Origin of the sequence: Alteromonas sp. PRIM-21, from assembly GCF_027563165.1 — a bacterium.
GTDB classification, from domain to species: domain Bacteria; phylum Pseudomonadota; class Gammaproteobacteria; order Enterobacterales; family Alteromonadaceae; genus Alteromonas; species Alteromonas macleodii_A.
The window spans coordinates 115,344-173,014 of sequence record NZ_JADOEK010000005.1; the positions used below are offsets into that span (position 1 = coordinate 115,344).

Annotated in this window: 51 protein-coding genes (2 of these 51 cut by a window edge); 18 read left to right on the plus strand and 33 right to left on the minus strand. The window is 44.8% G+C overall.

The genetic code is table 11. The features are described from left to right. Positions 1-1,133, minus strand: the 5' portion of a protein-coding gene (gene guaA, locus IW644_RS09560) for a glutamine-hydrolyzing GMP synthase (protein ID WP_269917397.1). The gene continues 445 nt to the left of window position 1, outside the view; only the first 1,133 of its 1,578 coding nucleotides appear in the window; the start codon lies at positions 1,131-1,133; its stop codon lies beyond the left edge, outside the window. A gap of 69 nt (positions 1,134-1,202) precedes the next feature. Beyond that, complete coding sequence (guaB, locus tag IW644_RS09565) at positions 1,203-2,672, minus strand: IMP dehydrogenase (RefSeq protein WP_269917398.1); 1,470 nt, start codon at positions 2,670-2,672, stop codon at positions 1,203-1,205. Between the two features lie 100 nt (positions 2,673-2,772). On the opposite strand from guaB, the gene xseA reads away from it, so the two are divergent. Beyond that, on the plus strand, positions 2,773-4,125 hold the full coding sequence (gene xseA, locus IW644_RS09570) for an exodeoxyribonuclease VII large subunit (protein WP_269917399.1): 1,353 nt from the start codon (positions 2,773-2,775) through the stop codon (positions 4,123-4,125). Between the two features lie 174 nt (positions 4,126-4,299). Then, a complete protein-coding gene (locus IW644_RS09575) occupies positions 4,300-5,304 on the plus strand; it encodes a hypothetical protein (RefSeq protein ID WP_269917400.1) in 1,005 nt (334 codons plus the stop codon). A gap of 459 nt (positions 5,305-5,763) precedes the next feature. On the opposite strand, the gene der is transcribed toward IW644_RS09575, so the two are convergent. The 22 genes from der to trmJ form a co-directional block, all read right to left on the minus strand. Further along, on the minus strand, positions 5,764-7,209 hold the full coding sequence (der, locus tag IW644_RS09580) for a ribosome biogenesis GTPase Der (protein WP_269917401.1): 1,446 nt from the start codon (positions 7,207-7,209) through the stop codon (positions 5,764-5,766). Between the two features lie 345 nt (positions 7,210-7,554). Next, entirely contained in the window at positions 7,555-8,814 is a 1,260-nt protein-coding gene (gene bamB / locus IW644_RS09585; protein ID WP_269917402.1) for an outer membrane protein assembly factor BamB, read from the minus strand. A 44-nt stretch (positions 8,815-8,858) separates the two neighbouring features. Then, on the minus strand, positions 8,859-9,479 hold the full coding sequence (locus IW644_RS09590; protein ID WP_269917403.1) for a YfgM family protein: 621 nt from the start codon (positions 9,477-9,479) through the stop codon (positions 8,859-8,861). Between the two features lie 12 nt (positions 9,480-9,491). Next, complete coding sequence (gene hisS / locus IW644_RS09595; RefSeq protein ID WP_269917404.1) at positions 9,492-10,775, minus strand: histidine--tRNA ligase; 1,284 nt, start codon at positions 10,773-10,775, stop codon at positions 9,492-9,494. A gap of 82 nt (positions 10,776-10,857) precedes the next feature. After that, positions 10,858-11,976 (minus strand): flavodoxin-dependent (E)-4-hydroxy-3-methylbut-2-enyl-diphosphate synthase, encoded by a 1,119-nt coding sequence (gene ispG, locus IW644_RS09600; protein WP_269917405.1) that lies wholly within the window; start codon positions 11,974-11,976, stop codon positions 10,858-10,860. Between the two features lie 8 nt (positions 11,977-11,984). After that, positions 11,985-13,061 (minus strand): RodZ domain-containing protein, encoded by a 1,077-nt coding sequence (locus IW644_RS09605; RefSeq protein ID WP_269917406.1) that lies wholly within the window; start codon positions 13,059-13,061, stop codon positions 11,985-11,987. Positions 13,062-13,067: 6 nt separating this feature from the next. Continuing rightward, positions 13,068-14,255 (minus strand): type IV pilus biogenesis/stability protein PilW, encoded by a 1,188-nt coding sequence (gene pilW, locus IW644_RS09610; protein WP_269917407.1) that lies wholly within the window; start codon positions 14,253-14,255, stop codon positions 13,068-13,070. A 24-nt stretch (positions 14,256-14,279) separates the two neighbouring features. Then, positions 14,280-15,398 carry a bifunctional tRNA (adenosine(37)-C2)-methyltransferase TrmG/ribosomal RNA large subunit methyltransferase RlmN gene (locus tag IW644_RS09615; RefSeq protein ID WP_269917408.1) on the minus strand — a complete coding sequence of 373 codons (1,119 nt, stop codon included), beginning with the start codon at positions 15,396-15,398 and terminating at the stop codon, positions 14,280-14,282. Positions 15,399-15,714: 316 nt separating this feature from the next. Further along, positions 15,715-16,146 carry a nucleoside-diphosphate kinase gene (ndk, locus tag IW644_RS09620; protein ID WP_012519000.1) on the minus strand — a complete coding sequence of 144 codons (432 nt, stop codon included), beginning with the start codon at positions 16,144-16,146 and terminating at the stop codon, positions 15,715-15,717. 277 nt (positions 16,147-16,423) lie between these two features. Beyond that, complete coding sequence (locus tag IW644_RS09625) at positions 16,424-16,834, minus strand: SufE family protein (RefSeq protein ID WP_269917409.1); 411 nt, start codon at positions 16,832-16,834, stop codon at positions 16,424-16,426. 54 nt (positions 16,835-16,888) lie between these two features. Next, on the minus strand, positions 16,889-17,422 hold the full coding sequence (gene sufT, locus IW644_RS09630; RefSeq protein WP_179984056.1) for a putative Fe-S cluster assembly protein SufT: 534 nt from the start codon (positions 17,420-17,422) through the stop codon (positions 16,889-16,891). A gap of 51 nt (positions 17,423-17,473) precedes the next feature. Continuing rightward, positions 17,474-17,830: a HesB/IscA family protein gene (locus tag IW644_RS09635; RefSeq protein WP_269917410.1), complete on the minus strand. Its 357-nt coding sequence runs from the start codon at positions 17,828-17,830 to the stop codon at positions 17,474-17,476. Between the two features lie 9 nt (positions 17,831-17,839). Next, the gene (locus IW644_RS09640; protein ID WP_269917411.1) at positions 17,840-19,057 is read right to left on the minus strand and encodes an aminotransferase class V-fold PLP-dependent enzyme; all 1,218 of its coding nucleotides are present in this window, start codon (positions 19,055-19,057) and stop codon (positions 17,840-17,842) included. Next, positions 19,054-20,310 carry a Fe-S cluster assembly protein SufD gene (gene sufD, locus IW644_RS09645; RefSeq protein ID WP_269917412.1) on the minus strand — a complete coding sequence of 419 codons (1,257 nt, stop codon included), beginning with the start codon at positions 20,308-20,310 and terminating at the stop codon, positions 19,054-19,056. Before sufD ends, IW644_RS09640 begins: the two co-directional genes overlap by 4 nt. Continuing rightward, the gene (gene sufC / locus IW644_RS09650; RefSeq protein WP_269917413.1) at positions 20,307-21,068 is read right to left on the minus strand and encodes a Fe-S cluster assembly ATPase SufC; all 762 of its coding nucleotides are present in this window, start codon (positions 21,066-21,068) and stop codon (positions 20,307-20,309) included. The genes sufD and sufC overlap by 4 nt, the downstream gene beginning before the upstream one ends. Positions 21,069-21,071: 3 nt before the next feature. After that, positions 21,072-22,508, minus strand: coding sequence for a Fe-S cluster assembly protein SufB (gene sufB, locus IW644_RS09655; protein ID WP_269917414.1), 1,437 nt, complete (start codon positions 22,506-22,508; stop codon positions 21,072-21,074). A gap of 466 nt (positions 22,509-22,974) precedes the next feature. Beyond that, positions 22,975-24,141, minus strand: coding sequence for an IscS subfamily cysteine desulfurase (locus tag IW644_RS09660; protein WP_269917415.1), 1,167 nt, complete (start codon positions 24,139-24,141; stop codon positions 22,975-22,977). Between the two features lie 18 nt (positions 24,142-24,159). After that, positions 24,160-24,645 carry a Fe-S cluster assembly transcriptional regulator IscR gene (iscR, locus tag IW644_RS09665; RefSeq protein WP_179984062.1) on the minus strand — a complete coding sequence of 162 codons (486 nt, stop codon included), beginning with the start codon at positions 24,643-24,645 and terminating at the stop codon, positions 24,160-24,162. Positions 24,646-24,870: 225 nt separating this feature from the next. Continuing rightward, a complete protein-coding gene (locus IW644_RS09670) occupies positions 24,871-25,794 on the minus strand; it encodes an alpha/beta fold hydrolase (RefSeq protein ID WP_269917416.1) in 924 nt (307 codons plus the stop codon). A 50-nt stretch (positions 25,795-25,844) separates the two neighbouring features. After that, positions 25,845-27,299 carry a flavin-containing monooxygenase gene (locus IW644_RS09675; protein WP_269917417.1) on the minus strand — a complete coding sequence of 485 codons (1,455 nt, stop codon included), beginning with the start codon at positions 27,297-27,299 and terminating at the stop codon, positions 25,845-25,847. 162 nt (positions 27,300-27,461) lie between these two features. After that, complete coding sequence (gene cysE / locus IW644_RS09680) at positions 27,462-28,286, minus strand: serine O-acetyltransferase (protein WP_269917418.1); 825 nt, start codon at positions 28,284-28,286, stop codon at positions 27,462-27,464. A gap of 6 nt (positions 28,287-28,292) precedes the next feature. Beyond that, positions 28,293-29,051, minus strand: coding sequence for a tRNA (cytosine(32)/uridine(32)-2'-O)-methyltransferase TrmJ (gene trmJ / locus IW644_RS09685; RefSeq protein ID WP_269917419.1), 759 nt, complete (start codon positions 29,049-29,051; stop codon positions 28,293-28,295). 370 nt (positions 29,052-29,421) lie between these two features. On the opposite strand from trmJ, the gene suhB reads away from it, so the two are divergent. Next, on the plus strand, positions 29,422-30,198 hold the full coding sequence (gene suhB / locus IW644_RS09690) for an inositol-1-monophosphatase (RefSeq protein WP_269917420.1): 777 nt from the start codon (positions 29,422-29,424) through the stop codon (positions 30,196-30,198). Positions 30,199-30,402: 204 nt separating this feature from the next. On the opposite strand, the gene secF is transcribed toward suhB, so the two are convergent. The 6 genes from secF to IW644_RS09720 all read right to left on the minus strand — a co-directional run bounded on the left by secF (position 30,403) and on the right by IW644_RS09720 (position 36,556). Further along, on the minus strand, positions 30,403-31,344 hold the full coding sequence (gene secF / locus IW644_RS09695) for a protein translocase subunit SecF (protein WP_269917421.1): 942 nt from the start codon (positions 31,342-31,344) through the stop codon (positions 30,403-30,405). A gap of 10 nt (positions 31,345-31,354) precedes the next feature. Then, the gene (gene secD, locus IW644_RS09700; protein ID WP_269917422.1) at positions 31,355-33,199 is read right to left on the minus strand and encodes a protein translocase subunit SecD; all 1,845 of its coding nucleotides are present in this window, start codon (positions 33,197-33,199) and stop codon (positions 31,355-31,357) included. A gap of 55 nt (positions 33,200-33,254) precedes the next feature. Further along, entirely contained in the window at positions 33,255-33,590 is a 336-nt protein-coding gene (gene yajC / locus IW644_RS09705; protein ID WP_269917423.1) for a preprotein translocase subunit YajC, read from the minus strand. Between the two features lie 24 nt (positions 33,591-33,614). Further along, complete coding sequence (tgt, locus tag IW644_RS09710) at positions 33,615-34,727, minus strand: tRNA guanosine(34) transglycosylase Tgt (RefSeq protein ID WP_014950189.1); 1,113 nt, start codon at positions 34,725-34,727, stop codon at positions 33,615-33,617. 175 nt (positions 34,728-34,902) lie between these two features. Beyond that, positions 34,903-35,949: a tRNA preQ1(34) S-adenosylmethionine ribosyltransferase-isomerase QueA gene (queA, locus tag IW644_RS09715; RefSeq protein WP_269917424.1), complete on the minus strand. Its 1,047-nt coding sequence runs from the start codon at positions 35,947-35,949 to the stop codon at positions 34,903-34,905. Between the two features lie 322 nt (positions 35,950-36,271). Beyond that, complete coding sequence (locus IW644_RS09720; protein WP_269917425.1) at positions 36,272-36,556, minus strand: DUF6471 domain-containing protein; 285 nt, start codon at positions 36,554-36,556, stop codon at positions 36,272-36,274. 291 nt (positions 36,557-36,847) lie between these two features. Between IW644_RS09720 and IW644_RS09725 the strand changes: the two genes are divergently transcribed. The 12 genes from IW644_RS09725 (at position 36,848) to IW644_RS09780 (ending at position 48,970) form a co-directional block, all read left to right on the plus strand. After that, entirely contained in the window at positions 36,848-37,237 is a 390-nt protein-coding gene (locus IW644_RS09725) for a DUF2170 family protein (protein ID WP_269917426.1), read from the plus strand. A gap of 24 nt (positions 37,238-37,261) precedes the next feature. After that, positions 37,262-37,942 carry a PspA/IM30 family protein gene (locus IW644_RS09730; RefSeq protein ID WP_118493215.1) on the plus strand — a complete coding sequence of 227 codons (681 nt, stop codon included), beginning with the start codon at positions 37,262-37,264 and terminating at the stop codon, positions 37,940-37,942. 147 nt (positions 37,943-38,089) lie between these two features. Next, positions 38,090-39,145 carry a potassium channel protein gene (locus IW644_RS09735; protein ID WP_269917427.1) on the plus strand — a complete coding sequence of 352 codons (1,056 nt, stop codon included), beginning with the start codon at positions 38,090-38,092 and terminating at the stop codon, positions 39,143-39,145. A gap of 11 nt (positions 39,146-39,156) precedes the next feature. Continuing rightward, positions 39,157-39,801 carry a YjfK family protein gene (locus IW644_RS09740; protein WP_214996261.1) on the plus strand — a complete coding sequence of 215 codons (645 nt, stop codon included), beginning with the start codon at positions 39,157-39,159 and terminating at the stop codon, positions 39,799-39,801. Positions 39,802-39,817: 16 nt separating this feature from the next. After that, positions 39,818-40,234: a DUF350 domain-containing protein gene (locus IW644_RS09745; protein WP_269917428.1), complete on the plus strand. Its 417-nt coding sequence runs from the start codon at positions 39,818-39,820 to the stop codon at positions 40,232-40,234. Positions 40,235-40,307: 73 nt separating this feature from the next. Next, on the plus strand, positions 40,308-40,913 hold the full coding sequence (locus IW644_RS09750) for a DUF1190 family protein (protein ID WP_442864433.1): 606 nt from the start codon (positions 40,308-40,310) through the stop codon (positions 40,911-40,913). 2 nt (positions 40,914-40,915) lie between these two features. After that, a complete protein-coding gene (locus tag IW644_RS09755) occupies positions 40,916-42,082 on the plus strand; it encodes a glutathionylspermidine synthase family protein (RefSeq protein ID WP_269917430.1) in 1,167 nt (388 codons plus the stop codon). A gap of 20 nt (positions 42,083-42,102) precedes the next feature. Then, positions 42,103-42,642, plus strand: a complete 540-nt coding sequence (locus IW644_RS09760) for a rhomboid family intramembrane serine protease (protein ID WP_269917431.1) — start codon at positions 42,103-42,105, stop codon at positions 42,640-42,642. A gap of 46 nt (positions 42,643-42,688) precedes the next feature. Further along, positions 42,689-43,390, plus strand: coding sequence for a VC0807 family protein (locus IW644_RS09765; protein ID WP_179984079.1), 702 nt, complete (start codon positions 42,689-42,691; stop codon positions 43,388-43,390). A gap of 370 nt (positions 43,391-43,760) precedes the next feature. Continuing rightward, positions 43,761-44,507, plus strand: a complete 747-nt coding sequence (locus IW644_RS09770) for an ABC transporter ATP-binding protein (RefSeq protein ID WP_269917432.1) — start codon at positions 43,761-43,763, stop codon at positions 44,505-44,507. 126 nt (positions 44,508-44,633) lie between these two features. Next, positions 44,634-47,525 carry an FtsX-like permease family protein gene (locus tag IW644_RS09775; protein WP_269917433.1) on the plus strand — a complete coding sequence of 964 codons (2,892 nt, stop codon included), beginning with the start codon at positions 44,634-44,636 and terminating at the stop codon, positions 47,523-47,525. Between the two features lie 107 nt (positions 47,526-47,632). After that, positions 47,633-48,970: a lipocalin-like domain-containing protein gene (locus tag IW644_RS09780; RefSeq protein ID WP_269917434.1), complete on the plus strand. Its 1,338-nt coding sequence runs from the start codon at positions 47,633-47,635 to the stop codon at positions 48,968-48,970. On the opposite strand, the gene glsB is transcribed toward IW644_RS09780, so the two are convergent. The 3 genes from glsB to IW644_RS09795 all read right to left on the minus strand — a co-directional run bounded on the left by glsB (position 48,967) and on the right by IW644_RS09795 (position 52,713). After that, entirely contained in the window at positions 48,967-49,875 is a 909-nt protein-coding gene (gene glsB / locus IW644_RS09785) for a glutaminase B (RefSeq protein WP_179984083.1), read from the minus strand. The two genes, IW644_RS09780 and glsB, sit on opposite strands and share 4 nt — an antisense overlap. Positions 49,876-50,050: 175 nt before the next feature. Beyond that, on the minus strand, positions 50,051-51,529 hold the full coding sequence (locus IW644_RS09790) for an alkaline phosphatase (RefSeq protein WP_269917435.1): 1,479 nt from the start codon (positions 51,527-51,529) through the stop codon (positions 50,051-50,053). 224 nt (positions 51,530-51,753) lie between these two features. Next, positions 51,754-52,713 (minus strand): chemotaxis protein CheV, encoded by a 960-nt coding sequence (locus IW644_RS09795; protein WP_269917436.1) that lies wholly within the window; start codon positions 52,711-52,713, stop codon positions 51,754-51,756. 651 nt (positions 52,714-53,364) lie between these two features. Here IW644_RS09795 and IW644_RS09800 point away from each other — a divergent pair. The 3 genes from IW644_RS09800 to IW644_RS09810 all read left to right on the plus strand — a co-directional run. After that, complete coding sequence (locus IW644_RS09800; protein ID WP_269917437.1) at positions 53,365-54,960, plus strand: isocitrate lyase; 1,596 nt, start codon at positions 53,365-53,367, stop codon at positions 54,958-54,960. Between the two features lie 282 nt (positions 54,961-55,242). Beyond that, a complete protein-coding gene (locus IW644_RS09805; protein WP_118493191.1) occupies positions 55,243-56,187 on the plus strand; it encodes a LysR family transcriptional regulator in 945 nt (314 codons plus the stop codon). Between the two features lie 98 nt (positions 56,188-56,285). Further along, positions 56,286-57,671, plus strand: partial view of a malate synthase G gene (locus tag IW644_RS09810; RefSeq protein ID WP_269917438.1) — the 5' portion only. It continues 810 nt past the right edge of the window; 1,386 of the gene's 2,196 nt are visible here — the first part of the coding sequence; the start codon lies at positions 56,286-56,288; the stop codon falls past the right edge of the window.

Below are 57,671 nucleotides of genomic sequence, written 5' to 3' on the forward strand. Positions count from 1 at the left end.
TCACGCAGTGGCTCAACAAGACCCAGTTCCATATCTTCAGGAAGACCACCCACGTTGTGGTGCGACTTAATTACGTGCGCCTTACCTGTTGCTGAACCCGCGGACTCAATCACGTCTGGGTAGATAGTACCCTGTGCTAGCCATTTAGCGTTCTCAAGCTTGCTCGCTTCTTCATCAAATACACGAACAAACTCATTTCCGATTGCTTTACGCTTAAGTTCAGGATCTTCAATGCCTTTCAAGCGGTCAAGGAAACGGCCTTCAGCGTCAACACGGATAATGTTCAAACCAAAGTGGTCACCAAACATTTCCATCACCTGGTCGGCTTCATTAAGGCGCAGCAATCCGTTATCTACAAATACACAGGTAAGGTTTTTGCCAATAGCACGGTGAAGTAACATAGCCGTTACTGAAGAGTCTACACCGCCCGATAAACCTAATATGACGCGCTCGTCACCTACTTTTTCTTTAATACGCTCAATAGCATCGTCAATAATTGCGCCAGCCGTCCACAGCTTTTCACACTTACAAACATCCATTACAAAGTGAGTAAGTAAACGCATACCTTGGCGTGTGTGAGTCACTTCTGGGTGGAATTGTACGCCGTAGAATTGCTTTTCTTCGTTATACATTGCCGCATGCGGACATGAAGCCGTTTGCGCAATGGTTTCAAAGCCTTCAGGAATAGCTGCTACTTTATCGCCATGGCTCATCCATACATCAAGAAGTGCCGCACCGTTATCGCCAATAGCATCTTCAATTTTGTCTAGCAGAGGGCTTGGTTTAATCACTTCTACTTGTGCATAACCAAATTCACGCTTGTCTGAGCCCAGTACGCCACCGCCTAACTGGTGCGCCATAGTTTGCATGCCATAGCACACGCCTAACACGGGCACGCCGGCTTCAAACACATACTCAGGTGCTCGCGGTGAGCCTTCTTCTGTTACTGACTCTGGGCCACCAGACAAGATAATCCCTTGAGGATTAAATTCGCGGATTTGCTCTTCGGTCACATCCCAAGCCCAAAGCTCGCAGTAAACGCCGATTTCGCGAACACGACGTGCTATCAACTGCGTGTATTGCGAGCCAAAATCCAAAATAAGTATGCGTTGGTCGTGGATATCTGTGGTCATGTTTTATTTTTACCCGTTAAATAAAGAACAAAGGCTGGTGTATTACCAGCCTCGCAGTCGTCGGTCGCCTTAACCTAAACGGTAGTTTGGCGCTTCTTTGGTAATGCTTACATCGTGTACGTGGCTCTCACCCATTCCTGCAGAGGTTACGCGCACAAATTGAGCTTTAGTATTCATCTCTTCGATGGTAGCACAGCCTGTTAAGCCCATCGCCGAGCGAAGACCACCCATTTGCTGGTGAATAATATTCGCAATAGGACCTTTATACGCTACCCGCCCCTCAATACCTTCTGGTACTAGTTTTTCAGCGTTGTCAGAATCTTGAAAGTAACGGTCTGATGAACCATGACTTTGATCCATTGCACCTAGTGACCCCATGCCGCGATAGGACTTGTAGTAACGACCTTGGAAAAGCTCAACTTCCCCTGGCGCTTCTTCAGTACCCGCAAGCATGCTGCCAACCATCACACAGCTTGCGCCAGCAGCTAATGCCTTGGCGATGTCTCCAGAAAAACGAATACCGCCGTCAGCAATAACAGGGATATCTGTATCTTTTAATGCTTCTACTGCGTCAGATACCGCGGTAATTTGAGGTACACCACAACCGGTTACAATACGAGTAGTACAAATTGAACCAGGGCCAATACCCACTTTAACTGCATCTACGCCTGCGTCGGCTAGTGCTTTTGCACCATCGCCTGTAGCCACGTTACCCGCAATAATTTGTACATCAGGATAGTCAGCACGTACTTTCTTAACGCGGTCAATAACGCCTTGCGAATGACCGTGAGAAGTATCGATTAGTAGAACATCTACACCTGCATCAACAAGTAAGGCGATACGCTCATCAGTACCAGCACCAACGCTTACCGCTGCTCCTACGCGAAGACGACCTAGTGAGTCTTTACACGCATTGGGCTTGTTTTCTGCTTTTTGGAAGTCTTTAACGGTGATAAGACCTGTAAGCTTGAACGCATCGTCTACAACAAGAATTTTTTCAATGCGGTGTTCGTGCATTAAATCTAGCACTACGTCAGAGCTTGCACCTTCTTTTACGGTAACCAAATCATCCTTTTTGGTCATTACGTTGCTAATAGGCAGGTTTAAGCGCTTTTCAAAGCGAAGATCGCGGCCTGTCACTATACCAATTAGGTTATTATCTTTGTCGGTCACCGGGAAGCCAGAGTAACCAAGACGCTTAGAAAGTGATATAACGTCACCAATGGTCGCATTCTCTTCAACCGTTACCGGGTCAGATACCACACCGCTTTCGTATTTTTTAACTTCGCGTACGTGTTTAGCTTGCTCTTCAGGCTTCATGTTTTTATGAATGAAACCAATACCACCCTCTTGGGCTAGCGCAATCGCTAAGCGGGCTTCAGAAACCGTGTCCATGGCAGCAGACACCATTGGAATATTTAACGTTACACCACGGGTTAGACGGGTTTGTAAGTTTGCAGTGTGAGGGAGGACGGTCGAGTGGCCGGGAACCAGCAACACATCGTCGAACGTCAGGGCTTCTTGGATGATACGTAGCATGCAACAACACCTATTCAGTTGAGGGTTAATTGCGGCGCAATTGTAGTGTTTTTTAGTTTTCAGGTAAACTCTAAATGTATTAAACCTAGTGATTTTTTTTATGTTTACAAATTCGCCATCTACGTCTCGACAAGTTTTAACAGTTACCAAGCTAAATCGCTTAGCCAGAACCGTATTGGAAGGCGAAATTGGCCTTATCTGGCTGTCTGCTGAAATATCTAATTTCGTTGCGGCAGCATCAGGACACTGGTATTTCACGTTGAAAGACAACAAAGCCCAAGTGCGCGCGGCTATGTTTAAAGGCGCAAATCGCAACGTTCGTATTCGCCCTAAAGAGGGCGATAAAATTTTAGTGCGTGCATCAGTAGGCCTCTACGAAGCGCGCGGCGACTATCAACTTGTTGTCGAGCACATGGAAAGCGACGGTGAAGGCGCGCTTAAGCAAGCGTTTGAAGCCTTAAAGTTCAAGCTTAATAATGAAGGTTTGTTCGATACTGCTAATAAGCGCCCGTTACCTGAGCGTATTAATCGCATCGGCGTAATAACCTCATCAAGTGGCGCTGCGCTTCACGATGTATTGAGTGTATTAAAACGTAGAAGCCCACAGACCGAAGTCGTCGTCTACCCTTCAATGGTTCAGGGTGAAACTGCACCGCTACAGCTTATAAATGCATTGAGAACGGCTAACAGACGCGCCGAAGTTGATGTACTTTTACTTACACGAGGCGGTGGTTCATTAGAAGACTTATGGTGTTTTAATGATGAGAGCCTAGCAAGGGAAGTTGCCGCAAGCTCCCTACCCATTGTTAGCGCCGTGGGTCATGAAGTAGATTTCACAATAAGCGACTTCGTAGCTGATGTTCGCGCCCCTACTCCATCCGCAGCCGCAGAAATTTTAAGTCAGGACTCTACTGCTCTTTACCAAACGTTGCGTCAGCAAAAACAACGCTTAGCACGGGCAGTACATCAGTATATTCAAACTAATAAACAGCAGCTCACTTTAAAGAAACAACGTTTAAATGCGTTGCACCCACAAAGTCGTATACAGTCGCAGTGGCAAACGTTAGACCGGCTACAGCTTCGCATGACCCATAAAATGCAAAGTGATTTAGCAAAAGCAGAAAAGCAACTGCATACGCTAGCGTCTAGATTAAACCATCAATCACCGTCGACAAATTTAGCGCGAGCAAAAGATAAACTTAACTATGCGAATACCAAGCTTATTTCAGGTATAAATGCACTTATTAAAGGTAAGAAAAGTGAACTTGGCAGTAAAGTAGGTCTCTTACAATCCGTAAGCCCTCTTTCAACACTTGCCCGAGGTTACAGCATCACGCTTACCGAAAAAGCAGCGGTGAATAGCGTGGAAAAAGTTGAAATAGGTGATGAGATAAAAACACGAGTGACTGACGGTGAAATAACCAGTACAGTGACGAAAATTCAGCAGCTATAGGTGGCTTTTAATATTATGCCCGTTAGTGCAAAAAACATCATATTTTATTCTTTGCAGCTGCGGGCCAGAGTCTTGTTTTGCAAACTACTTCAGAGTTTCGCCAAGCCAGTACCTATACTGCCCCTTTGCTTATTGTTGATAATCGATTTTTCTAATCTCGCATGGGCATCTTCAGTGGACCAAAGCGTTGCTGTTTTCTCTACCTACCCAAGCGAAGATTTACTTGAGACCTGTATTGAACAGCGAGAAACGAATAACCTCGAACCTGATTTCGTAAGCGACAGCACTTTATGCCAAGAAGATGCTATTTCTCCAGAAAATTTCATCAAAGAACTCAGTGAAACCGGAAAATTTAACAACCTCTTGCCCTACGCTGAGGGAAACGACTACGAACTGCTTATCGCTAACGTGGGTGCTGCGCCCAATGTGCACAAGCAAAATGCGAAGCAATTCGCGGAATTTACGCTACAGTGGCGGGGCATTGAAATTGATTCTTCAGCGTTTGATAGCGGTATAGAAACCAGTGACAGCAATGTTATTGAAAAGCAAAGCACCGAAAATGTTGCACGTTTACTGGTATCTCGCTGGCTTGAACACGTAAAGCATAAACAAATATTTACCAGCGAGTTCTTGTTTGCTGCCCTTGAAGCAAGTAATTACAACTTAGCTCTACAGGTTCCAGATGCCATTGGTGACTTTACTAAACTAGACACCCAGCTTTTTTCGGACCCTTTTAGTGGTGCAATCACTCGTTATATACATCCGAACTTCGAAGACGCTTTGGTCGACGTTACCGTCTACCCATTTTTGGCGCAGCTTTCTTCAGATGAAAGCGAACTTTTGCCACAGGAATTAGAAAGCGACTTTAAGAAAGCATCGGCTACAGCAGAGTTACAGCACTTAATTCTATCTCAAGTTAGCCCAGCCTCTCCTTATACAGTGAACGATAAGCTTTCTGGGTGGAGGCTAGGTTTAAGTGCAAATTCAGAAACATCGCCAACAATTTTCGCAACAACCTATGTATTTAGACAACAGGACAAGATAGTTAAAGTGTCTACCACTTTCCCTCCTGATTTTTCAGACACTATTGTCAACCAGTTGATCGTTAAGGTTGAAGTACCACGAGAGTCTGAAATGATGAAAAAGGTTCGCACCCTGCTGTTGGAAGGCCAGCGCTAGACTTTTTTCACTCTATTACGTTTAGTAAATGATAAATTTCGTTTTGGTCTTTTTTCGAATTCACTACTAAGGATATAGACTTTTTGCTGTTCCTGAGGTTTGTATCTGTCAAACCAGTTGTAAATTTGATTTTTTTGAAGTGGTGAGGTGCTTTTAAATAACTTTTCTACTGACAAAATGACGTCCAAATACAGTTAACTACAATGCGTTTTTCCCTAAATCGAATTGCGTCGGGTTGCAAAAAAGGCTCCAACACCTACCAACTAAAGAATGCTTTATTTTTAAAGGGGCGAAGCGTTGATATGAGAGAAGAAGTGAAACGTTTGAAAATAAAGGACAGCGTAAAGTCTACAACTAAGTTGTAATTATGACTCAACGAGGGGAAGAAAAGGAGAGAATAAAGGCGCTACTTCAACTGAACGAGAAATAACGCCTAAGTATTTAAGACGCTTTTGAAGCTTACTTTTTGTCTTTGTAGTAAGACATCATACGACGACGTTTGCGCTGCTGCGCCAAAGTCAGATTAGCTTTTTTACCTTCAAACGGGTTATTACCCTCTCTGAATTCAATCTTGATAGGCGTGCCCATAATCTCTAGCGCTCTTCTGAAATAGTTCATTAAGAAACGTTTATAAGAGTTTGGCAGGTCATCCACCTGATTGCCGTGAATAACAATAACAGGCGGATTATAGCCACCGGCATGAGCATACTTCATTTTCACCCGACGACCGCGAACAAGCGGTGGCTGATGGTCGTCCTGTGCCATTTCCATAATTTGAGTAAGCAAAGCGGTATTAATGCGTTTGGTCGCACTCATATAGGCTTCTTGCACAGATTCGAATAGGTTGCCAACACCAGAGCCATGAAGCGCTGAGATAAAATGGATACGCGCAAAGTCGACAAAGCCCAAGCGACGGTCCATTTCACGCTTTATATCGTCTTTCACGTCTGTGCTTAGCCCATCCCACTTGTTTACAGCCACAACTAGCGAGCGCCCAGAATTCAAAACAAAACCCAGTAAGCTTAAATCTTGATCAGTAATGCCTTCTCTGGCATCGATGACTAATAACACCACGTTTGCTTCTTCAATCGCTTGAAGGGTTTTTACAATAGAGAACTTTTCTACGGCTTCACTGATCTTTCTGCGCTTTCTTACACCTGCAGTGTCTATAAGGATGTATTCACGCTCGTCCCTTTCCATAGGGATATAAACGCTGTCACGAGTTGTGCCCGGCATGTCATACACAACAACTCGCTCTTCACCTAAGATACGGTTTGTTAGTGTTGATTTACCTACGTTTGGCTTTCCGACAATAGCTAGCTTAATAGGCAACTCTTGTAAACGCTGACGCTGAGCTTCGGCATCTTCTTCTTCCTCGGGCTCTTCGTCGACAATTTCCATGTCTGGGAAGTCTGCTTCCAGTGGCTTCAGAGCGTCCTGCAGTAACTGGCTTACGCCACGGCCATGTGCCGCTGCAATTTGCTTTATCTCGCCTAAACCTAGAGAGTAAAATTCAGCGCTTTCACTATCGCCGTCGATACCGTCAACTTTGTTGGCTACAACAAATACTTTCTTGTTTATGCGCCTGAGGTGATCGGCAATACCTTGGTCGGCGGGCAGCATTCCTGCCCTTGCATCAACCAAAAATAAAACCACATCGGCTTCTTCGATCGCCAACAATGACTGTTGCGCCATTTCGGCATCAATACCTTCTTCATCACCTGTAATACCGCCGGTATCAACAACAATGAACTGGCGCTTTTCAAACTTCGCTTGACCGTATTTACGGTCGCGAGTTAACCCTGGGTAATCTGCAACAAGTGCATCACGGGTATTAGTAAGGCGATTAAACAAGGTTGATTTGCCAACATTAGGGCGGCCAACCAAAGCAACAACGGGTAACATTTATCAGATCCTAAGGGTCATGAAAGCTAAAAAAGCACAAGCCACACACACCATGTAATCAAGCAACGTTTGGGAAGTTTATTCTCTAACGATTAAGAATATGTGATGAGGCTTTTAAGAATGCGCGCATTATACCTTGTTCACTACCTAATACCAATCCGCATAGATAATTGCCCACTCAGCGAGAATTAAAATGTTCGTTATCCCGGCTTGTTACCGCAGGCATAATGGTTCTACATCAAGGTAACGGTATTCATACAAAACTACGAATAGAATAGTAAATAAAAAGGGCGTTTTAGGTCACACCTAAAACGCCCTTAAAAGGATGTATTAAACTATGAAGTACTAGTTTGGCGCGCGTACCGAGACTACTTCGCCATTTCTTGTTACAGCAATAATATTACCGTCAACATTCAGCGGTGCTGCGAAAATAGCGTCGTCTTCATCGTCGCCGCCCACATCTAGTCGAGCCACTACTTCACCAGATTCTTGTTCTATCCAGTGTAGGAAGCCCCAATTATCACCCACTACAATATGTTCGCCCACTGGGGTCGCTGCAGTTAGCGAACGCTGTTTAAGCAGTCCTTGAGACCATAGCTCTACGCCATTTCGTCTATCAAGGGCATAAACATTAGAGTTGTTGTCTACAACAAAAATTTTGTTTCCATCGATATTCAGATTGCGGAATGATGCGTATTCGCGCTTCCAGATAACGCGACCTGAACGAAGCTCTACAGCGGCCAATGTGCCGTTATAAGAAACGGTGTAAATAGTTCCGCCATAAAGTACTGGAGTAGTATCAATATCGACAATACGTTCAAGTTCTGTCGCGCCAGAAGGCGTTCCGATGACTGTTTCCCAAGCGAGCACACCGGTTTCAATAAGGTTTACTTGAATTTTACCGGTCGGGGTACCCACGATAGCGCCGCCGTTTGAAGCAATGGGGCCTGAGATACCGCGAAGCGTTAATGGGGGCGTATCGCCTTCATGTCTCCACATTTGCTCGCCAGTTCGGGTATTAAAACCAAACAAACTCCCAGCGCCTGTGTTGACCACAAGGATCCCTTCATCGGCAGCTGGGGCTGCAAGAATTTCTCCAGGTACCGTTGCTTCCCATACAAGCTCACCTGTTTCTGCGTCCATTGCCGCTATGTAACCGTTTTCGGTACCTATGAATACATGTCTATCTGCAACAGAAATACCGCCAATACGCGCTGTTTCACCGCTTTGCCATAGCTTGGTTATCGAACTCAACATGCCTTCAGAGCGAAACTGTGCGAAGTCTTTTTGCCACAACACCTTTCCTGTTTCTGGCTCCATCGCAACAACGGCGCCATGGCGATCAGCAGCAAAAAGCTTGTCGTAAGCGTATACAGGGCGTAGACGTGAGAAATAATGGTCAACGCCATCACCAATATCACGGTTCCACACTAATTCAGGAGTAAACTTAGCTTCAATCGGCTTTAAACGACGAATTTCTAGTTCTTCTTCATCTGCAAACCAGTCTGAAATAGTAGAGCAGCCAGACATTGTGATAGACACTGCCAATGCCATACCTATCGTGCGAGCAAATCGACCTTTACGGCCACACGTGTTGTGAAACAAATTGCGTACCTCTTTATTATTTACACCAGCCCAGTGGGCATCGCTTACTGAGCAGCAGAAACCGACAGGTTATCTAACTTCATTTGTAAAAGCGGATTGTTGGCATTTTCTTCTAACGCATTTGAATAAGCTAAACGAGCATCGTCAAACTTGCCTTGTTTTTGATACACATCGCCTTTTAGTTCAGAAACCTCTGCTGCAAATGCGTCGTTAGTAACATTGCTTAGCGTAGACAACGCCGCATCAAGCTGGTTCATTTCAATTTGCACCCGAGATAAACGAAGCGACGCTAACATCTTCATTTCATCGTTTTCAGCAAAGGTAACAACGCTATTTAGATGCGAAGCAGCAGCGTCTAAATCGCCTGCTTCTACCGCTTGCTTAGCCGCAAGAAGACTGGCAATGCTAGCATAACCACTATCTTTATTTTCTTCGATGAAGGCCTTAACTTTTGCGTCACTTCCCTCGGTACCAAATGTTTCTACCGCATTTTGATACGCAACCGATGCAGCTTCTTTATTTTCAATTTGAGCTTCAGAATACGCTCTCCAGCCCCATAGGCCGCCTAAACCTAGCGCAGCGCCGACGATAATAGCTGTACCGTGCTCTTTCCAAAAACGCTTAATCGCTTCTACTTGTTGTTCTTCTGTTGCGAACTGTTCCATGATGTCCTCTATTTATTTTGCGCTCAGCATCTCTGCAACCTTATCAGATAAGGCATCAAAACTGACCGTAATTTGTTCTTGACCGTCGCGCAGAGGTTTAACACCCACTTCGCGAGACTGCATTTCATCATTACCTAAAAGCAGCGCTAAACGCGCGCCGGTTTTATCTGCACGTTTTAACTGTTTCTTAAAGTTTCCGCCGTCACAATGCATCATAATGCGAGTGTTAGGAAGGGTATTTCGAAGATGTTCTGCCACTTCAATAGCATAAGACTGCGCTTCATCACCCATTGCCGTTACATATACGTCGGCGAAGCTCGTATCTTGACCTTCTTCGGTTAGTGTAGTCAGCAACAGTACCAAACGCTCGATACCCATAGCAAAGCCTACCGCAGGTGTAGCTTTACCGCCAAGCTGCTCTACTAAGCCATCGTAACGACCGCCAGCACATACTGTACCTTGTGCACCTAGGCTATCGGTAACCCATTCAAACACAGTACGGTTGTAATAATCTAACCCGCGTACTAAGCGAGGATTTATTTCGAACTCGATACCTGCTTGGGTTAAGCGCGAACACAGCGTATCAAAGTGAGCTTTAGATTCTTCATCTAGGTGATCGATTAGCGCTGGCGCATCGGCAATAGCAGCTTGAACATCAGGGTTCTTAGAATCGAGTACGCGAAGTGGGTTTGTTTCAAGTCGACGCAATGAGTCTTCGTCTAGTTGGTCAGCGCGCTCTTTTAAAAATTCAACTAGCGTATCGCGATAAGCCGCACGCGCTTCGTTTGAACCTAAAGTATTTATTTGCAGCTTTACATGCTGTTCGATACCAAACGCTTTCCAAAAACGTGCGCTAAGAAGAATAACTTCTAAATCGATGTCAGGCCCGTCCATGCCGTAGGTTTCTACACCAAACTGATGGAATTGACGATAGCGTCCTTTTTGTGGACGTTCGTGTCTGAACATGGGCCCCATGTACCACAAACGCTGCTGCTGGTTGTACAATAAACCATGTTCGTTACCTGCACGCACACAACTGGCCGTCCCTTCCGGGCGCAGCGTCAAGCTGTCGCCATTTCTATCTTCGAAGGTGTACATCTCTTTTTCAACGATGTCGGTGACTTCACCGATAGAGCGTTTGAATAGGTCAGTGCTTTCAACGATGGGAGTACGTATTTCCTGGTATCCATAGCTCGCCACCACTTGACGAAGTACAGATTCTACCTTCTGCCATGTACCGGAAATCTCCGGTAGGCAGTCATTCATGCCTCGAATTGCCTGAATAGTCTTAGCCACGTGAAATTCTCATACTGCTAAATAGTGAAAAGCCCCGCATTATAGGGGCTTTGGGAATAAACAACAATGAACAAAAATTCTCTTAGTCTTTTACCGAGACCTGAATTTTGTTTTGCTCGCTCATGCGAGATGCCTTAGCTCGAATTCTTGCTTCTAACTTGTCTACCAAATCATCGTTTGGAAGGCGCTCTTTTACGCGCTTTCCATCTTCGTAAAGACCGCTCATATTGCGCGCACCTGTAAGGCCCAGATCAGACACTTCGGCCTCGCCAGGACCATTGACCACGCAACCGATGATAGACACGTCCATTGGGGTGAGAATATCTTCTAATCGTTGCTCTAGCGCGTTTACGGTGCCGATAACGTCGAATTCTTGTCTAGAACAACTGGGGCACGCAATAAAGTTAATACCACGAGAGCGAATGCGAAGTGACTTTAAAATATCAAAGCCAACTTTAATCTCTTCTACTGGGTCGGCCGCTAGTGAAACACGAAGGGTATCGCCAATACCTTCAGCAAGAAGCATTCCTAGTCCAACCGCACTCTTAACTGCACCAGCGCGTTGGCCACCCGCTTCAGTAATACCTAAGTGCAGAGGTTGATCTATTTTTTGCGCCAGCAAGCGATATGCGCCAACAGCAAGAAATACATCCGATGCTTTAACGCTTACTTTGAACTGGTCAAAATTGAGTTTATCTAAAATGTCCACATGGCGCATCGCTGACTCGACAAGGGCTTCTGGTGTGGGCTCGCCATACTTTTCTTGTAAATCTTTTTCTAAAGAACCGCCATTAACACCGATTCGGATAGGAATATTTTTATCTTTTGCGCAATCGACAACCGAACGTACACGCTCCATATTGCCAATATTACCTGGGTTTATCCGCAAACAATCTACACCGTATTCAGCTACTTTAAGCGCAATACGGTAGTCAAAATGAATGTCTGCAACAAGTGGTACGCTTACCTGTTGCTTAATTTCTTTAAAGGCTTCAGCAGCTTCCATAGTGGGTACCGATACGCGAACAATTTCGCCGCCCACAGCAACAATACGGTTTATTTGGTCGACAGTCGCAGCCACATCGGTGGTGCGAGTATTTGTCATAGATTGAACAGCAATGGGAGCACCATCACCAATAGGAACGTTACCTACATTAATACGCGTAGACTTTCGGCGCTTAATAGGGCTTTCTGCAAACATCTAATTACCTATAAGGGAAGTACAAAACGAGCTGTTCTACCATTTTGATATGGAGAAATATCAACAGCGTCGCCGTTAACTGATATACGCACATTATCCGGTGCGCCGAGCGTAACTTCAACAGGAGGAACGCCTTGAATTTCCATTACACGCCCTTTTTGCTTTACACCGTAGGCGATCGCCTCGCCCGAGGCGTCTTTAATATTAACCCAACAGTCATCGTCAAAGGTAAAAACCATTGAGATAGGCGAAGCTTCAGTTTGAGTGTTAAGAGCGGTATCAGCTAACGTTTCATTATCGCTACCTGCCGTGTTTACAAGTGCAGTAATATTGTTACTGCTATCAACTGCACTGTCAGGAGCAGAAATGGCGCCATCGTCAAGGTCGCCACTTTGGGTAAAACCATTATCCTGCCCATTTTCATCGCTGTTTGCACCTGCTAACTCAGCGTTATCAGAGCCTGTATTTGAGACATCATTGATTTGAGATGAGCCTTGCTCTGAACTTCCCGTTGATAGTGTGTTAGCCGACTCACCTTGTAAAGTTTCAGCACCGTTTCCATTTGCTGTTCTGGCATTTGAAGAAATTGGCGTGTTTGCCGCCTCTCTCTTTACGGCCTCATTTAGGGGCAGTTCAGCAACGGTGTCGTCGCTTGGCTGTTGATACCACCACACGACAACGCCAGCAATGATGAGAAGTAAAATCGCATAGGTAACCATCATCCAACGATCATCGTGTGTCTGTTTTGCGACACGTTTTGAAAAACTCTGTAGTTTTTCCGATGAAGGTACTGATGTTTGGTTGTGGAAGCGTTCAAATGCCTCAATAACCTCATGGGAGTTCATTCCCAATTGTTTGGCATAATTTCTTACGTAGCCTTTAGTAAAGGTAACTGACGAGTTCTCATCAATCACATCACTTTCTAAATCATTGATTTGTTTAGCCTTTAGAAACAACTTATCGGCAATATCTTGCTGAGACAAACCTAGCTTTTCGCGACGTGCTTTAAGCATTGCCCCTGGGCTTGGCGTATTTTCTTGTTGTTGCGAAGTAACTTCTTCATTCGCGTTTTCTTCTGACACCATTAAACCTTATTCCTCCTGCATACTTGGCGGTACTAACCAAAGTTTCTGACCAGCAATAATAGCGCCAGTATTTTCAAGGTTATTCCACGCTTGCAGTGTTGCCATTTTGATATTGTGCAATAAAGAAATACGATATAAGTTTTCACCCTCTTTTACTACATGGAATTTGTCGTCAGGCGCAGATAATTCAGTATTTTGCTCTGTATCTTCGGCTTCTACCATGGCAACCTGCTTTTTCTTACCACTTAGGGTGACGCTTGACTTATCAATCCGGGTTTTATTAGAAGGCACCGGCTCACTTGCACTTTCGCCAGTTTGCTTTTGAACGGCTTTTTCAGATTCTTGCTCAACAACGGGTTGTGCTGCCTTTTCCTGAGAAGAAGAAGCCTTGGATTTTATTACGACTTTCTTTTGAAGCGCGTCGCGCTGAACCAAATATCGCTTCGTAAGTTCACTTTCAGGGAACAGAGAAAGCAACATATCGCCATACCCTTTCGCCTTTTCCAAATCTTTCTTGCCTTTAGCGATTTCATAAGCCAACCACAATGAATCTGGTGTAACCTTGGCAACACGTTGGTATTTTTGAAGTGTTCTTTCGGCTAGGTCCCACTGCTCTGACACTGTATACAGTTCACTTAACAAGAATAGACTCTTACCTCGTGCTGGTTGGTGCTGTAAGGCATCTTTGAAGTAACCGATTGCTTCATCAAGCTTCCCTTGACTCTGCGCACACAAGGCTAGGTTTTCGTAGGTTTGCGCCGCGTTTGCGTAAAGACGGTTGTTAATTGCCTCAAAAAAATAAGCCTTGGCTTTATCGTATTCGCCATTTTGGCACTTAAACGCACCATAACTATTGGCAATATCCCCATCGTCAGGAGCGAGTTCAATGGCGGTTTTGTAATACTCTTCTGCTCGCAGGTTATCGCCTACCAGCTGGTAGTAATACGCCATAGCGTACTGAACGTCTGCAGAGTGAGGGTTAAACGCAAGCGCCTTGTCGAGGTTCTTTTTCGCCTGCGTGTAATTATTATTTTGGAGGTAAGTAAGGCCAAGAGACATGCGCGTCTTGGCGGCTTCTTCGTGGTCAAAGTCGCCACCATACATGCCTGGCTGGCTGTTGCTAACACAGCCAGCAGTGAGTATTACCGCGCTTAATAATCCAATTCTAAGTGAAGTTCGCAATCCTGCAATCATAGTCTTACCCTATTATCTTAATGATTATTGGGCCATTTTTACTGAAATTGCTTCGCCCTTCACCTGTTTTTTTAACAATCTTTTCGTTCTGTCTACTACATCGCCCACTAATTGACCGCACGCCGCGTCAATATCATCACCTCGGGTTTTACGTACAACAGTGGTAAACCCGTATTCCATAAGCACTTTTGCGAATCTATCGATACGCGAATTGCTCGAACACGTGTAAGGCGAACCTGGGTAAGGATTAAATGGTATTAAATTTATTTTGCTAGGTGTGTCTTTTAATACCTTTGCTAACTGATGCGCTTGTTCAGTGCTGTCATTAATGTTTGAAAGCATAACGTATTCTACCGTCACGCGGCCTTGGTTAGCTTTTGATTTAGCTAAATAGCGGCGTACCCCAGCTAAGAATGCTTCGATATTGTATTTCTTATTAACCGGTACGATTTCGTTACGCAGTTCGTCGGTGGGCGCGTGAAGCGAGATAGCAAGTGCTACATCAATCTGATCGCCCAGCATATCAAGTGCAGGTACAACACCAGAAGTACTTAGCGTAACGCGGCGCTTAGATAGACCGAAACCAAAATCGTCTAGCATGATGTCCATGGCCGGCACTACGTTTTTAAGATTAAGCAGCGGCTCACCCATGCCCATCATCACTACATTGGTGATTGGGCGTTTGCTTGAGTCTTTAGAAAGACCAAGGAAGGTAGCTACGCGCCATACCTGACCAATAATTTCGCTCACGCTTAGATTACGGTTGAACCCCTGTTGCGCCGTTGAACAGAAGGTACACTCTAGTGCACAACCTACTTGTGACGATACACATAACGTCGCCCGATCAGTTTCGGGGATCCAAACAGACTCAACTTCCTGACCACCCTCAAGGGTAAGTGCGAACTTAATAGTACCGTCGCTCGCTTCTTGGAAGTAAGCAATTTCAGGGGCTTTAATCTCGCAATTTTCAATCAGCATCGCGCGAAGGTTTTTATTGAGGTTACTCATTTCCTCGAAATCGCTGACACCGTGCTGGTAAATCCATTTCATTACCTGGTCGGCACGAAACGGTTTCTCGCCCATTTCCTTGAAGAAATTGCGCAAGCCTTCGCGATTTAAGTTTAATAAGTTAGTTTTTGCCATGAATAAGATGACCCTTTTACCTTCGAGGGATGCCCCTCTAACTGCTGAATATGGTGTAAAAACCAGCGAATCGTTTATGCCTTGAGCGGCATTAAAGAAAAAGAAATACGCTGATTAAAATTTGCGCGGATTTTACCACAGATGAGATATGAGAAAAAGTCGATTTAACGCAGAGAAACGTTAAGTTTGGTAATGCGCGAGAAACGTGGTTTAGCTTGCCTGAATGAGCCCCGAGAAAAGCAGCATAAAGCATGCTCAGACACTTACAAACAAAAACGGGGCCCTGAGGCCCCGTTTTCAACCTACCAGTCTTCGCTTAGCGAGTACGTGGGCAGATTTCTTCTTCAGAGAAGAAGTAAGCAATTTCACGTGCTGCTGACTCAGGCGCGTCAGAACCGTGAACTGCGTTTTCGTCGATTGACGCAGCGTAGTCTGAACGTAGTGTACCTGCAGCTGCATCAGCTGGGTTAGTTGCGCCCATGATTTCACGGTTAGCTAAAACAGCGTTTTCGCCTTCTAGTACTTGAACCATAACTGGACCAGACGTCATGAAGTCTACAAGTGCGCCGAAGAAAGGACGCTCTTTGTGTTCTGCATAGAAGCCTTCTGCTTGCTCTTTGCTCATGTGGATCATCTTAGATGCCACAATGCGAAGACCTGCAGATTCGAAACGGTTGTAAATTGCACCGATTACGTTTTTAGCTACCGCATCAGGCTTGATAATCGAAAAAGTACGCTCAAGAGCCATGTTCTCTCTCCAAACAAATAGTGTATGTATCTTTAAATTTTGGCCGCGAATTATAGGCAATTAATAACGGCTTGACCAGCGCCTTTTTAAATTAGGCGTAACGTATTGTTTTTACTTGTAATGTAGTGTCAGATTAACCCAATAGCTATGACAATATGATGACAATGTATACATTATTGTGCGAAGGCAGATATTTTAAAGCAATAATATCTGCACTCACTATGGCTGCTATCGGTGGTTTACGTGAAGTTGGATTAACTGGCCCAACGATAAGGCTTTAAACGTTAGCTTTTGCAAGCTCTTGAATTTTACCCACGATAGCGCGTAAACCATTGCCTCGGGTTGGGGTGATATGACGCTCGAGATCCAACGCTTCAAAATAGCCGTCGATATCAAACGCTAAAATATCCTTTGGCGTTTTGTCATTATAGGCGGCAAGTACTAGCGCTAGTAACCCTTGAACAATAACGGCATCGCTGTCCACGTCAAAATTGATTTTGTTACCGTCGTAAGACTCTACCAACCACACGCTACTTTGACATCCTTTTACTAGACGTTCAGGAGTCTTAGCATCTTCTGGTAAACCCGGAATAGATTTTCCTAAGTCAATGATGTACTGATAACGCTGTTCCCAATCGTCGAAGAACGCTAAATCATCAATAATCTCGTCACTGCTAGGTAGTTGCATTGCTATTTCCGTAATTGTGTAAAAAGAATTATAGGTAGACGGTATATTAACCGCTTAAAAGAACAAACCCGCTTCAAGCTGTGCTTCTTCACTCATCATGTCTCGTGACCAAGCTGGGTCGAAAACCAACTCAACGTTCACGTTTTTAACATGTGGCACCATAGCCACGCGATATTCAACATCACCGACTAACACTGGGCCCATACCACAGCCCGGTGCTGTAAGCGTCATATCGATATTTACGGCACCAGATGCTTGGTCAATATCCACCTTATAGATAAGGCCGAGCGATACAAGATTAATTGGAATTTCTGGGTCATAGATAGTTTCTAAAGCATCCCACACTTGCTGCTCACTGATGTTCCCATCCTCGGGAGCGTCAAAGCTTAGCGTCATGGCTTTACGGCCAATTGCACCAGCGTCGGTACCGTCAATACGGTACATATTACCACGCCAGGTTACGGTGTAATTACCACCTAGCTCTTGCGTGATATTAACAAACTCACCTTCGGGTATAACGGTGGGATTGCCTGCAGGAACCAAACGTGCCTTACATTCACGCTCGGTGGTCACCATTTTTTGCTTCATAAACGACTTTGTACTCTTGGTAATACTGGTTGTGGGTTATGTACGCAGGTGTTAGCCCACGTTGAAGCTTTCGCCACACCCACATTCATCAACCACATTAGGGTTGTTGTACTTGATGATGCCATTCACACCTTCAGTCACGTAATCAATTTCTGTATTACGCAAAAGGTCTGTTGCATCAGCTGCGACAGCCACATTCACAATAGGAGAAATCTCTACAATTTCATCCCCTGCTTGTGCGCCATCAGCGAAATCAAGCACGTAAGCATAACCCGTGCAGCCGCTTAATTTGGTTGATAAACGAATTAACTGACCAGGCTTGTCTTTAAGCTTACTTTCGAAATGCTTAACGGCACTGTCAGTTAGCGTAATGAGCTTTGTACTAGGTACGAAAGTTTCAACACTCATAATGCCTCCTTAGGCCAACATCATTTTTGCTTTCTTAAGCGCAGCGAATAAGCTGTCTACTTCTTCAAGCGTATTATAAATTGAGAACGACGCACGGGCGGTGCCCGGAATACCAAAGCGTTTCATTAACGGCTGTGCACAGTTATCGCCGGTACGAATTGCAACGCCTTGCCTATCCAGAATAAAGCCAACGTCTGCGGGGTGAGCCCCATCAAGTAAGAAGCTCAGCACCCCAACTTTATTAGGAGCAGTACCTATAATACGCATGCCGTCAAGCGCTTCTGCTTGCTCGGTAGCGTAGGCAAGTAGCTTCTGCTCATGTGCGTGCAGCGCATTAATATCAAGGGCACTAAACCAATCTACTGCAGCCCCCATACCAATGGCTCCCGCGATGTTGGGCGTGCCTGCTTCTAAGCGGTTAGGCAATGCGCCCCATGTGGCTTCATGGTAAGTCACATCTTTGATCATCTCGCCGCCAACCTGCCATACAGGCCAGGTTTCAAGCACCTCTTTTTTGCCCCACAAGCAGCCTATACCCGTTGGACCGAAAAGTTTGTGCCCGGAAAATGCGTAAAAGTCACAACCAATATCTTGTACGTCAACGCCGCCGTGAGCAATGCCCTGAGCGCCATCTACTAATACCCATGCGCCAACTGCTTTCGCTTTTTGAGTAAGTGCCTTAATTGGGTTAACTGTGCCTAACGCATTCGATACATGGGGAAAAGCCACCAGCTTAGTGTTTTTAGATAGCAACCTGTCAAATGCTTCAACATCAAGCTCACCACTATCGAAAATAGGCACAACGTTTAACGTTGCACCCGAGCGGCGGCAAGCTTGCTGCCAAGTAACTAAATTAGCGTGGTGCTCCAGCTCGGTCACCATCACTTCATCGCCTTCAGCAAGTAGCTGACTTAAACCATTAGCGACAATATTAATAGCTTCAGTGGTACCGGCAGTCCAAATGACTTCTTCGCGAACGTTAGCGTTAATAAACGTAGCAACGCTGGTACGTGCATTTTCGTAGCGGCGCGTGGCTTCATCTGATAAATGATGCGCTCCGCGGTGCACGTTTGCGTTCGTACCCGTGTAAAAATCTACCAAGGCGTCAATCACCGCCTGTGGTTTTTGTGTTGTTGCCGCGTTATCGAGGTATACCAGCGGTTTGCCGTCTACCGTTTTCGATAAGATAGGAAACTGGGCACGAAGTGCTGCAACGTCTAAACTCATTTCACCTCCATCTGGGCGAAACGCTCGCTTAAGATAGGCGCAAGCCACTCACGTACCGCTACGTTTGGCACATCGTTAATAAGCTCTTGAATGAAACCGAAGTTCAGCATGACCAGTGCTTTACTACGCGGAATACCACGAGTGAGCATGTAGTATAGGGCTTCTTCTTCAATCTCTGCCACCGTCGCACCATGAGCACATTTTACGTCATCGGCGTAAATCTCAAGCTCAGGCTTAGTATTAATAACGCCTCGGCGAGATAGCAATAGATTGCGGTTGTTAAGCTCAGCGAGTGTTTTTTGTGCGTCGCGATGAATATGAATACGACCGTTAAATACCGCCCGGGCCTTATCACCCACTATACCGCGCGCGTTTTCTTCTGTTGTACCATTTGGCATAGCGTGCTCAATGGTTGAGTGAAGGTCGAATAGCTCGCCTTCTGCCAGAAGATAAATAGCGTTCATTTTCGCGTCAGCGAATTCACCAGCATGGTGAATATCGACGTCTAAACGAGATAACTCACTACCATAACCCACCATAGTGCTATTAAGCGTGGTGCGGTTATGCAGTTTAAAGTGGCTACCGCCTAACTGCTTGGCTTTGCCAGTAAACATGGCAAAACGATAGTGCTCTAGGTGAGCATCATCCGCCAAATCATATTCAGCGAACGCCGTGGTTAGGCTTTCAGTATCACCGAAACCTTGCTCGATAACAGTGGCGCTTGCACCTTCTGCCACCTTAACTACTACTCGCGTGTGAGCATCGACATTTTGTGAAGCCATATTCACGATGCGAATTGGCGTGTCGATTTTCACGCCGGCTTCAACACTGATAAATATACCGTGTTGGCAAAGCGCGTCATTCACCAAACCAAACATATGACGGGTTGGCTTAACTTGACCGTAAACACTGCTAATAGCTTGCTGTGTAGCTGTATCGTCGGTATTGAGCGACGTAATTGTCATGCCAGCAGGCACGTTCAAGGTGTTTACTTGCGTTACCAATACACCATCAACGAAAATCAAGTCGATAGCATTCAAGTTTTCTATTGCTGGAACTGGCAGGCTGTCTGCTTGGACAGCTTGTTTCGCTTCACGCTTTTCTACAGGCGTGAGCGGCGTAAAACGCCAGCTCTCGCTTCTACGCGCTGGCCAGCCGTCAGCTTTTAACTGTGTTAAGGCCTGTTGACGCACGGGCGATAAATAATCGTCGCGCTGTGCGCTATCAATGACCTGTTCTAGCCATTGACTCATGCCTCAGCCTCCTCGTACGCTTTACCTAAAAATGCATAACCGCTCTTCTCTACTTCTAGTGCAAGTGAAGCGTCGCCGCTTTTCACGATTTTGCCGTCAGCAAGAATGTGTACGAAGTCAGGCTTAATGTAATCAAGAAGACGCTGATAGTGGGTTACAACGATAAAGCTACGCTCACCGTCGCGTTGGCTGTTAACGCCATCTGCAACAACCTGTAACGCATCAACGTCAAGGCCTGAATCAGATTCATCTAGAATGCAAAGCTTTGGCTCTAGCAAAATCATTTGCATGATTTCGTTACGCTTCTTCTCACCACCAGAGAAACCTTCGTTCACACCACGCTTTAGGAAATCTAGTGGAAGCTGAACTTGCTTACAGGCTTCTTTAGCTTTTTTAAGGAACTCAGCGGCCGATAGTGGCTCTTCGCCGCGCTCTTCGCGCATAGCGTTTACCGACTCTTTCATAAATTCCATGTTGCTAACGCCAGGAATTTCTACTGGATATTGGAATGCCAGGAAAAGGCCTTCGCGGGCACGTTCTTCTACTTCAAGTTCAAGTAGGTCTTTGCCATTAAGCGTGGCTTCGCCTTCGCTTACTTCATAACCGTCACGGCCAGATAGCACGTAACCTAGTGTACTTTTACCGGCTCCGTTGGGACCCATGATAGCGTGTACTTCACCAGGTTTAACTTCAAGGTTAAGACCCTTAATGATGTTTTTCTCTTCCACGCTGGCATGTAAATTCTTGATACTAAGCATTGATTACCCCACTGAACCTTCAAGACTAATTTCGAGCAGCTTGCCGGCTTCTACGGCAAATTCCATTGGCAGCTCTTTGAATACTTCTTTACAGAAACCGTTAACAATCATAGAAACGGCTTTCTCTGTGTCTAAGCCACGTTGCTGACACAAAAATAATTGTTCGTCGCTCACCTTCGATGTTGTTGCTTCGTGCTCAACAATAGCGGAAGGGTTACGGCTTTCGATATACGGGAACGTGTGAGCACCACATTTATCACCGATAAGTAACGAGTCACATTCGGTAAAGTTACGTGCACCGTCTGCGCGCGGGCCCATTTGAACCAGACCGCGATAAGCATTGTTACTGTTCCCTGCTGAGATACCTTTAGAGATGATGGTCGACTTGGTATTTTTACCCACGTGAATCATCTTAGTACCGGTATCAGCCTGCTGACGACCGCGAGTTAGCGCTACTGAATAGAATTCACCCACACTGTTGTCGCCTTTAAGTACACAGCTTGGGTATTTCCACGTAACCGCAGAGCCCGTTTCAACCTGTGTCCAAGATATTTTCGCATTGGTATGCGCTACACCACGTTTAGTAACGAAGTTGTAGATTCCGCCTTTACCGTTCTCATCGCCTGGGTACCAGTTTTGTACCGTTGAGTACTTAATTTGAGCATCGTCCATCGCAACAAGCTCTACCACTGCTGCGTGAAGCTGGTTCTCGTCACGCTGTGGCGCTGTACAACCTTCAAGGTAGCTTACGTAGCTGCCTTCATCAGCAACAATCAAGGTACGCTCGAACTGACCCGTGTTCATTTCGTTTATTCGGAAATAAGTAGAAAGCTCCATTGGGCAACGTGTGCCTTTTGGAATATAAACAAATGAACCATCAGTAAATACAGCGCTGTTTAGCGCAGCGAAATAGTTATCAGTTCGCGGAACTACTGAGCCGATGTATTTTTTAACAAGATCAGGATACTTCTGAACGGCTTCAGAAATTGGGCAGAAAATAACGCCTGCTTCTTCAAGCTTCTCACGGAATGTTGTAACAACCGATACTGAGTCAAATACCGCATCTACCGCAACGCCCGCTAACATTTCTTGTTCGTGCAGCGGAATACCCAGTTTTTCGTAGGTGCGCAGTAACTCTGGGTCCACCTCGTCTAACGACTGAGGTTTATCTTTCATACTCTTTGGTGCCGAGTAGTAAGAGATGGCTTGATAGTCAATTTTTGGGTAGTCGACGTGTGCCCAGTCTGGCTCTTCCATCTCTAGCCATGCATGGTAAGACTTCAAACGCCATTCAAGCATCCATTCAGGCTCGTTTTTCATTGCTGATATGCGGCGGATAACCGACTCGTCCAGGCCGCTCTCAAACGTTTCAGATTCGATTTCTGAATAGAAACCTGCATCGTACTTTCTTTCTAACGCCTGTTCGATCTGTTCACTCATGTTGGGATCTCACTTGTTTGCCTGCATTTGCTGCCACAGCGCTTTCTACTTAACTGGCAAATAAATCACCCCACGGTCTTGGTAATTTATGCAAATCTTCAACTTCAACAACTTTATTTATCTGGGTTTATCCCCTAAAGAATTGTTGAAACTGCCAGTTACATTGCGGACAGCCTAAAATTTTGGTGCCGTAGTATATAATACCCGACTATTTCACTCAAATATTCAGCCATTAATTTATGGCCACTTACATGTTCTAAACGCTGCTTGAAGCTCAATTTCCTTCAAGCTCGCATTAATTTTCGTCCACATTCCCTAAAATCAATAGAATGTGTTAACACAACCTACGCCTTGTCCCGAACAATAACGCTTGCCCAAATCTGCGCTCTAATGGTTGATCCGGCTCTACACTAAGCTCTGTTTTTAGCGCTTAGCCAAACACCTATCTAATCGACTATTAAAGCGTTTAAGCAACAACCGCTTGGCGCAGTCGCCTTGTTACATCAACGACTTTGTTTACTACGTAATCAATGTCTTCTTGGGTCGTAAAACGCCCTACGCTAAAACGTATACCTGCATGAGCCAGTTCATTACTGCGGCCAATGGCTTTTAGTACATAAGAGGGCTCTAAACTCGCTGACGTACACGCCGACCCTGAAGATACGGCTATGTCATTTAAGCCCATCATTAAACTTTCGCCATCTACACCCGCAAAGCTTACATTCAATATACCGGGTATGCGCTGCGTGGCATGCCCGTTTAAATAAATATCGTCAAGTTGTTGAAGGCCCTGCCACAGCGATTCACGCAGTTTTAAGATGCGCGCGCTGTCCTCTTCCATTTTTGATGACGCCAGTGCAATAGCTTCACCCATTCCTACAATTTGATGGGTGGCTAAGGTACCCGAACGCATGCCGCGCTCGTGACCACCGCCATGAATCTGTGCCACTAAATCGATTTTAGGGCGACGACGCACATATAAAGCCCCCATCCCTTTCGGGCCATAAATTTTATGGGCTGATATCGACAGTAAATCTATCGGAAGCTCTGACAAATCAATCGCTATCTTGCCCACACTCTGCGCGCCATCTACGTGAAAAAACACGCCTTTTTCGCGACAAAGTTGCCCAATGGCTTTGATGTCTTGAATAACGCCAAGCTCGTTGTTCACGTGCATGACCGATACTAAAATAGTGTCTTCACGCAACGCGTTTTCTAGCTCTTTTAAGTCAATTAACCCGTTTGACTGAACTTCAAGATACGTAACTTCAAAGCCCTGGCTCTGTAAATACTCACAGGTATCTAATACCGCCTTGTGCTCGGTATTTACAGTAATAATATGCTTGCCTTTGTCGGCATAGCCTTGCGCAATACCTTTAATGGCGAGGTTGTTTGACTCAGTTGCGCCCGAGGTAAAAACAATCTCTCTAGGGTCGCAATTCAGCGCGTCGCTAATTTGATTTCTAGCAACATCTACCGCTTCTTCAGCCATCCAGCCGAAGCGGTAGCTACGAGAAGCCGGGTTACCAAAGTTACCTTCTAGCGTTAAGCATTTTGCCATCGCCTCGGCCACACTCGGGTCTACCGGTGTCGTTGCTGCGTAATCTAAGTAAATGGGTGTTGATAAAGCCATGCGTTACTCAATACCAATTTAAAGTTGAATACTTACTTCGATATCTTTAGTGATATGACGAAGTGATGCATTACCGTCCTGACGACCGGCCACTTCCTGCACATCGCGCTTAGCCATTAGTTCACCAAGCGTAATCGAGTTCAAAAATGCGGCAATACGGTCGCTTAGGTCTTGCCACAAGCTATGGGTTAAGCAACGATCTCCGCCTTGGCAATCGGCTTGCCCTTGACACCGCGTAGCATCAATAGACTCGTCGACGGCGCGAATGACTTCGCCTATTGCAATGTCACTCGCTTCGCGGCCCAATAAATAACCACCACCGGGCCCGCGAACACTGTCTACTAGCTGCTCTTTACGCAGTCGAGAAAAAAGCTGCTCTAAATAAGATAAGGAAATTTCTTGTCGTTCTGAAATATCGGCAAGAGGCACTGGACCACGCTTTGAATGCAAAGCGACATCAAGCATTGCGGTTACCGCATAGCGCCCTTTAGAAGTGAGTTTCATTGAATTCTCCCGCCGTTTTGTAGTGCGGGAATTTTCACATACCCGACTAAAATGGTCAAGTATAAGACCTAGTAATTTAGTCAGGTATTATTGATGTGTGTAATCGCTTTTGTTTATTAGAGATTTAAGCTCTGATGCATTGTAACAAAAAGCACATTTTAGCGGTGTTTTTACTTTTGATTGCGCTCTTTAAAGAATGTGTATTTTATACGCAAAAATTCACGTTTATAATGCCCGCTGACCATTAGTATTTAAGTGGATATGAGCAAGAATACTGTCTGCTATTCGATGTGACTGGATATTATCAATTTGATGACGTAACCCTCGCAGAACCTGGTGCTTGGCGCCAGATATAGCTTTAGCAGTTGCAGCGCCACCACTTGGGTGAACCATACGATCGACGTCGCCGTGAATCACTAACGTTGGTGTTTTAACGTTTCTAAGCATTGGTGTTCGATCACCTGATTTCATGATTGCACCAATTTGCCGAAACAGGGCTTTTGCATCACTCTTACCACCATTGCGCTGCCATGCTAATTTCGCATACTGGTGCCATTGGTTTATGGCATCTTCAGCCGCCGCATCGCCTATATGGGTCATCATTGCTATATAATTTCTTACCGCATCATTTTCACTTACTGGTGTTTTTGCTCTTGCTAAACGCCATAGCGTTGAATACGACGGCTGACCTACTTTTCGACTCCCAGTGGTAGAGAAAATAGACGTCATAGATTGCACTTTTTCTGGGTAAAGGCTCGCGAGAGTTTGCGCAATCATCCCTCCCATAGACATTCCAGCAACATGTGCGCTTTCAATATTTAGCGCCTCCAAAAGTTGGGCTGTATCTTCAGCCATACGCTCCAGCCCGTAAGCCCCTTTAGGCGCCTTGCCTCTTAGTTGCTGAAGGAGAGAAGGATACGGTGTGTTGCTGCGCACCGACTTTCCAGCATCGCAATTGTCGAAGCAAATAACACGGAAACCACTGGCCACTAAGCGTTCTATTAGCGCTTTTGGCCAGTAAACCAGTTGAAGGCCCAACCCGACAATAAGTACGATTGTCTCACTGTTTTCACCACCATGTTCGGCATAACAGAATGTATCACCGTTATTTAGCGTTACGAATTGCTCTTTATGCTGGGCTAAGCTCATATAAATATTCTCGTTTAGTAAATACAGGGTATCGCATAACGCTCAAAACTCTATTCGAATTTAAGAGCAGGATCGTCTACCCGCCCTTTTCGGAAAATCTTTACATCTTCTGCATAATTAAACGACATTGACCAGGGATAATGCATACCTTGTCGGGGTAACTTATCTAATGAACGCTGAATGTAACCGGCCCCGAAGTTAAGTAACGGCTGTGTTTCCATATTCGGCGTGGCAACGGGTGTACATGCTACATAATCTTGTTGCTTCATATAATTCAAAAGACGCGTAAGGTGCTCACATAACAAACCTATTTTTAAGGTCCATGAAGAAGATGTATAACCAACGGCAATGGCAAAATTAGGCACGCCACTAAGCAGCATACCCTTATACGTAACGCAATCTGAAAGCGTAACAGCTTTCCCATCTATTTTAGGAACTAATCCACCTAATGGCAGAAGATTTAAGCCGGTTGCCGTTACTATAATATCGGCATCTACATGCTGCCCCGAATTGAGTTTAATTCCCGATTCGGTAAATGCATCTATCGTATCCGTTTCAACAGACGCTTTTCCACTTGAAATTGATTCGAATAAATCACCACCTGGAACTGCGCAAAGCCTCTGCTCCCAGGGGTTATAAGGTGGGTTAAAGTGAGTATCTACTGGATACCCTGCTGGTAGCATCTTTGCATTAAGACTGCGTATTATTTTGCGCGCACGATGCGGAAAGCGCTGACAAAACCCGTACACCCAACGCTGTTTCGCTATATTGAACCGACGCGCAGCTTTAAACGCTGTATCTTCACTAAACCATGCGCGTAAATATTTTGCGACCGGATCATCAACGGGGACAGGCAATACATAGGATGGCGTTCTTTGCAGCATAGTCACGTGCGACGCGCTTTTCGCTAGTGCGGGAACTAGCGTCACCGCAGTCGCACCGCTACCTATCACCACTACGCGTTTGTTTTCGTATTCTAGATCTTCAGGCCAGTGCTGAGGGTGTACGATTAGCCCTTTAAAGCGGGATTGCCCCTTAAAGTTTGGGGTATAACCTTTGTCATATCGGTAATAACCTGATGCATTAAATATCCATTTTGCAGCGATTTGTTCTTGCTGTCCGCCTTTTTCTGACGATAACGTTACTCGCCAATATTTATTATCGCTTTGCCAATCTATATCCACGACACGAGTCAAAAAGCGTATATGTTCCTTAATCCCATTTTCAACAGCGGTCTCTTCAACATAGGCTTTAATTGACGCGCCATCAGCAATAGCTTTTTTCTCTTTCCACGGTTTGAAGTCGTAACCAAAGCTAAATAAATCGGAATCTGACCGTATACCCGGATACTTAAATAAATCCCAAGTTCCGCCTAGATCGCCCCTTGCCTCAATAATTGAATAGGACAAGTCAGGGCATTTGTTTTGAATGTGATATGCACAGCCAATACCTGAAATACCCGCTCCTACGATCAAAACGTCTAAAAGTGGTAACTCGCCCTGCATAACATCCCTGAAAAGTCATAACTAACGTTATCACAATGTATGTTGGAGCCTTACGCGAGTCAACACAGATGTTAAATCATTGTAAAAGCAGTCTTTTGGTTACTGTTGCAGTATAGAGGCAGAATTTCTGTAGCCCTATTAGAATTAAATAGGGCTTAAGCTTTAAATTGCTGGGTCGAAGGATGAATGGGCTTTTTCGCGCTCTTGAGTTTCTGTTAAATCAAAGCCCGTATCTGCGAAATCCTCAGCACTGATGTTGTGTAAATTATCGGTACACACGTCACCACCTAGTGACTGAATAACCTTGCACATCTCTTCCACTTTCGTATCCATTTGATGCATGTGCTCTAGCATAATTCCCATAGCATTAGCCACTGGGTCAGGGTTATCTGGCGCGACTGCATAGGCATCAAAACCATATTTTTGGGCAATTTTATCGCGCTGAGGATTTACCGTGGCATTTGACTCTTTTTGCTTAGAAATAATAATACGACCGGGAATGCCGACTGCTGTAGCGCCGTCTGGAATATCTTTAACAACTACAGAATTGGACCCTACTTTGGCATTTTCACCAATGGTAATCGGCCCTAAGACTTTAGCCCCCGCCCCCACGACTGCGCCATTTTTAAGGGTTGGGTGGCGCTTGCCGGCTTTCCAGCTAGTACCACCAAGAGTCACCCCATGGTATAGGGTAACATCATTGCCAATTTCGGCGGTTTCACCGATAACGACGCCCATTCCGTGATCGATAAATACCCGTCGTCCCAGCGTTGCCCCTGGATGAATTTCAATGCCCGTAAGCCAACGACTAAACGTTGATAAGGTGCGTGCCAACCATTTCCATTCTGCCTTCCACAATTTGTGGCTAATTCGATGTAGCCACACAGCATGAAGGCCAGGATAGTTGGTTAATACTTCAAAGGTATTTCTGGCCGCAGGGTCGCGGTGAAAAACGCCTTTTACATCATCTTTAATACGGGCAAACATAACTGCTTACTCTTTCTCGTTTTTGTTTTCGGCAGTGTCTGTGGGGTTAGCGTTTTTAACCGATTTGTCGATAGACGCCAGTATTCCGCGCAAAATATTAAGCTCTTGAGATTCAGGACGTGCGCGGTTAAACAAGCGGCGTAGCTTAGTCATTACCACACCTGGGTGGCTTTTACGTATAAAAGACGTGCCTTCAAGCGTAGTTTCCAAATGGGTATAAAAACGCTCTAAGTCCTCATTTAGCGGGTATTCTTCTTCAACGCTTGGATAAGTTTCGCGATTTAAATACGCCATGCGAATTTCATAACACAGTGTTTGAACTGCAGCCGCTAAGTTAAGCGAGCTATATTCAGGGTTAGCTGGAATGCACATATGGAAGTGACATTGCTGCAATTCTTCATTCGTCAAACCACTGTTTTCACGGCCGAAAACCAAAGCTACCGGGTACTTTTCTACTTCTTGTACAAGCTTTTCTCCGCAATCTCGGGGGCCAAGCATAGGCCACGAGTGAGTGCGCGAACGCGCTGACGTTCCTACCACTAAGCCACAGTCTTTAACAGCTTCTTCTAATGTTCCTACTATTTTAGCATTTGCCAGTACATCGCCCGCACCTGCTGCTAGAGCACTCGCTTGACCATCGGGTTCATTTACTGGGTCAACAAGATAAAGGCTACTCAGGCCCATGGTCTTCATAGCACGCGCTGTTGAGCCTATGTTTCCAGTGTGAGAAGTGTTAACCAAAATGATGCGAATATTTTCGAGCATGCGTGTGATACCTACGTACTTTTATAAATAGATGATATTCGCGAACGCGTATCACCCTACAATCTTAAATAATTTCAAGTTTATCATAGCGGCAGTATAGAAGGCTATGAGCAGCTCACGTCCCCTAAAGCTACATTGCATGCTATATAATTTTTTGAATCGGCCAGTTTGCCCCTTCCCCCACGGCTCTTATTGAGGATAATTCCAATCAGTGTTGAAAAAATACGGGATATCGTTAATTGTTTCGCTGGTGGGAATTCATTTGCAACGCGCATAGATTCTGGTAGACTCCGCCCGTTTTCGTAAACAACTAGCTATTTTTTATACAGCTGGTTTGTTTCATTGGTCTTTTACAATTGGTGGTTTATCTATGCATCCTATGCTGAATATTGCGGTGCGCGCTGCGCGTGCGGCTGGAACAGTTATTGTTCGTGGTTTTGAAAAACATAATGAAGTAGCAACAGAGTCAAAAGGCTTAAACGACTTCGTTACTCAAGTTGATAAAGAAGCAGAGCAAGCAATTATTGCCAAAATTCAGCAGTCTTACCCGAACCATTGCTTCCTAGGTGAAGAAGCGGGTGAAGTTTTGGGCACAGAAACTGATTATCAGTGGATCATCGATCCATTAGATGGCACCACTAACTTTGTAAAAGGCATTCCTCACTTTGCCGTTTCAATTGCACTTCTTCACAAAGGTCGTCTAGACCAAGCGGTTGTTTTCGACCCAATTCGCAGCGAACTATTCACAGCGAGCCGTGGTCAAGGCGCGCAGCTTAACGGTTATCGTATTCGTGCTTCTAAGCCTCGTGACCTTTCTGAAACCATTATTGCTACTGGCTTACCTTTCAAAAACAAATCTCAGTTTGGCGAATACGCTTTAAGCCTAAACAAGATTTTCCACGAAGTGGGCGACATTCGCCGCGCAGGTAGTGCAGCGCTAGACCTTGCTTACGTTGCAGCTGGCCGCCACGACGGTTACTGGGAGCGTGGTATTAAATCTTGGGATGTCGCAGCAGGTGAGCTTATTGTTCGTGAAGCTGGCGGTTTGGTAACAGATTTCAAAGGCGGTAACGACCCACTTCACAAAGGCGAAATTGTTGCTGGTAGCGTAAAGGTTGTTCAAGGCTTAGTGAAGCATCTTAAGTAAGAAGCACCTTAAGTAAGAAGCACCTGAAGTAAGAAGCATCTTAAATAAGAGGCACCTTAAGTAAGTTTTTGTTACTCAGATTGGGACTGAACCCACGTTAGAACATTGAGTGAAGGCGCTATTAACGGCGCCTTTTTTGTGGCCGTTTGGCATAAAAAAACCGCATCATAGATGCGGCTTTTTGTGCGTATCACTAAGATAGGACTAAGGCATAGGATCTAAATCTGCGCCTTCCTTTTCCACTTGCGGTGGCATTAGGTCTTCTTTACTGATACCCAATGCAAGTGCCACTGAACTTGCGATATACACCGATGAGTAAGTACCTACCACTACACCGAACAGCAATGCCGTTGCAAACCCGTGAATAAGCGCCCCCCCCTTGTAGAATAACGCTACCAATACCAACACCGTGGTTAATGAGGTGATGATAGTACGGTTTAAGGTTTGCGTTAGTGAGATATTAATAATTTCAACAGGCTCACCTTTACGAATTTTGCGGAAGTTCTCACGAATACGGTCACACACAACGATGGTATCGTTAAGTGAATAACCAATTACCGCAAGTACCGCTGCAAGTACTGTTAGGTCGAACTCGATCTGAAGTACTGAGAACAAGCCTAGTGTAAGAATAACGTCGTGAGCTAGCGCCGATACTGACCCAAGCGCAAAGCGCCATTCGAATCGCATGGCTACGTATACTAAGATACACAGCAGTGCCACTAGCATCGCTAAACCACCTTGCTCCGTAAGTTCTTCACCTACGTTAGGGCCCACAAATTCGATACGACGCATATCAACCGCTGTACCGTCTGCGCGCAAAGCAGCAAGTACCTGCTCACCAATAGTCGCAGCTTTAACACCATCACGTGGCGCTATACGAATCAATACGTCTTGGCTACTGCCAAAATTTTGTACAATGGCGTCTTCGAAGTTCGATTCATTAAGCTGAACACGAATGCCTTCTAAATCGGCCGCGTCTTCATAGCCAACTTCTATAAGCGTACCGCCTGTGAAGTCTAAACCCCAGTTAAGGCTATTTACACCTAAAGAAACGAATGAGCCGATAATAAGAATTGTCGACAGTACCATCGCAGGAATGCGAAGGCGCATGAAATTAACGGTTTCGGATAATTTTAATAACTGCATTTTTTACTCCTTAAATCGCTAATTTCTCAAGACGTTTACCACCCCATACTGCGTTAACAATAACGCGAGTAACTAAAATAGCGGTAAACATAGACGTTGCGATACCAATCATTAGCGTAATAGAGAAGCCTTTGATTGGGCCGGTACCCACTGCAAACAGAATTAGACCAGCAAGGAAAGTAGTGATATTCGCATCCAAGATGGTGGAGAACGCGCTGTCGTAACCTTGATGGATGGCTTGTTGTGGACTGCGACCGTCACGAAGCTCTTCTCGAATACGCTCGAAAATTAGCACGTTTGCATCCACTGCCATACCAACGGTCAGTACAATACCTGCCATACCTGGTAACGTTAACGTTGCGCCTGGGATCATCGACATAATGCCTACAATCATGACTAGGTTAGTAATAAGTGCGATGTTCGCTACAACACCAAACGCTTTGTAGTAAATCAACATGAAAACAAGCACCGCTGCAAGACCATACATAATAGCCTGCATACCCAACTCAATGTTTTCTTTACCCAAGCTTGGGCCAACCGTACGCTCTTCAACGATTTGAATAGGCGCAATCAGTGCACCAGCACGAAGTAATAATGCTAAATCACGCGCTTCTTTCGGTGAATCAAGACCTGTGATTTGGAACTTACTGCCAAGTTGCGCACGAATAGTGGCAACTGAGATAACTTGCTCATGCTTTTCAAATACAAGTTTACCGTCATCATTTCGCTCACCTGTAGATTTGTACTCGATAAAGACCGTAGCCATTGGCTTACCAATATTGCCACGGGTTGAGCGAGACATTTTGTTACCGCCTTCAGAATCAAGCGAAATGTTTACATTTGGAAGCCCATACTCATCAACACCGCTATTCGCATCAATAATATGGCTACCGGTAAGCATAATACGCTTTTCAAGCAGCTGGGGAATGCCTTGCTGATCTTCAATCACTTGAGAGCCAGGGGGAACGCGGCCGTTCAATGCATCACGGATATCGTTCTTCTGGTCTACCATGCGAAACTCAAGTGTCGCGGTGGCATTAAGAATTTCTTTGGCACGAGCGGTATCTTGAATACCAGGAAGCTGAACAACAATACGGTCTGCACCTTGTTTTTGAACAAGAGGCTCAGCCACGCCAAGTTGGTTAACACGGTTACGAATAATAGTTATGTTTTGCTTAACCGCGTTGTCACGAATTTCTTGAAGCTTGCTTTCAGCAAAAATAGCGCGAAGCGTTAAGTCATCCACTTGGTTAAAAGTAAGGTCGCGACTTTGGTTACGCAGAAAGAACTCGGCTTTATCAAGTGCGTCTTCATCGCGAAAAGTAATATCGATATGATCGTCAACCTGCTTTACACCACGATAGCGAATACCTTCTTCACGTAATGAAGTACGGAAACCGCTCTCTGCATCTTCAAGAGACTTGGTAATAACTTCTGTCATGTCCACTTCCATTAAGAAGTGAACACCACCGCGAAGGTCAAGACCTAGCTTCATCGGCGCGCCACCTAAACCCTCAAGCCACTCTGGCGTGTCCGGAGCAAGGTTCATAGCAACGTAATAATCATCGCCAAGGGCTTTTTGTAATGTTTCGCGAGTAACTAGTTGGGTGTCTGAATCAGAAACGCGAACTAAAATTTGTTCACCTTCAAGTTCAACACGCTTTGGAGAGATGTTTTTTTCGCTTAGCGCGGCTTTCACTTGTTCAACAGTGGCATCTGTCACCACGGCATCACGGCCTGCTGAGATTTGTACGGCGTGGTCTTCACCGTAAATGTTAGGAAGCGCATAAAGTGCACACACTGCAACCACAATGAGTGCACTCAGTACTTTCCAAATAGAGTTTTTGTTTAGCACTGGATAATCCTTTCGTGCCAGTACCGGGAAGCGTCCCGGCCCCGGCTATTGTTACTTACAGTGACTTCATTGTGCCTTTAGGCAGCACAGCAGTTACTGAAGACTTCTGAACAACGATGTTGTTTGATTCGTTAAGTGCAACTTCAATGAAGTCTTTTTCTTCTGACACTTTAGTGATTTTTCCTACCAAACCACCTTGTGTTAATACTTCATCGCCTTTGCCTAGCGAAGAAACTAGGTTTTTATGCTCTTTCACGCGCTTAGCCTGTGGGCGGTAAAGCAAGAAGTAAAAGATTAAACCGAATACAGCTAGCATGATGATCATTTCCATGCCGCCACTTTGCTGTGCACTTGCAGACTGTGCGTAAGCGTTCGAGATAAATAGGCTCATAAAATTCCCCAAAAATTATCGTTGTTATAGTGCCGGAACCGGCAACCCTTTTTGTTCATAAAATTCTTGTACAAACTCGTCAAGCGTACCTGCGTCGATCGCATCGCGAAGACCCTGCATAACACGCTGATAGTAACGAAGGTTATGGATGGTGTTTAAGCGCGCACCCAATATTTCGTTACACTTGTCCAAATGATGTAGATAAGAGCGAGAATAGTTTTTACAAGTGTAGCAATCACAATTCTCATCTAATGGTGAGGTGTCATTTCTGTGCTTCGCGTTGCGAATTTTGACAACGCCTTCTGTCACAAACAAATGACCGTTTCGCGCGTTACGCGTAGGCATAACACAGTCAAACATATCGATACCGCGACGCACAGACTCTACCAAATCTTCAGGTTTACCCACGCCCATTAGGTAGCGCGGTTTGTCTTCTGGAATTTTTGGTGCGGTATGATCGATAATGCGGATCATGTCTTCTTTTGGCTCGCCTACTGAAAGGCCGCCAATGGCATAGCCATCAAAGCCAATAGCTTCTAAGCCAGCAAGTGAAACATCACGCAGCCCTTCGTACATACCGCCTTGGATAATACCAAACAGAGCCGCTGGGTTATCACCGTGTGCCTCTTTACTGCGCTTTGCCCAGCGCAGCGACATTTCCATTGAAACCCGCGCTTCTTGCTCAGTAGCAGGGTACGGCGTGCACTCGTCAAAAATCATTACGATGTCAGAACCCAAATCGCGCTGAACTTCCATCGACTTTTCAGGCGTAAGCAAAATCTTTTCGCCATTAATTGGAGAGCGGAACGTTACGCCTTCTTCAGTAATTTTACGCAAGTCACCCAAACTAAATACTTGGAAACCGCCCGAATCAGTAAGAATTGGCTTGTCCCAATTCATAAAGTCGTGCAGATCGCCGTGCTGGCGAATAATGCCAGTACCAGGGCGTAGCATTAGGTGAAAGGTATTTCCAAGACAGATGTGTGCACCGCTGTCTTTTAGTTCTTCAGGGGTCATTCCCTTAACAGTACCGTAAGTACCTACTGGCATGAACGCTGGAGTTTCGACAACACCGCGTTCAAACACCAAACGACCGCGACGTGCTCGGCCTTCGGTTTTTAACAACTCAAATTGCATGTGAAAGCATTCCCACTTTTACGCGCTTCTGCGCTGGGTATAAAAATAAATTGGCGGCGATTATACCAGTAATTTGGCTGAGATCATGCCCCGTATCTATGTTTATCTGTAACTAAACTAGAAAGGCCTGAAAAACACCGATTTAAGCGCTAAGAAGCGTAGACTAACGATGTGCTCAGGCGCGCTCAATAAACATAGAATCACCATAGCTAAAGAATCGATACTCTTTTTCTATCGCTTCTTGGTAGGCATTCATCACATTGTCTTTACCGGCAAATGCACTAATTAGCATCATTAGCGTAGACTCTGGAAGGTGAAAGTTAGTGAACATGGCGTCTACTACTTTAAATTCGAAGCCTGGGTAGATAAAGATTTCTGTGTCTTCGTTAAATGGCGCAATAAGCTCCCCGTCACCGCGTTCAGCGCTTGCCTTTGCCGCTGATTCCAAAGAGCGTACAGAGGTTGTACCCACTGCGATAACACGCTTTCCGTTAGCTTTTGTAGCTAACACAGCGTCAACGACTTCTTGAGGGACTTCTGCAAACTCCGCGTGCATTTTGTGCTCAAGAATATTGTCAACGCGCACGGGTTGAAAGGTACCCGCCCCCACGTGCAAGGTTACAAAAGCCAAATTCACGCCTTTCTCTTTGAGCGCCTCTAAGATGGCGTCGTCAAAGTGAAGCCCCGCAGTAGGTGCTGCAACAGCGCCTGGCTTTTGATTGTAAACGGTTTGATAGCGCTCTTTGTCTGAGTTTTCATCGGGGCGGTCAATATAAGGAGGTAGCGGCATGTGACCATGCGCTTCCAGCAGCGACAGTACGGTTTCATCGTGGTCAAACTGCAAAATAAATAGCGCCTCGTCTCGACCAGTAACCGTCACATTTACTTTTTCTTCAAGAATAAGCTTAGTTCCCGGCTTAGGTGCCTTACTCGCGCGAACGTGTGCCAGCGCAGTATTGTCTGACGTAATACGCTCAATAAGCACTTCTACTTGTCCGCCCGTTTCTTTTTTACCTAAAAGTCGTGCGGGAATAACTCGGGTATTATTGAAAACCAGCAAGTCGCCTTCATCTAAAAGTTCGACCATATCAGCAAACATACTGTGGCGAACGTCACCAGATTTTCCGTCTAGCTGCAAAAGGCGACTGGCTGAACGGTTTTCGGTGGGATATTTTGCAATTAGGCTTTCCGGAAGCGAAAAGCTGAATTCAGATAGTTTCATAGATAATAGATTCTTAATTTAAACGCAATTTATGTTGCTTTCTTTATGGTTTAACACAATATCAAGAGGAGGTAACTATACTAAAGTTGCGGAATTTCACAGAAACTAATGTCGACCAAAGTCTTAGAAATCCTACCTCTCAGCCTATAAGTATAGATATTAATACCCACTTATCGCTTAAAATACGCGCTAGTTGAATTTTGTACTAGCGAGCAAATGCTTAAACGATTAATATCTGCCCCAGATAGTGATGATGTTCTCCCATAACATTCCTTATCGTTCGTACCCGGCATTTGCTGGGTACTTTTTTATCTGCCCTATTCTACTCTTTCGAAACACTAAGATCAGTTAAGATTTCTTCTAAAAGCGCGGCATCTAGAGGTCGAGCTTTAAGCACGTATAAAATCTGAAGCAATAAATCGGCCCCCATAATACCTTTATTCACTTTATTCCTTAAATTGTCAGCGCTTTGATCCACACCAACTTCTTCAAGCCTTTGGCTTAGCGCTTGATATTTTACGCCGCGCACAGACATTTCAGATTTAACGACTCTTGCAACCGTTTGTCGCCATGCATTCTTCGCACTCTGCGTATTTCCTGTGTTCACACAGCCTCCAAAACCACACAAATGTGATATATATTTTACAAAAACACACTTTTTTACACTTATAGCATGCATTTAATGTTGACGATTATGGCACAACAGGTCTACACTGCAAGTCAAGATATTGGCGAAGACGTAAATAGTCGTTACAGTAACTGCGGTTGTTCTTTTGGTAATGCTTGGTTTTAAGTTTTGTGTTTCAACACCGATGTAAGCTAAGCAATGCGGTACAAAGCACCAAGCATACGACATTCGTTTTCAACATTATCGCTTTAATAACTAAAGGAGAAAGGTATGAGCTGGGAACTGGAAAGCATCGAAGCCTTATTTAAAGAGCACGATGACTTTGTGGTAACACATGAGGAAAACTGCTTACTTATTGCTAATCAAGACGGCATTGATGCATGGCTTGCAATTAGCGGTGAGCAAATTTTGGTAGAAAGTCTCTTGTTCGCCGCGTCGGAAGTAAAAGATAAGCCTGCGCTTGACCATGAAATACTGTCTACTCACATGGTGTTTCCTCTTACCACGGTAGGTATTTCAAATGTTGGTGGCGAAGAATATTACACCGCCTTTGGCGCTCTAAGTGCTCAGTCGAAAGCCGAAAGTATCGTTATTGAAGTGGAAACCTTGTTTCAAAATGTTGCATCTTTCTTAGATGCCTACGAAACACACCTTAACTAAAATTTACTTCTTAAGGAGAAGCGAATGTCAGTGTGGAAAAAACTAATTACTGCAGTAAAAGGTGGTGCTACCGAAGCTGCGCAGTCTGTTGCAGACAGTCAGGCGATTCGAATTTTGGAACAAGAAATCAGAGAAGCCAAAGAAGAACTACGCAAGTCTGATCATGCACGAACGCAGATTTTGGCGAAATGTAAACTTTCTCAACAAAAAGTAGATAGCTTTAACTCGTCAATAGCCGAGTACGAAGAGCATGCGCGTAAAGCGATAGATAACGATCGTCAGCTTGCTCTTGACTGTGCTCAGAAAGTGTCAGAGCTGAAAGAAGAACGTGAGCAAGAACAAACCTACCTTGATCAGTTCAAACAGTCTGAAAAGCAGCTGGCTAATAATATCCAGCAAGCTAAAGCGAACTTGCGTCGCTTAGAGCAACAAGTGGATATGGTCAAAGCTACTGAAAGTGTTCAAAAAGCGCAGGTTGCAGTATCTTCACGCCACATGGGCGCGAACAGCAAAATGAAGACAGCTACTGAGTCTTTGTCTCGCATTCAGGATAAGCAAAAGATGCGCAACGCGGAACTTCAAGCAGCAGAGGAACTGGCTAGCGAGGAGTCGAGCAGCGACTTAGAAAAACGCCTAGCAGAAGCGGGTATCAAAGGGGGTAAAACCTCAGCCGATGACGAGCTAGCTCGAATTCTAGGCAAGTAAGTTAAAAAATGGGAGCTAAAGGCTCCCATTTTTAATTCTTGTTACAATAATTCCTTGCATAAATCGCTAGATAACAACGACCTAATCTAGACAAATCAAGTACTTCAAGGCAGAGTAAGGACACGCATAACAAGGGCTGTTTGTTTTATGTCTCCATGGATTAAGCTGCGAAAAATCATGCTGCAATACTTTGCAGAGTCGCGCTGGTACACCATTGTCGGTGCGACCGCGTTTTACGCAGTAACAAGCTATTGGCTTCTTTTCGCTGCAGGCGAACACGACTTAATTGCTAAAACCGATTTTGTATACTGGTTAGCGGTCACCGCTTCAACGGTAGGTTATGGCGATCTCTCTCCCGTCACTCCAGCGGGAAAATTAATTGTTGCGCTTTATGTCATACCGCTTGGTTTGAGTATTTTCGCCATGGTAATTGGCCGAATTGCAGCTTGGGTTTCTTTAACGTGGAAGAAAGGATTGTTGGGTATGAATAGCTTGATGCTTAATGAACATATCTTGGTGATTGGTTGGAATGAGCAGCGCACCATGATGCTGCTTGACTTGATTCTTCAAGAACGAGATGCAATGTCTGAACGTCCTGACATTGTACTTTGCGTAAAAGCTGATATTACCAATCCTATGCCTGGCGTCATTGAATTTGTAAAAGTAGATTCGTTCAACAAAGACGAAGATATGGACCGCGCTTGTGTAAGCTCTGCCAAAACTATTGTTATCGATAACCCGCAAGATGATGTCACCATGACTACTGCGCTTTATTGTACCAAGCGTAATCCTGATGCTCATCAAGTGGCCTATTTCGACGATGACAGCTTAGTAAATTTGCTTCAGGACCACTGCCCTAAAGTGGAATGCACACCTAGTGTTGCAATAGAAATGCTGGTCAAAGCTGCATTTGATCCGGGTTCCAGTATGCTTCATCACGACTTACTAAGTATTGATGAAGGGCAAGCACAATTTTCAGTAAAAATACCGCAAAGTTGCCAAGCGATTTCCGTTGCCAAGTTATTTATCAATTTAAAGCGCAAACACGACGCCATCTTTATCGGTTATGCACCCAATGGCCTTGTGAAAGAAATGGTGGTGAACCCACCGTTAGACGCTACGTTAAACCCAGGTGACACCTTGTTTTACATCGCTGAGCGACGCATTAATGCAATAAACTGGTCGTCACTGGACGCTGATTAAGAGGCGTAAACATGTTTAGTAAACTATTTAAAAAATCAGAACCTAAAAAACCTAAATCGCCAGAAATAATGGGGCTTTATTTAGGTGGCTCTTTCGAGTTAGATAACTTAAAACTTTCCCTACTAGAGCCCGAGTTAACCATTGAAGGCGCTGCACGTTCTCAGTTAATTCAAGCGGTAGGTGAAGCCCCCTTAGATACTGGCGGCACTCTGCTTCGTTTTTACACTGACGATGATGGCTTTTTACAGGTGGTGACCGATGGTGGCCTATCAGAGAACCACATTACTGACGTGAAACTTTGGCACTTTTATGAGACAAAAACCATTGGTAACACTGCCCAGTGGAATGAATGTTTAAAGAGCGTAATCAGTCAGCCTACCTACGAGCTTGAGGGCAAGGTATATACCCGTGTATGGGGGGCTGTGGGCGACGAATCACCGCCAGTTGCCGTAACCGAAACGACCTACGAAGAAGACGGTGATGTCAGTAAAACAGATCAGTTTATGATGTTGTATGAACGTCCTATCAGTAACGATAGAGTTGAGACCCTGCTTGTTGTTGGTGAAGAAAAACAAGTGGGTAACAATTTAGACAGATGCTTAGTGATTTCTACAGGCTTCGATGTTGAGCCTGCAGACATCACAATAAACGGTTAATAAAAAAGGAATAACTATGGATACCATTATGCACTCTTTGGCCGGCCTGGATAACTTTGCGCTGTACTTCGGCCTATCGATTGTTTTCTTGTTTATCTTCAAATTGGTGTACGCCTTAGTTACACCTCATGATGAATGGAAGCTGGTAAAAGAAGAAAAAAATGTAGCTGCAGCTATTGGATTTGGCGGGGCTATTATCGGTTTTGCTATAGCGCTTGGCAGCGCGGCCTCAAACTCTGTTGCTGTGGTAGATTTTGCTATTTGGGCGCTCGTTGCGGTTATTGCTCAGTCTTTTGCGTTTGCCATATTGCGTTTCAGCTTTATGCCTAAAATTGCAGAACGTATTAACAATAATGAAGTTTCTGCAGGTGTAATGCTGGCCAGTATGTCCATTGCCGTAGGCTTACTAAACGCCGCTTGCATGACCTATTAAGGGGGCAGCAATGACTGATAAAAGCAACATAGAACGTCAAATTGTTGATAACCAGCAAAGTGAGCGGCCTGTTATGAAGCGCACTAAGCACATTAACCTTAATAGTATGCGTAAAGGTTTTAACGTTAAGCCTTTAGCGTTAGGCGTAGCTAGCGTCATCCTTAGTGGTTGCGGCGGTGAAAAAGAAGATGCCACTATTTACACATCGCTAGAAGATTGTAAGCAAGACTTCCCAGATGCGGTAGAGCGCTGTGAAGCTGCCTATCAGACAGCGGTGGATGAGGCTATGCGCACCAGTCCACGCTTTAGTTCTGAATATGACTGTGAGTACGAATTTGGCCCAAATCAGTGCCAATACGTAAACAACAGCAGCGGCAGCTTTTTCATGCCTTTCATGGCAGGCTATATGGTGAGCTCTTTACTTTCACCAAATCGCTACTACTCGCAACCCTTATATACTTCCTATTCATATAACTCACCGTTTCGTTCACGCTGGATAACGGCAGACGGCTATGTGTTCGATGGCGATATTCGAAAAAGAAATTACCGGGTAAATAAAAGCGTTTACAAACCAAAACCGACGGTGAACCGCACTATGAAACGAGGCGGTTTTGGCAGCAGTGTGCGCGCTAAGTCATCTTGGGGTAGCAGCAGCCGTAAAGGCGGCTGGGGCGGATAAGAATGTTTAGAATGCCTTGCCAGCCTCGTAAGGGCTGGCAGCAGTTGGCCAATGAGTTTGGTTTCCATTTTCACACCATGTACGGCGAACCGTACTGGGATGAAAGTGCCTACTACCAATTCACACTCGCACAAATTGAAAACGACATTGAAGACCCCACTGCCGAGTTACATCAAATGTGTCTCGCGGTTACCGAAGATGTGGTGAATAGTGAGGAATTACTTACTCGCTTTTGCATCCCCGAGCAGCATTGGGATTTAGTGCGTAATAGCTGGAACGAAAGAGACCCAAGTTTATACTCTCGCCTTGACCTTGTTTACAGCGGCAAAGGACCAGCAAAACTTCTTGAAAACAATGCAGATACGCCCACCAGCCTGTATGAATCCGGTTTTTGGCAATGGCTGTGGCTTTCGCAAAATGTCGATGCAGGCAAACTTGCTCTGCATGCCGATCAGTTTAACAGCTTGCAAGAAAAGTTAGTCCATCGCTTTCGTGAAATTGCCTTGCACTACAACATAAATCAACTGCATATGGCGTGCTGTAAAGATACCGTTGAAGACCGCGGTACTGTGCAATACCTTCAAGACTGCGCTAAAGAAGCAGGGCTTATAGCTGACTTTGTGTTTATCGAAGATATTGGATTAGCAGACACAGGCGTTTTTACTGACCTTCAAGATGCCCCTATTACTGATTGTTTTAAGCTTTATCCTTGGGAGTTTATGCTGCGCGAAGAGTTTAGCGACGTATTAGAAGACGCCCAAGTAAATTGGTTAGAGCCCGCGTGGAAATCAATTATTTCAAATAAAGCGCTGCTTCCCCAGCTTTGGAAAAAGTTTGAAGGCCACCCTAACCTACTTCCCGCTTATTTTTCAGACGAAATAAACGCAAATAGTTTGTCCGGAAAGTGGATTAAAAAGCCCCTATTTTCTAGAGAGGGTGCCAACGTATCAATTATCGAAAGTGGTGTTGAGAGCGTTTTGAGTGATGGCCCTTACGGCGAAGAAGGTTTTATTGTTCAAGCTTTTGAACCATTGCCCGTTTTTGAAGGTAATCATACGCTTATAGGTAGTTGGTTAGTAGATGACATGCCAGCGGGTATTTCGGTAAGAGAAGATGCCTCAGCGATCACACAGGACCTTTCTCGCTACCTTCCCCATATTATTTTGTAATCTATTTAAGGGGCCATTTTATGAAGCCGCTTTCATTTCAAATTCGCGTTCTGCTAACGTTGGGCGCACTTTTAATCGTAATAGAAGTAGCAAATTTACTTACCGGCAATGCTCTTAATCAGTTTGGTGTGGTGCCTCGTACCCTATCAAGTCTGCCTTATATCTTTACTGCACCTTTTCTTCATGGGACGCCGACGCACTTGATGGCCAACTTGGTGCCTCTTTTGCTGTTCATGTGGCTTACTATGCAATGGGGAAAACGTACGTTTCTCATCGCAACGCTAAGTGCACTGCTTATAGGTGGCTTAGGCGTATGGCTGTTTGGTAGAACCGCCACACATATAGGCGCAAGCGGAATGGTATATGGTTATTTCGGTTTCTTAGTATTGGCTGGCTTTAGAAGTAATAAAGTGCGGTATTTGCTTATATCACTTGTGGTTGCGGCACTATATGGTGGAATGCTGGTTGGTGTACTTCCTACATCAAAATTTATTTCCTTTGAATATCATCTGTTTGGCTTTATTGGCGGCTTATTTGCCGCATGGCACTGGGCACGCTAATTACTTTCCGTATAATTGACTTTAAGATAAGACGTTATTAAAAGATATGTCAGCAGTACAAGAACCTACTCAAAAGAATCAAGGCTTTTTCGGCAACCTCGCGTTTAACATTGTTATTCCTGTGGTATTGATGAGCTATGCAAGTTCAGAAGATTACCTAGGCCCAGCATGGAGTATTGTAGCCGCACTTAGCTTTCCTATTGGTTACGGCCTATGGGACCTAAAGGAATCAGGAAAGGTAAACGGCTTTTCTGTTCTTGGGATTATCAGCGTGTTACTTACTGGCGGGTTTAGCTTGCTCAAACTGCCTGCAGAGTATATTGCGATTAAAGAAGCGGCCATTCCGGGCATTATCGGTATAGCGGTGTTAGTGACCCAGTACACTAACAAACCCTTGGTAAAAATGCTTATTCTTAACGACCAGATCATAAATTGGCCTCACCTCAATCAGGTACTAGATGCCAAAGGAAAGCAGCCAGAGTTTAAAAAGAAGGTGGCGGTAAGCTCTTATATCGTTGCGAGCTCGTTTTTCCTTTCTTCAGCGCTTAATTATATTTTGGCAAAAATGATATTGGTCAGTGAGCCGGGCACAACGGCCTACACTGAAGAGTTGGGTCGAATGACAGCGCTTAGCTACCCTGTCATTGTGATCCCGAGCATGATTTTACTTATTGCCGCGCTTTGGTATTTATTTGCACAAATCAAGAAAATCACTGGCGAAGAGCTAGATAACTTCATTAACCAGTAAAAAAACAATCGAGAAGGGGCTTACAGCCCCTTATTAATTTCTAGCTCAAAGCCCCTGCCCCATGGCGTAAGTTAAGACACCTTCTGGTATCACAAGACACCTAGGAACAATAGAACATTGAATTCCCCTCTCGTTTTTTAACCAAAAATCGTGAACTGTACGTATACTCTGAGATAGAAAAACAATTAATTTTATTAGCGTGTATGGGCATTTAGTATATTTTAGCTGCGAGAGCCTGAAATTCGACCTACTGTTTGCCCTATGATTATTGACGCCACAATTAGGCCCATATTTATACGCTATCGCATTGAGCCTTTAACCCCGTATTTTGAACACCGTAGTGTTAACCCTGAACCTTGAATCCTGAGCTATGTTGACAATAAAAGACTTAAAGAAATCCTTTTCAAAGACAGGGGTTGAGCTCATAAACAACCTTAGCCTTTCCGTAAAGACAGGTGAATCGGTGAGTATTCAGGGGGCGTCTGGCTGCGGTAAATCTACCTTGCTGTCGCTTATTGCTGGGTTTGAAAGCCCTGACAGCGGAGACATTGCAGTAAACGGATTGTCGATTGCTGGCTATAGCAAGCTCGATAATACATCTAAAGCTAGGGATATCGATAATTTTCGCAAGCAGCATTTAGGTATTGTGTTTCAAAGCTTTAACTTGTTCGACTGCTTTAACGTATGGGACAACATTGCCTTTACCGCAAGGCTAAAAGGTAATTTTGATAAAGGCTATCAATTAGCATTAATGGAGCAGCTTGGAATATTATCTTTATCGCAAAAGCCGTTAAGCCAATTATCAGGAGGGGAACAGCAGCGCTGTGCCATAGCCCGAGCGCTCGTACATCGCCCCTCGCTTATTTTAGCCGACGAGCCCACCGGCAATTTAGACGAGACCACCAGCGAAATAGTGTCGGACTTACTCTTTGAAACCTGTAAACAAGCCAACACCTCCCTTGTGGTAGTTACCCATAGTCAAGACGTCGCGATAAAAGCGGATTCTGTTTTGCGACTTCATAAAGGTGTATTGGAAAATGTGAAGCACGAAAGTATGACTAGTACCACTGTCTCACCGCAGCTCTCGGCAGACGAGCTTAATGGCGGTGACGTATAACGATATGGGTATTGTTAAAAATACACCCGACAAGAAAGAGAAAACGCTTTGCTACGTACTTTATTGCTAAGCCTCTCTAGTCTTCTTGCTATGGCAAGGCATAGACCGTGGGAACCCTTGCTCATTATGGTCGCAATAGTTTTGGCCAATGCCGGGCTTGTTACTGTTTTGCTGATAAACGAAGGCGCGACACAGGGTGAACTATTGCAGTCGAATCAAGGTCTTTTGGCTGGCAGTATCATCACCCCGGTCGGCAGCGATGCACAGCTTAAACTAGGTAAACACATGCAAGGCAGCGTTAAACATGAGCGTTCTGTACAAGACCAAGCCCCGCATCAGCGCTTTACTCATGAAGGCTTTACGAAGGATGATTATGCCACCCTTCGCAGGCATGGCTTTACTCAGCTTATAGCTATATCTGAACGCAGCATTACCCTTTCATGCAGTGATGAGAAAGCAACACCTATTACCCTCAAGTTGCTTGGCGTTGATACCCAGCCTCTTCTAGGAAGTACCTTTCGAGCTACTGATGAAAACACTTCGCTATCACCTCTTTCTTTGAGAGCTGGAGAAAGTAAGCAAGCTTCTGCTGCTCGAATATTGCGTGCTAATTCTACGGCCTCCTTTTCTGTAAATGGGCTGCTTCACCCTGTTACAAATGCCAAACTAAGCTGTCACAATACGCTAAATAAGAACCATAAAGCGTCGACGCATCCCCCGCAATGGCCTGCAACGGTTAACGCTTATGTAAGTAGTCTTGTGCCGCAAGATACGATTTTGGTCTCTATTGATGACTTTTATAAAGGAGGGATAAGCCCTTCTTACAGCAAAAATAGTAAAGCCAATGCCCTCAGCAAAGATAATACCCAGCCTGGTGCTAGTGATATGTCAAAGCAGCAAGAAAGTTTTGTACCGCTTGCTGGCCTAGTAGCTCTCTCGCCGCTTTCCGAACAAGACCTTGAGACAATAGAAGCATTACTTGGGATAGCGGTTAAACAATCAAGTAACAAAAGTGACAATGATACTGGCTCGTTACCGGATAGCTTTAGATTGAACCTGTGGGCAATGAGTGCGCTTATGGGCGTGGTATCACTTTTTATAGTGCTGAACGCGCTAAACTTAATGTACCGCACACGGTTACCTAACGTGATAAGGCTTCGCCAACTTGGCATATCTAAAGGAATATTAAGTAGCGCTCTTTTTACTGAACTGATGGTTTACTGCGTGATAAGTATACCAATTGGCATGTTCATAGGCTTTCAAGCAGCGTCATGGTTATCACCGGTAATAAGCGGTACCTTCACGTCGTTGTTTAATGCCGTATTCATTACCCCTGACGTAGACCTGCTTTTTATTTTTGGATTCGCGTTAATAACGACTTTTACGTCCTTAGTCGTTTTCTCTTTAGCTTCTATCGTTAAGCTTTCAAATGCGTTAACTGTGCGCCCCGCTAAAAAGAAAATGATGCGGCAATGGACTGTAGGCCTTGTATCAGCATCTGCCTTAGTTTTTCTATTTATTGTTGAAGCCTTTGTTACCTCTACGGCATCTGCACTATTCTTTGTTGCATTATTACTCCTCACCAGCTGCGTACTCGTGCTTCTGTGGCTACCTATAGTAGCAAAGCTACTCACCACGTTTGTGCCAAGGCAATGGCCTGTATTTCATTACGTGATTGCTAATATGCATTTACTGTCGAGTAAAACACGCCTTGCTGTTTGCGCATTTTTTATCGCGTTAACGGCAAATATCGGCATGAATACCATGACCGACAGCTTTAGAGGCACAACGAAACAATGGTTAGAACAAAGACTTTACGCGCCTTTCTACCTTTATACAGATGCACCACTCAGTAACATAGAATCACTGTCAGCCAATTCACTATCACCGCTGGCGGTGACGCCTTTGCTAAAAGCTGACGGTGACGTAATAAGTTTATTCGGCACAAAAAAAACAGATGAAGTAATAACCCCCGCCCCAACTTACGTTTCTATTAGTAGTTATCCTGTTCATGAAAATGGTAAAGAGGGTCTGGTCCTCGATAATGTAATGAATAACGACCTTAGTACAGCTTGGGGTGCGTTTGTGGAAGGGAAAGGAATATTTATTAATCAGCAATTAGCCTTCGCGCTTAATGCTGAATTAGGCGACACGCTAAATATAGCTAATATAAGATTTCGCAAAGGGATAAATGGAAGTAGTTCGAACGTTACCCAATCACCAAACCCAGCAACCAATCAAGCAAAAGGGGCGTCAGACAGTTCTGCCGACGTTACGACAGCCGAGCCTTCAAATACAAGTATTTTTTCAACACGGCCTGAATGGAAAGTGCTTGGTATATATCCTGATTATGGCAACCTTAATGGGCAGATATTAGCGGCACTCCCCTTATTTAACCAAAATAACACTTCAGTGAGAAATAGCTTATTTTCCGGCGTACTGGCTATATATCCCAAGCCAACCGGCAACCAAGAGGTCACGGCGAGTAGCGGCGTTGCCTTATCAAAAGATAAGCTCGCACAACAGCTAAAAGCTCGTCTTGGAGTTGAATCCGACATAACCCTGTATAGCAGGCAAGCGCTTTTAGATACCTCCATGGATACGTTTGACCGCACCTTTGTGTTGACCGACGGCCTGAATATAACGACCTTGCTCGTTGCGGGCATTGCCTTCGCGGTGTCCCTTACTGTTTTGACTATAGGCAGTTCGGCGCAACTGTCTGTGCTAAGAGCATTGGGGGTGAGCCAGCTAAAAGTTAAAACATCGCTATTTATGCAGTACCTGTTACTTTGTTTGGTTTCAGCACTGCTTGCCATACCCTTTGGCATTTACTTAGCTTACGTCTTTATAAATTTAGTCAATCGATACGCGTTTAACTGGGTGTACTCTCTTTCAATTGGAGTAGACGTCATTCTGTCTAGTGTGGGTCTTTCTCTGCTTATCGTTTCACTGGTGCTCTTACTACCTTTAGGGAAACTCAAACCCAAAATTGATTTAAGACAGGAAGTGCAGCTATGAGGCATAGATTGAACCGCAATAGCCACTATTTTCGGCGACCTTTAAGCAAATATAGCTTTTTGTTGCTTTTTCTCACTTGCTCATTCTTGTCTGCCTGCAATGACAGTTTGCATACAAAAGAGCAAAGTAAGAGTAGTGAGTCGCCAAAAGCCTCTTCACCTCGTGGTTTCTTTGGCGAGATGCAATCGAGCGACGCCTTTACTTCAGTAGAAAGAAACACGTATGTTGGGCTTCCTGAAGATCATAAAAGCCACCCAAACTTCCAATTAGAATGGTGGTACCTAACCTTTGTATTAAGTGGCGAAGACGGTCAGAAATTTGGTTTGCAGTATACGCTTTTTCGATTTAATACCGATACTGCCGCCAATATGAGTACTGATAAACCAGCTATGCGAAACTGGGCTAACGGACAACAATGGATGGGGCATGCCTCATTGCATACCCTAGATCACCACTATTTTGAAGAGCGATTTGCGAATGGCGGCGTAGGCAACGCTTACGTCAAACCAGCCCCCTTTACTGCGGTTATAGATGATTGGGTATGGAAGGCAGCACAGACTGAACCAGTATCAAAAGCCACGGAAGATAGTAGTGCCATGTTTCCTTCTACGTTGACCTTTGCTTTTGGTCAACGACATACTCGCGATACAAATCAGCTACCCAATGTAACCTCCAAATCCTCTGAAGGCGCGTTACCTAAAAACGGTGAAGCTCAAAACGGTGCTGCTGATAGAGCTTCCCCTCCAGATATACAGCTGAATAATGAAGTAGTTCCAATGAATAAAGCCGTTAAGGTTGCGCTTAACTTAGACGCTTCGGGCCCTTTTATAAAGCAAGGCGATAATGGCTATAGCAAAAAAACGCAAGACGAACGGCTTCGGTCTTACTATTACAGTCAACCCTTCATTAATGCGAAGGGAACAATGAATATAGAAGGCAATAACATAAAGGTTAAGGGTAAAGGCTGGTTTGATCACGAATGGACAAGCCATTTGGCCAACAGTGAGGCATTAGGATGGGACTGGTTTTCACTGCATTTAAACGACGGAAGCAAACTCATGGCGTTTCGAATGCATGCGAATACTGACCGCGAAGAGAAAAGCGAAGCTAAAAACACTGAAGTATTCACCACGGCCAGCTTCATAAATAAAAATGGAATGAAAGAGACCGTCGAGCAAGCCAACCTATCTATTACGCCAACAGGCTATGAGCTAATTCAAAAAGAAAGCAAACAAGATGGCAAGCAGGGAAACGAACATGATAGTTCAGTGCGTTCCGTTCCCACTGCATGGCGCATACAGTTACCGACAAAAAATATTGATGTTTCCGTAAGCGCGTTTAAAGAAAAACAGTGGAATAACAGTTTATTTCCCTATTATGAGGGACGAGTTGAAGTAGAGGGCTCCCACTCGGGGAGCGGCTTTATGGAATTGACGGGCTACTAATAAATAGACCAGTTTATCCGTTCACTTAGTGAAGTTAGCGCCGCAACGCCTAGCTGAGAATTCCCTACGCTGTTAAGAGCAGGGGAAAATACGCAAATAGTGAATCGACCAGGTACTACGGCAACAATACCGCCGCCTACCCCACTTTTGCCCGGCAAACCCACCTTAAAAGCAAAGCTGCCCGCTTCGTCATACATACCGCTAGTTGCAAGCAATGCGTTCACTTGCTTAGTTTGGTAAGGCGTTAATACCTGCTCATTTGCACAGGTTGAAAAGCCGGCGTTAGCAAGAAAGCTCGTGGATCGCGCTAAGTCTTCACAACTCATTTCTAATGCGCAATTATGAAAGTAATTACGAAGCACATCCTCAACATCATTTTCAAAATTGCCGTAGGCTTTCATCAAATACGCCATTGCCGCGTTACGAGAACGGTGCTCGAACTCCGAATCGGCAACTTCTTTATTAACTATAATTTCCCCATTGCAGCTTAAGCGCCTTACAAAATCTCTCATGGCAATAAAAGGCGATGCAAAGCGCGACTGCACCATATCGCTTACCACCAGCGCGCCTGCGTTAATAAAAGGGTTGCGCGGAATACCGTGTTCGTATTCTAACTGCACTAAGGAGTTGAACGGCAGCCCAGATGGCTCACACCCGACCCTCTCCCACATGGTTTCACCGTAGTGATTGATGGACAAAACCAAGTTAAAAACTTTTGAGATGCTTTGTATTGAAAAGGGAACGCTAGCGTCACCAATAGACGTGATGTGCCCATTGATATCACAAATAGAAATACCAAACTGACGAGGATTAACCGTGGCTAACGCCGGGATATAGTCTGCGACTTTACCCATGCCAAGCATAGGCTCGACTTCGTCATAAATATCCTGCAGTAACGATAGCATTTCGCTTTCCATTCTCTCGTTTGACCTCTTTTTTGCTAATATCTTTTTTGTAAATAAAAGAAAAGCGCCTGTTTAAAAAACGCCGGCGCTTCCATTTTAGTTAAGTTCTATTGGCTATGTGTTGCTTCAATAATACACTTGCTACAAAGCCTTAGTTCGGCCGTATACCCGACGTTTAGTTACAGCGCCAGTCTTCTTTGAAATCGCATAAGCCGTCATCATCTTCGTCTGACGTAAGCTCAATGTTGGTGTTCACCTTTCTTGATACTTCATTTGCGTCATTATCGATTTTTATAGGCTGTTGTTTATCAATGAAACTGAAAATGGTTTTAGCAATATCGGTATTGTCAATTTGCCCCATAAACGACTGATAGCCAGCGCCAAAAGCAAACACTTCAACATCTACACCGGTATGGCCGCCTGTAGTCCACCCTGTATTTGTTTTTGAATCTAGGAAGGTTTTCACCGCCATAAAGCGCGTTTCATCATCTTGATTCGATACACTATTTAACGTGGCTAACTCTTCTTCGCTTAACGAAAGCCCAAGCTTCTGCGCCACATACTCGCCAGGATTTTCTTCATTAGCCATATTAAGCGCTATCGTCATTACTGAGGCTGTCATTGACTTAAGGTGTTCAGGGCTCCAGCGGTAATCACCATTTGCGCCAATTGTTAAACCTCCGGTGCTATGGTCAGCAGTTAGTACAACCAATGTATCCGGGTTAGCTTTTACATAGTCGCGCAGATATTCCATGGTTAACGCTAGGTCGTGCATTTCAGCCATGGCAGAAGCGATATCATTCGCATGCCCTGCCCAATCTACCTGGCTCGCTTCAACTAAAAGGAAAAAGCCGTTGTCGTTTTCTAAGTGCTTGATAGCATGTTGAGTTAAATACTTAAGACGGTTTTTACGCTTATCATCAAGTACCGCAGGTAGCGCCACAGGAGCAAACAGACCTAGTACATTACTTCCTGCTGGCACCGACGCCAAGCGGTTATATGAATCGGCATATTCGTAGCCCTCATCAATGAACTGCGCCAAAATATCTCTGTCTTCACGTTCAAAGTAAGAAGTGCCGCCACCTAACATTACATCTGCCACGAACTCGCCGTTTGCGCGCACATCAAAGAAATCTTCAGCAATTTCGTTGTAGTTCTTACGGCTTTCGTTGTGCGCAATGTATGATGCTGGTGTTGCGTGAACAATTTGAGACGTAACAGCTAACCCCGTACGCATACCTTTGCTCTTAGCATGGTACATCACCGAGTTTACCGGCTGCTTATTAACATCTACACCTATTGCACCATTGTATGACTTCACGCCGGTAGCAAGTGCTGTTGCAGCAGCGGCTGAGTCGGTGACATAACCCGATACACGAGCGGGGTAAGTCGACGCGTTACCCACCAAAATATCGTCAAATACAACCGTCTCTACTTCCGGTGTTGACGGATCATCTACATAATTACGGTAAGCAGTTGTGTAGGCAGGCCCCATGCCGTCGGCAACAACCATAATGATATTTTTCGGCACGCCTTTGATTTGACTACTGTTTACGTTTGCTGATTCAGTCTTAGATTCAGTGATACCACAGCTTGCAAGAACAGCAATAGACGCACAACTTAGCAATGATGTGCGAACAAATTGTTTAATCATTTAAACTTCCCTGAGTAAGTAAAGATACCTGCTGACGTTATTGGCCGCAGTTACCGCAAAATCGGTATTATCGCGAATGATTCATTAGCATTTATAAAGCGATAAAAGGTAATAGTGTAAATCAGGCAGACAATATGCTCAAAGCTTTTGGATAAAATAAGCTTGTGGTGAGATGACCATTTTAGTCACCTCGTCTAATTGAAGGTTTTTTTAAGAAAGGAAATCTATTTGTTTTGAGCAGCGAGGTATTCACGCATGCGCTGCTGCGCCACGTCAACAAGCATATCAGGCTGGAATTTCGAGATGAATCTATTACACCCCACTTTTTCTACCATGGCATCGTTAAAGCTCCCGCTCAATGAGGTATTAAGTGCTATGAACAAATCACTCATACGCGGGTCGTTACGTACTTCTGAGGTAAGCCGATAACCGTCCATTTCCGGCATTTCTGCATCAGTGAACATAAGCAAGATTTCATCGGTAGGGTTTTTACCTTCATCTGCCCACTGTTTTAGTAGCGCCAAGGCTTCTGCGCCGTTCTTTCGCTCAATAATACTGATACCTAGCTGCTCTAAGGTGTCTTTAATTTGTTTTCTTGCCGTGCTGGAATCATCAACTATCAACACTTTCTTACCTAAAAAGTGATTAACGATACCTTGATCTAACACTTCTTCGGAGATGGATGTATCGTAATCGATGATTTCCGCGAGCACTTTTTCGACATCAATTATCTCAACCAGCTCTTGTTTACCCTCAACATTCACCTGAGTTATGGCGGTTAAATAGTTAGACTTACCAATGCCGCTTGGGGGCGGCTGTATGGTCCCCCAGGAAGTATTTACGATGTTTTTAACTTCGCCAATAATAAAGCCCTGCACACTTCTATTGTATTCAGTGATAATTACGTTTTTAGCCGTAGCTTCAGTGGCTGCACCGCGCATTTTTATTGCCTGACGCAAGTCTATAATTGGAATAGAACTGCCGCGGTAGTTCATTACACCTTTGAGGTTGTTGTGGGAGCCAGGCATAATGTTGAGTTTGGGTACGTTAATAACCTCTTTAATTTTAAAAACGTTCATGGCAAAAATGTGGCGGGTTCCAAGCTGAAACATCAAAAGCTCAAGCCTGTTTTCCCCTACAAGCTTGGTTCTCTGATCAACCGACGACAATACACTGTTACTCATAACGCCCACTTTTCAATTTACAATCAAAGACCTATAGCCGAGTCAATACCGTTATATCAATTTAGCCTAGCTACAATAACTTATCGCTAAAGTTACCCCGACCATCATTACAAAGCTATTACCCTTTTAGCTAATAGACAGCTGAAAAAAGCAACAGAATTAATGCTTTAACAGTAAAACACGCTTTGCAGCAACCTTACGTTCTGTAAGCTTTTATTTGCTAGCGTTTGCGCCTTATCCTAACCACTTTACGCAAGTACGTGAAAGCGCGCAGGGCTCAGCTAAATGTACTCGCAAGGCATCACTATCAACAAAAGGTAGCTTAAATATAGGCGAACAACTTCAAGTGTGCCTCTTCTAATTACTTTCGCGCGCAGTTTTCGTAAGGCTTCTTTCAATTTTTTAGCGGTAAACGACTAGGCTCGTACGCCTCATTCCTTCAAACAACTGAATAAGTATTTTCTAAATTTGATAGAAAATCGGTGGCACAACGCCCCAAATAAACATTCATAAAATAAATGACCGCAATGCAAAATATATATTTCTATTATTCGAACTACGGCACTAGGATGAAATGGAATCAACGGGAACGCCCTACAGCGTGAACACAAACAACGTTAAGAATTTTAATTATAGTCGGGAGAGACGCTCATGTCGCAATATCAACAAGACATTGATAACTTCGCCACATTAAAGGCAGCACAAAACGGAACTTGGGAAGGTATCAACCCAGAATTCGCTGCACGTATGAAGGTTCAAAACCGTTTCAAAACAGGTTTAGACATTGCTCGCTACACAGCAAGCATCATGCGCAAAGACATGGCTGAATACGACGCAGATTCGTCTCAGTACACACAGTCTCTAGGCTGCTGGCACGGCTTTGTGGGCCAACAGAAAATGCTTTCAGTTAAAAAGCACCAGGGCACAACGAATAAAAGCTATCTATACCTTTCAGGTTGGATGGTAGCAGCACTACGCTCTGAGTTTGGTCCTCTTCCTGACCAATCTATGCACGAGAAAACGTCAGTTTCTGCACTTATCGAAGAGCTATACACTTTCCTTCGCCAAGCTGACGCTCGTGAATTGGGTGACCTTTTCAATAAACTAGACGACGCGAAGAAAAATGGCGGCGATGTTGCTGCTGTTCAAGCTGAAATCGACAACTACGAAACTCACGTAGTTCCAATTATCGCGGATATCGACGCGGGCTTTGGTAACGAAGAAGCAACGTACCTACTTGCAAAGCAAATGATTGAAGCGGGTGCATGCTGTATCCAAATCGAAAACCAGGTATCTGATGCGAAGCAATGTGGTCACCAAGACGGTAAAGTAACCGTGCCTCATGAAGACTTCCTAGCTAAGATCAACGCAGTACGCTACGCATTCCTTGAGCTAGGTGTTGATGAAGGTGTAATCGTCGCACGTACCGACTCACTAGGTGCTGGCCTTACTCAAAAGATCCCTGTTTCTACTTCAGAAGGCGATTTAGCTGCTCAGTACAATGCTTTCCTTAAAACCACCGAAGTTGCGGGTGTTGAAGACCTAACTGAAGGTGACCTAGTTCTTAAACAAGGTGGCAAACTTGTTAAGCCTGAGCGCTTACCAAACGGCTTGTTCCGCTTTAAAGACAACACTGGTTTCGACCGTGTAGTACTTGACTGTGTAACGTCGCTTAAGCACGGTGCTGACTTGCTATGGATTGAGACTGAAAAGCCGCACGTTGGTCAAATTGCTGAAATGGTTAACGCTATTCGCGAGCAAGTTCCAAACGCAAAGCTAGTTTACAATAACTCTCCATCATTCAACTGGACGCTTAACTTCCGTCAGCAAGTATTCGATGCTTGGACAGAAGAAGGTAAAGACGTTTCTGGTTATGACCGCGCGAAACTTATGTCTGCTGACTATGACGACAGCGAACTTGCAGCAGCGGCGGACGAGAAGATTAAGAGCTTCCAAGCTGATGCAGCGCGTGAAGCAGGCATCTTCCACCACCTTATCACGCTACCGACTTATCACACTGCGGCACTGTCTACAGACAACCTTGCAAAAGGCTACTTCGGTGAAGAAGGTATGCTTGCTTATGTACGCGGTGTGCAGCGTCAAGAAATTCGTCAAGGCCTAGCATGCGTTAAGCACCAAGCAATGGCAGGTTCTGACCTAGGCGATACGCATAAAGAGTACTTTTCTGGTGAAGGTGCACTTAAAGCGTCTGGTGAAGATAACACCATGAACCAGTTCGACGTATAACGCGAACAGGCAATGAGTTAAACGGAAAGCATCCCAACCTTTCCTACAGGGCACCTTCGGGTGCCCTTTTTTCTGCACGCTATTCATTTCATTTATGCTTTTTAGTAAAAATAAAAGAAGCCATATTTCCCCCCTCCCCATAACCAATCCATATACCCCAATATTTTCAATACGTTACGAATAAAACCATGAAGAATTTAAGACTAAACGCTTATCTGACAATCAAATAAAAAAGCTCTATAATAGGTGTGTTTAATTAGGTTTAATAAGAGCATTAGAATAATGAATATAGCGAAGGTCGACCTGAATTTATTAGTTTATTTAGATGTGCTGCTGCGCGAAGGAAGTGTAACCAAAGCTGCAAACCAGCTAAGCATTACTCAGCCAGCAATGAGTAACGGCTTGAAACGCCTTCGCGATCTGTTTAAAGATCCGCTTTTAGTGCGAACCAGCGATGGAATGACACCTACTAAGCGTGCCCTCGAGCTGCAGCCTATTATTCGCGATGTACTTAGTCGATTAGAAAGCTCTATTCAGCCAGAAACTGATTTCGACCCGTTAACCAGTGACAGAACTTTTCGCATTATGACTAGTGACTATGCAGAAAGTACCTTGTTGCTCGAATTGGTTGGAAGACTAGCCGACCTAGCGCCCAACATTACCCTTGACCTTATTACGCCTAGTGACGTGACGTTTCACGATGTGGAGCAAGGTAAGGTTGATATGGCGATTAACCGCTTCGATGAACTTCCTTTATCATTTCACCAAAAAGTTATTTGGTACGACACTTTTAGCTGCGTGATGAGCGCAGACCACCCGCTAGTGGAAAAATGCAACCTTGAAGGCTACTTGAATGCTCAGCATATCTGGGTGAGTAAAACAGGCTTTGGTGTTGGCGTTGGTATTGACCCGAATGAAGTTCAAAAGCTGGGATGGGTAGATGCTGAACTGACCAAGATAGGAAAACAACGTGCTATCCGCGTTTTTACCCGCCATTACCACGCAGCCTTGCAAATTGCGAAAAAGCAGAAGCTTATTGCTACTTTGCCGAGCAAAGCAGCCCGTTTGTTTAAGCACGACCCAGACGTAGTAATTAAAGAGCCGCCTTTTGACATACCACCTATTGCACTAAAAATGGCGTGGAGTGCCCTACTTCATCACGATGCAGGTCATATTTGGTTACGTCGATTGATAAGCGATGTGGCTAGTGAAATGAATGCGGGTTAAACATTCACAAGAAATATGGCAAAAATACAAACCATAAATTAAAAAACTATCTCTATACACACTACACTGGGTTAACAGAAAAATGTATAGAGGTAGTTATGCAAGGATATATTACTAGAGGCCGACTACAGGTTGCCGCAGAACTCGACAAATTTATCAACGAACAAGCGCTTCCTGGCACAGGCGTAGAACAAAACACCTTCTGGCAAGGTGCAGAAACCCTCTTCGAAAAGTTTATTCCTCAAAATCGCGCGTTATTAGAAAAGCGTGAACAGCTTCAGCGCGCTATCGACGACTACCACAAAGCTGGTAACCCGGTAAATGGAAATGAATATACCGACTTTCTAAAAAGCATTGGCTATCTTGTGGAGCAACCATCTCAAGTAAGCGCGCAAACACAAAATGTAGACGCTGAAATTGCAACTATGGCTGGGCCACAGTTAGTAGTGCCAATCAATAACGCTCGCTATGCGCTTAACGCGGTAAACGCGCGCTGGGGAAGCCTTTACGACGCATTATACGGCACTGACGTTATTAGCAATGATGGTGGCGCCGAGCCAGGCAAAAGCTATAACCCCGTACGTGGTGCTAAAGTAGTTGCGAAAGCCAAAGACTACTTAGATAGTATGATACCGCTCGCGAAAGGCAGCCATGCTGATGTCACTAAATACAAAATAGAATCCGGCAAACTAGCAATTACCCTTGCCGACGGCGATGAGACTACACTTGCGAATACCGAACAGTGGCAGGGATATCAGGGTGACATTAGCGCGCCTTCCAGCTTGCTATTTGCCCACAACGGCCTGCATTTTGAAATTCAACTAGACCCGACTCACCCTATTGGCGAGAGCGATGCTGCAAACGTTAAAGACGTATTGGTTGAAGCGGCCCTGACTACTATTATGGACTGCGAAGATTCCGTTGCCGCTGTTGATGCTGAAGACAAAACTTTAGTGTACAGCAACTGGTTAGGCTTGATGAAAGGCACCCTAAGTGTCGAGATGACAAAGAGCGGCAAGCAACTTGTTCGCGCGATGCATGACGATAGATCCTATCAGCCATCTAAACACGCTTCACAAGAGGAGTTAAAAAGCGGCGAGCTAGTGCTGTCTGGTCGAAGCCTTATGTTTGTTAGAAACGTAGGTCATCTTATGACTAACAATGCGATGCTCTTTGATGGCGAAGAAGTGCCAGAGGGCATCATGGATGGGCTAGTGACTTCTCTTATCGCAAAGCATGACCTTTTAGGAAATAGTAAATTTAAAAACAGCCGTGAAGGCAGTATCTATATTGTTAAACCTAAAATGCATGGGCCGGAAGAAGTTGCATTCTCTAACGCATTATTTGGTGCTATTGAAACAATTATCGATGTTCCAGCCAACACCCTTAAAATGGGTATTATGGATGAAGAGCGCCGCACGAGTATTAACCTTCAGGCTTGTATTGCTGAAGCCACATCACGGGTTGTATTCATCAATACCGGT

Excerpts from the sequence above, each read along its gene's own strand:
- guaB (WP_269917398.1), bottom strand. The coding sequence starts at position 2,672 with ATGCTACGTATCATCCAAGAAGCCCTGACGTTCGACGATGTGTTGCTG.
- xseA (WP_269917399.1), top strand. The coding sequence starts at position 2,773 with ATGTTTACAAATTCGCCATCTACGTCTCGACAAGTTTTAACAGTTACC.
- der (WP_269917401.1), bottom strand. The coding sequence starts at position 7,209 with ATGTTACCCGTTGTTGCTTTGGTTGGCCGCCCTAATGTTGGCAAATCA.
- IW644_RS09590 (WP_269917403.1), bottom strand. The coding sequence starts at position 9,479 with ATGGAACAGTTCGCAACAGAAGAACAACAAGTAGAAGCGATTAAGCGT.
- ispG (WP_269917405.1), bottom strand. The coding sequence starts at position 11,976 with ATGTTTGCAGAAAGCCCTATTAAGCGCCGAAAGTCTACGCGTATTAAT.
- IW644_RS09605 (WP_269917406.1), bottom strand. The coding sequence starts at position 13,061 with ATGGTGTCAGAAGAAAACGCGAATGAAGAAGTTACTTCGCAACAACAA.
- pilW (WP_269917407.1), bottom strand. The coding sequence starts at position 14,255 with ATGATTGCAGGATTGCGAACTTCACTTAGAATTGGATTATTAAGCGCG.
- IW644_RS09615 (WP_269917408.1), bottom strand. The coding sequence starts at position 15,398 with ATGGCAAAAACTAACTTATTAAACTTAAATCGCGAAGGCTTGCGCAAT.
- ndk (WP_012519000.1), bottom strand. The coding sequence starts at position 16,146 with ATGGCTCTTGAGCGTACTTTTTCGATTATCAAGCCTGATGCGGTAGCT.
- IW644_RS09625 (WP_269917409.1), bottom strand. The coding sequence starts at position 16,834 with ATGCAACTACCTAGCAGTGACGAGATTATTGATGATTTAGCGTTCTTC.
- sufT (WP_179984056.1), bottom strand. The coding sequence starts at position 17,422 with ATGAAGCAAAAAATGGTGACCACCGAGCGTGAATGTAAGGCACGTTTG.
- IW644_RS09635 (WP_269917410.1), bottom strand. The coding sequence starts at position 17,830 with ATGAGTGTTGAAACTTTCGTACCTAGTACAAAGCTCATTACGCTAACT.
- IW644_RS09640 (WP_269917411.1), bottom strand. The coding sequence starts at position 19,057 with ATGAGTTTAGACGTTGCAGCACTTCGTGCCCAGTTTCCTATCTTATCG.
- sufD (WP_269917412.1), bottom strand. The coding sequence starts at position 20,310 with ATGAGTCAATGGCTAGAACAGGTCATTGATAGCGCACAGCGCGACGAT.
- sufC (WP_269917413.1), bottom strand. The coding sequence starts at position 21,068 with ATGCTTAGTATCAAGAATTTACATGCCAGCGTGGAAGAGAAAAACATC.
- sufB (WP_269917414.1), bottom strand. The coding sequence starts at position 22,508 with ATGAGTGAACAGATCGAACAGGCGTTAGAAAGAAAGTACGATGCAGGT.
- IW644_RS09660 (WP_269917415.1), bottom strand. The coding sequence starts at position 24,141 with ATGGCTTTATCAACACCCATTTACTTAGATTACGCAGCAACGACACCG.
- iscR (WP_179984062.1), bottom strand. The coding sequence starts at position 24,645 with ATGAAACTCACTTCTAAAGGGCGCTATGCGGTAACCGCAATGCTTGAT.
- IW644_RS09670 (WP_269917416.1), bottom strand. The coding sequence starts at position 25,794 with ATGAGCTTAGCCCAGCATAAAGAGCAATTCGTAACGCTAAATAACGGT.
- IW644_RS09675 (WP_269917417.1), bottom strand. The coding sequence starts at position 27,299 with ATGCAGGGCGAGTTACCACTTTTAGACGTTTTGATCGTAGGAGCGGGT.
- cysE (WP_269917418.1), bottom strand. The coding sequence starts at position 28,286 with ATGTTTGCCCGTATTAAAGATGATGTAAAAGGCGTTTTTCACCGCGAC.
- trmJ (WP_269917419.1), bottom strand. The coding sequence starts at position 29,051 with ATGCTCGAAAATATTCGCATCATTTTGGTTAACACTTCTCACACTGGA.
- suhB (WP_269917420.1), top strand. The coding sequence starts at position 29,422 with ATGCATCCTATGCTGAATATTGCGGTGCGCGCTGCGCGTGCGGCTGGA.
- secF (WP_269917421.1), bottom strand. The coding sequence starts at position 31,344 with ATGCAGTTATTAAAATTATCCGAAACCGTTAATTTCATGCGCCTTCGC.
- yajC (WP_269917423.1), bottom strand. The coding sequence starts at position 33,590 with ATGAGCCTATTTATCTCGAACGCTTACGCACAGTCTGCAAGTGCACAG.
- tgt (WP_014950189.1), bottom strand. The coding sequence starts at position 34,727 with ATGCAATTTGAGTTGTTAAAAACCGAAGGCCGAGCACGTCGCGGTCGT.
- queA (WP_269917424.1), bottom strand. The coding sequence starts at position 35,949 with ATGAAACTATCTGAATTCAGCTTTTCGCTTCCGGAAAGCCTAATTGCA.
- IW644_RS09725 (WP_269917426.1), top strand. The coding sequence starts at position 36,848 with ATGAGCTGGGAACTGGAAAGCATCGAAGCCTTATTTAAAGAGCACGAT.
- IW644_RS09730 (WP_118493215.1), top strand. The coding sequence starts at position 37,262 with ATGTCAGTGTGGAAAAAACTAATTACTGCAGTAAAAGGTGGTGCTACC.
- IW644_RS09735 (WP_269917427.1), top strand. The coding sequence starts at position 38,090 with ATGTCTCCATGGATTAAGCTGCGAAAAATCATGCTGCAATACTTTGCA.
- IW644_RS09740 (WP_214996261.1), top strand. The coding sequence starts at position 39,157 with ATGTTTAGTAAACTATTTAAAAAATCAGAACCTAAAAAACCTAAATCG.
- IW644_RS09745 (WP_269917428.1), top strand. The coding sequence starts at position 39,818 with ATGGATACCATTATGCACTCTTTGGCCGGCCTGGATAACTTTGCGCTG.
- IW644_RS09750 (WP_442864433.1), top strand. The coding sequence starts at position 40,308 with ATGAAGCGCACTAAGCACATTAACCTTAATAGTATGCGTAAAGGTTTT.
- IW644_RS09755 (WP_269917430.1), top strand. The coding sequence starts at position 40,916 with ATGTTTAGAATGCCTTGCCAGCCTCGTAAGGGCTGGCAGCAGTTGGCC.
- IW644_RS09760 (WP_269917431.1), top strand. The coding sequence starts at position 42,103 with ATGAAGCCGCTTTCATTTCAAATTCGCGTTCTGCTAACGTTGGGCGCA.
- IW644_RS09765 (WP_179984079.1), top strand. The coding sequence starts at position 42,689 with ATGTCAGCAGTACAAGAACCTACTCAAAAGAATCAAGGCTTTTTCGGC.
- IW644_RS09770 (WP_269917432.1), top strand. The coding sequence starts at position 43,761 with ATGTTGACAATAAAAGACTTAAAGAAATCCTTTTCAAAGACAGGGGTT.
- IW644_RS09775 (WP_269917433.1), top strand. The coding sequence starts at position 44,634 with ATGGTCGCAATAGTTTTGGCCAATGCCGGGCTTGTTACTGTTTTGCTG.
- glsB (WP_179984083.1), bottom strand. The coding sequence starts at position 49,875 with ATGCTATCGTTACTGCAGGATATTTATGACGAAGTCGAGCCTATGCTT.
- IW644_RS09790 (WP_269917435.1), bottom strand. The coding sequence starts at position 51,529 with ATGATTAAACAATTTGTTCGCACATCATTGCTAAGTTGTGCGTCTATT.
- IW644_RS09795 (WP_269917436.1), bottom strand. The coding sequence starts at position 52,713 with ATGAGTAACAGTGTATTGTCGTCGGTTGATCAGAGAACCAAGCTTGTA.
- IW644_RS09800 (WP_269917437.1), top strand. The coding sequence starts at position 53,365 with ATGTCGCAATATCAACAAGACATTGATAACTTCGCCACATTAAAGGCA.
- IW644_RS09805 (WP_118493191.1), top strand. The coding sequence starts at position 55,243 with ATGAATATAGCGAAGGTCGACCTGAATTTATTAGTTTATTTAGATGTG.